The 57,671-nt window shown below is 70.2% G+C and carries 49 protein-coding genes, 3 tRNA genes, 1 other RNA gene and 1 pseudogene (1 of these 54 running past the window's edge); 31 read left to right on the forward strand and 23 right to left on the reverse strand.

Translation table 11 applies throughout. From position 1 onward, the window contains the following. Nucleotides 1–49 precede the first annotated feature (49 nt). Nucleotides 50–2,062, reverse strand: a complete 2,013-nt coding sequence (locus QYS60_RS03870; protein WP_371382486.1) for a TPM domain-containing protein — start codon at nucleotides 2,060–2,062, stop codon at nucleotides 50–52. Between the two features lie 85 nt (nucleotides 2,063–2,147). Here QYS60_RS03870 and QYS60_RS03875 point away from each other — a divergent pair, with 85 nt between their 5' ends. Genes QYS60_RS03875 through dnaG form a run of 3 tightly spaced genes read left to right on the forward strand, consistent with a single transcriptional unit; the run spans nucleotide 2,148 to nucleotide 6,060 of the window. Further along, nucleotides 2,148–2,837 carry a YdcF family protein gene (locus QYS60_RS03875; RefSeq protein ID WP_052033979.1) on the forward strand — a complete coding sequence of 230 codons (690 nt, stop codon included), beginning with the start codon at nucleotides 2,148–2,150 and terminating at the stop codon, nucleotides 2,835–2,837. Nucleotides 2,838–2,848: 11 nt separating this feature from the next. Continuing rightward, a complete protein-coding gene (locus QYS60_RS03880) occupies nucleotides 2,849–4,120 on the forward strand; it encodes a deoxyguanosinetriphosphate triphosphohydrolase (RefSeq protein WP_003937059.1) in 1,272 nt (423 codons plus the stop codon). Nucleotides 4,121–4,137: 17 nt separating this feature from the next. Further along, the gene (gene dnaG / locus QYS60_RS03885; protein WP_371382487.1) at nucleotides 4,138–6,060 is read left to right on the forward strand and encodes a DNA primase; all 1,923 of its coding nucleotides are present in this window, start codon (nucleotides 4,138–4,140) and stop codon (nucleotides 6,058–6,060) included. 16 nt (nucleotides 6,061–6,076) lie between these two features. Here the strand turns inward: dnaG and QYS60_RS03890 are convergent, their stop codons facing one another. Further along, the gene (locus QYS60_RS03890; protein ID WP_371382508.1) at nucleotides 6,077–6,310 is read right to left on the reverse strand and encodes a hypothetical protein; all 234 of its coding nucleotides are present in this window, start codon (nucleotides 6,308–6,310) and stop codon (nucleotides 6,077–6,079) included. A gap of 158 nt (nucleotides 6,311–6,468) precedes the next feature. On the opposite strand from QYS60_RS03890, the gene QYS60_RS03895 reads away from it, so the two are divergent. Both QYS60_RS03895 and QYS60_RS03900 read left to right on the forward strand, forming a co-directional pair. Beyond that, nucleotides 6,469–6,541 (forward strand) — tRNA-Asn (locus QYS60_RS03895). Nucleotides 6,542–6,754: 213 nt separating this feature from the next. Next, nucleotides 6,755–6,828 (forward strand) — tRNA-Ile (locus QYS60_RS03900). A gap of 18 nt (nucleotides 6,829–6,846) precedes the next feature. On the opposite strand, the gene QYS60_RS03905 is transcribed toward QYS60_RS03900, so the two are convergent. Then, entirely contained in the window at nucleotides 6,847–7,587 is a 741-nt protein-coding gene (locus QYS60_RS03905; RefSeq protein WP_003937062.1) for a PIG-L deacetylase family protein, read from the reverse strand. A gap of 189 nt (nucleotides 7,588–7,776) precedes the next feature. Between QYS60_RS03905 and QYS60_RS03910 the strand changes: the two genes are divergently transcribed. Next, nucleotides 7,777–8,241: an ArsI/CadI family heavy metal resistance metalloenzyme gene (locus QYS60_RS03910; protein ID WP_003937063.1), complete on the forward strand. Its 465-nt coding sequence runs from the start codon at nucleotides 7,777–7,779 to the stop codon at nucleotides 8,239–8,241. Between the two features lie 53 nt (nucleotides 8,242–8,294). Here QYS60_RS03910 and QYS60_RS03915 read toward each other — a convergent pair whose 3' ends face one another. After that, nucleotides 8,295–8,906 (reverse strand): sigma-70 family RNA polymerase sigma factor, encoded by a 612-nt coding sequence (locus QYS60_RS03915; RefSeq protein WP_003937064.1) that lies wholly within the window; start codon nucleotides 8,904–8,906, stop codon nucleotides 8,295–8,297. 191 nt (nucleotides 8,907–9,097) lie between these two features. On the opposite strand from QYS60_RS03915, the gene QYS60_RS03920 reads away from it, so the two are divergent. Further along, nucleotides 9,098–9,931: a class I SAM-dependent methyltransferase gene (locus QYS60_RS03920; protein WP_040782667.1), complete on the forward strand. Its 834-nt coding sequence runs from the start codon at nucleotides 9,098–9,100 to the stop codon at nucleotides 9,929–9,931. A gap of 260 nt (nucleotides 9,932–10,191) precedes the next feature. On the opposite strand, the gene QYS60_RS03925 is transcribed toward QYS60_RS03920, so the two are convergent. Together QYS60_RS03925 and QYS60_RS03930 are read right to left on the reverse strand one after the other, a co-directional pair. Next, complete coding sequence (locus QYS60_RS03925; protein WP_371382488.1) at nucleotides 10,192–11,796, reverse strand: MBL fold metallo-hydrolase; 1,605 nt, start codon at nucleotides 11,794–11,796, stop codon at nucleotides 10,192–10,194. 247 nt (nucleotides 11,797–12,043) lie between these two features. Further along, nucleotides 12,044–12,247, reverse strand: a complete 204-nt coding sequence (locus QYS60_RS03930; protein WP_003937067.1) for a hypothetical protein — start codon at nucleotides 12,245–12,247, stop codon at nucleotides 12,044–12,046. 327 nt (nucleotides 12,248–12,574) lie between these two features. Here QYS60_RS03930 and QYS60_RS03935 point away from each other — a divergent pair, with 327 nt between their 5' ends. The 3 genes from QYS60_RS03935 to QYS60_RS03945 all read left to right on the forward strand — a co-directional run bounded on the left by QYS60_RS03935 (nucleotide 12,575) and on the right by QYS60_RS03945 (nucleotide 15,183). Then, the gene (locus tag QYS60_RS03935; RefSeq protein WP_371382509.1) at nucleotides 12,575–13,702 is read left to right on the forward strand and encodes an NDMA-dependent alcohol dehydrogenase; all 1,128 of its coding nucleotides are present in this window, start codon (nucleotides 12,575–12,577) and stop codon (nucleotides 13,700–13,702) included. A gap of 37 nt (nucleotides 13,703–13,739) precedes the next feature. Continuing rightward, the gene (locus QYS60_RS03940) at nucleotides 13,740–14,570 is read left to right on the forward strand and encodes a serine hydrolase (protein ID WP_003937069.1); all 831 of its coding nucleotides are present in this window, start codon (nucleotides 13,740–13,742) and stop codon (nucleotides 14,568–14,570) included. A 103-nt stretch (nucleotides 14,571–14,673) separates the two neighbouring features. Continuing rightward, nucleotides 14,674–15,183: a DUF3145 domain-containing protein gene (locus QYS60_RS03945; RefSeq protein ID WP_371382489.1), complete on the forward strand. Its 510-nt coding sequence runs from the start codon at nucleotides 14,674–14,676 to the stop codon at nucleotides 15,181–15,183. A 70-nt stretch (nucleotides 15,184–15,253) separates the two neighbouring features. On the opposite strand, the gene QYS60_RS03950 is transcribed toward QYS60_RS03945, so the two are convergent. The 6 genes from QYS60_RS03950 to aceE form a co-directional block, all read right to left on the reverse strand. Continuing rightward, nucleotides 15,254–16,687 (reverse strand): acyl-CoA carboxylase subunit beta, encoded by a 1,434-nt coding sequence (locus QYS60_RS03950; protein ID WP_289382094.1) that lies wholly within the window; start codon nucleotides 16,685–16,687, stop codon nucleotides 15,254–15,256. Nucleotides 16,688–16,786: 99 nt separating this feature from the next. Next, on the reverse strand, nucleotides 16,787–18,034 hold the full coding sequence (locus QYS60_RS03955) for a KasA/KasB family beta-ketoacyl-ACP synthase (protein ID WP_003937072.1): 1,248 nt from the start codon (nucleotides 18,032–18,034) through the stop codon (nucleotides 16,787–16,789). Nucleotides 18,035–18,042: 8 nt separating this feature from the next. Further along, on the reverse strand, nucleotides 18,043–18,321 hold the full coding sequence (gene acpM, locus QYS60_RS03960) for a meromycolate extension acyl carrier protein AcpM (protein WP_003937073.1): 279 nt from the start codon (nucleotides 18,319–18,321) through the stop codon (nucleotides 18,043–18,045). Nucleotides 18,322–18,438: 117 nt separating this feature from the next. Next, a complete protein-coding gene (locus QYS60_RS03965; protein WP_371382490.1) occupies nucleotides 18,439–19,356 on the reverse strand; it encodes an ACP S-malonyltransferase in 918 nt (305 codons plus the stop codon). Nucleotides 19,357–19,484: 128 nt separating this feature from the next. Further along, entirely contained in the window at nucleotides 19,485–20,798 is a 1,314-nt protein-coding gene (locus QYS60_RS03970) for a CdaR family transcriptional regulator (RefSeq protein ID WP_238586446.1), read from the reverse strand. A gap of 49 nt (nucleotides 20,799–20,847) precedes the next feature. Continuing rightward, nucleotides 20,848–23,700, reverse strand: coding sequence for a pyruvate dehydrogenase (acetyl-transferring), homodimeric type (gene aceE / locus QYS60_RS03975; protein WP_040782636.1), 2,853 nt, complete (start codon nucleotides 23,698–23,700; stop codon nucleotides 20,848–20,850). 357 nt (nucleotides 23,701–24,057) lie between these two features. Here aceE and QYS60_RS03980 point away from each other — a divergent pair, with 357 nt between their 5' ends. From QYS60_RS03980 to QYS60_RS03990, 3 genes are all read left to right on the forward strand, one after another. Beyond that, on the forward strand, nucleotides 24,058–24,480 hold the full coding sequence (locus QYS60_RS03980) for a DUF3052 domain-containing protein (RefSeq protein ID WP_003937077.1): 423 nt from the start codon (nucleotides 24,058–24,060) through the stop codon (nucleotides 24,478–24,480). Between the two features lie 44 nt (nucleotides 24,481–24,524). Beyond that, complete coding sequence (locus QYS60_RS03985) at nucleotides 24,525–24,989, forward strand: peroxiredoxin (RefSeq protein ID WP_003937078.1); 465 nt, start codon at nucleotides 24,525–24,527, stop codon at nucleotides 24,987–24,989. A 34-nt stretch (nucleotides 24,990–25,023) separates the two neighbouring features. Continuing rightward, a tRNA-Val gene (locus tag QYS60_RS03990) sits at nucleotides 25,024–25,098 on the forward strand. Between the two features lie 59 nt (nucleotides 25,099–25,157). Here QYS60_RS03990 and QYS60_RS03995 read toward each other — a convergent pair. Then, nucleotides 25,158–25,368 (reverse strand): annotated as a pseudogene (locus QYS60_RS03995) (tyrosine-type recombinase/integrase); the annotation flags it as partial. 688 nt (nucleotides 25,369–26,056) lie between these two features. Here QYS60_RS03995 and QYS60_RS04000 point away from each other — a divergent pair. The 5 genes from QYS60_RS04000 to QYS60_RS04020 all read left to right on the forward strand — a co-directional run bounded on the left by QYS60_RS04000 (nucleotide 26,057) and on the right by QYS60_RS04020 (nucleotide 33,049). Continuing rightward, complete coding sequence (locus QYS60_RS04000) at nucleotides 26,057–26,716, forward strand: hypothetical protein (protein ID WP_371382491.1); 660 nt, start codon at nucleotides 26,057–26,059, stop codon at nucleotides 26,714–26,716. Between the two features lie 598 nt (nucleotides 26,717–27,314). Further along, a complete protein-coding gene (locus QYS60_RS04005; RefSeq protein WP_371382492.1) occupies nucleotides 27,315–29,024 on the forward strand; it encodes a SulP family inorganic anion transporter in 1,710 nt (569 codons plus the stop codon). 297 nt (nucleotides 29,025–29,321) lie between these two features. Next, on the forward strand, nucleotides 29,322–29,588 hold the full coding sequence (locus QYS60_RS04010) for a hypothetical protein (protein ID WP_371382493.1): 267 nt from the start codon (nucleotides 29,322–29,324) through the stop codon (nucleotides 29,586–29,588). Between the two features lie 377 nt (nucleotides 29,589–29,965). Further along, nucleotides 29,966–31,150, forward strand: a complete 1,185-nt coding sequence (locus QYS60_RS04015) for a lipase family protein (protein WP_371382510.1) — start codon at nucleotides 29,966–29,968, stop codon at nucleotides 31,148–31,150. Nucleotides 31,151–31,210: 60 nt separating this feature from the next. After that, complete coding sequence (locus QYS60_RS04020; protein WP_371382494.1) at nucleotides 31,211–33,049, forward strand: long-chain fatty acid--CoA ligase; 1,839 nt, start codon at nucleotides 31,211–31,213, stop codon at nucleotides 33,047–33,049. A 280-nt stretch (nucleotides 33,050–33,329) separates the two neighbouring features. Here QYS60_RS04020 and QYS60_RS04025 read toward each other — a convergent pair whose 3' ends face one another. Genes QYS60_RS04025 through QYS60_RS04040 form a run of 4 tightly spaced genes read right to left on the reverse strand, consistent with a single transcriptional unit; the run spans nucleotide 33,330 to nucleotide 35,742 of the window. Beyond that, on the reverse strand, nucleotides 33,330–33,692 hold the full coding sequence (locus tag QYS60_RS04025) for a DUF5655 domain-containing protein (RefSeq protein WP_003937083.1): 363 nt from the start codon (nucleotides 33,690–33,692) through the stop codon (nucleotides 33,330–33,332). 23 nt (nucleotides 33,693–33,715) lie between these two features. Next, a complete protein-coding gene (locus QYS60_RS04030; protein WP_371382495.1) occupies nucleotides 33,716–34,555 on the reverse strand; it encodes an SURF1 family protein in 840 nt (279 codons plus the stop codon). 28 nt (nucleotides 34,556–34,583) lie between these two features. Continuing rightward, nucleotides 34,584–35,051: a low molecular weight protein-tyrosine-phosphatase gene (locus QYS60_RS04035; protein WP_003937085.1), complete on the reverse strand. Its 468-nt coding sequence runs from the start codon at nucleotides 35,049–35,051 to the stop codon at nucleotides 34,584–34,586. Further along, entirely contained in the window at nucleotides 35,041–35,742 is a 702-nt protein-coding gene (locus QYS60_RS04040; protein ID WP_003937086.1) for an HAD hydrolase-like protein, read from the reverse strand. Before QYS60_RS04040 ends, QYS60_RS04035 begins: the two co-directional genes overlap by 11 nt. 77 nt (nucleotides 35,743–35,819) lie before the next feature. Between QYS60_RS04040 and QYS60_RS04045 the strand changes: the two genes are divergently transcribed. From QYS60_RS04045 to QYS60_RS04055, 3 genes are all read left to right on the forward strand, one after another. After that, entirely contained in the window at nucleotides 35,820–36,953 is a 1,134-nt protein-coding gene (locus tag QYS60_RS04045; protein WP_371382496.1) for a Nif3-like dinuclear metal center hexameric protein, read from the forward strand. Between the two features lie 86 nt (nucleotides 36,954–37,039). Beyond that, a complete protein-coding gene (locus tag QYS60_RS04050; RefSeq protein ID WP_003937088.1) occupies nucleotides 37,040–37,777 on the forward strand; it encodes a zinc ribbon domain-containing protein in 738 nt (245 codons plus the stop codon). Then, nucleotides 37,774–38,859, forward strand: coding sequence for a bifunctional RNase H/acid phosphatase (locus QYS60_RS04055; RefSeq protein WP_289378862.1), 1,086 nt, complete (start codon nucleotides 37,774–37,776; stop codon nucleotides 38,857–38,859). Before QYS60_RS04050 ends, QYS60_RS04055 begins: the two co-directional genes overlap by 4 nt. A 65-nt stretch (nucleotides 38,860–38,924) precedes the next feature. Here QYS60_RS04055 and QYS60_RS04060 read toward each other — a convergent pair whose 3' ends face one another. Next, nucleotides 38,925–39,449, reverse strand: a complete 525-nt coding sequence (locus QYS60_RS04060) for a DUF1697 domain-containing protein (RefSeq protein WP_371382497.1) — start codon at nucleotides 39,447–39,449, stop codon at nucleotides 38,925–38,927. A 56-nt stretch (nucleotides 39,450–39,505) separates the two neighbouring features. Between QYS60_RS04060 and rnpB the strand changes: the two genes are divergently transcribed. The 4 genes from rnpB (at nucleotide 39,506) to QYS60_RS04080 (ending at nucleotide 42,332) form a co-directional block, all read left to right on the forward strand. Then, nucleotides 39,506–39,919: RNase P RNA component class A (rnpB, locus tag QYS60_RS04065), an RNA gene on the forward strand. 212 nt (nucleotides 39,920–40,131) lie between these two features. Beyond that, a complete protein-coding gene (locus QYS60_RS04070) occupies nucleotides 40,132–40,311 on the forward strand; it encodes a hypothetical protein (RefSeq protein ID WP_006947711.1) in 180 nt (59 codons plus the stop codon). Between the two features lie 16 nt (nucleotides 40,312–40,327). Beyond that, nucleotides 40,328–41,737 carry an RNB domain-containing ribonuclease gene (locus tag QYS60_RS04075; RefSeq protein ID WP_003937093.1) on the forward strand — a complete coding sequence of 470 codons (1,410 nt, stop codon included), beginning with the start codon at nucleotides 40,328–40,330 and terminating at the stop codon, nucleotides 41,735–41,737. Continuing rightward, complete coding sequence (locus tag QYS60_RS04080; protein ID WP_371382498.1) at nucleotides 41,721–42,332, forward strand: CHAP domain-containing protein; 612 nt, start codon at nucleotides 41,721–41,723, stop codon at nucleotides 42,330–42,332. The genes QYS60_RS04075 and QYS60_RS04080 overlap by 17 nt, the downstream gene beginning before the upstream one ends. 3 nt (nucleotides 42,333–42,335) lie before the next feature. Here QYS60_RS04080 and pip read toward each other — a convergent pair whose 3' ends face one another. From pip to panB, 3 genes are all read right to left on the reverse strand, one after another. After that, a complete protein-coding gene (gene pip / locus QYS60_RS04085) occupies nucleotides 42,336–43,295 on the reverse strand; it encodes a prolyl aminopeptidase (protein WP_289378853.1) in 960 nt (319 codons plus the stop codon). Next, entirely contained in the window at nucleotides 43,295–43,729 is a 435-nt protein-coding gene (locus QYS60_RS04090) for a hypothetical protein (RefSeq protein ID WP_371382499.1), read from the reverse strand. The genes pip and QYS60_RS04090 overlap by 1 nt, the downstream gene beginning before the upstream one ends. A gap of 91 nt (nucleotides 43,730–43,820) precedes the next feature. Then, nucleotides 43,821–44,669 (reverse strand): 3-methyl-2-oxobutanoate hydroxymethyltransferase, encoded by an 849-nt coding sequence (gene panB, locus QYS60_RS04095; protein ID WP_371382500.1) that lies wholly within the window; start codon nucleotides 44,667–44,669, stop codon nucleotides 43,821–43,823. A gap of 181 nt (nucleotides 44,670–44,850) precedes the next feature. Here panB and QYS60_RS04100 point away from each other — a divergent pair, with 181 nt between their 5' ends. The 4 genes from QYS60_RS04100 (at nucleotide 44,851) to thiM (ending at nucleotide 51,843) form a co-directional block, all read left to right on the forward strand. Further along, nucleotides 44,851–46,395, forward strand: a complete 1,545-nt coding sequence (locus QYS60_RS04100) for an alpha/beta hydrolase (protein ID WP_371382501.1) — start codon at nucleotides 44,851–44,853, stop codon at nucleotides 46,393–46,395. An 84-nt stretch (nucleotides 46,396–46,479) separates the two neighbouring features. Beyond that, on the forward strand, nucleotides 46,480–47,817 hold the full coding sequence (locus tag QYS60_RS04105; protein ID WP_371382502.1) for a glutamine synthetase family protein: 1,338 nt from the start codon (nucleotides 46,480–46,482) through the stop codon (nucleotides 47,815–47,817). 117 nt (nucleotides 47,818–47,934) lie between these two features. Further along, nucleotides 47,935–50,946, forward strand: a complete 3,012-nt coding sequence (locus QYS60_RS04110; RefSeq protein ID WP_371382503.1) for a bifunctional [glutamine synthetase] adenylyltransferase/[glutamine synthetase]-adenylyl-L-tyrosine phosphorylase — start codon at nucleotides 47,935–47,937, stop codon at nucleotides 50,944–50,946. A gap of 54 nt (nucleotides 50,947–51,000) precedes the next feature. Beyond that, nucleotides 51,001–51,843: a hydroxyethylthiazole kinase gene (gene thiM, locus QYS60_RS04115; protein WP_371382504.1), complete on the forward strand. Its 843-nt coding sequence runs from the start codon at nucleotides 51,001–51,003 to the stop codon at nucleotides 51,841–51,843. A 19-nt stretch (nucleotides 51,844–51,862) separates the two neighbouring features. Here the strand turns inward: thiM and QYS60_RS04120 are convergent, their stop codons facing one another. Then, on the reverse strand, nucleotides 51,863–52,183 hold the full coding sequence (locus QYS60_RS04120) for a PASTA domain-containing protein (protein WP_003937102.1): 321 nt from the start codon (nucleotides 52,181–52,183) through the stop codon (nucleotides 51,863–51,865). Nucleotides 52,184–52,761: 578 nt separating this feature from the next. On the opposite strand from QYS60_RS04120, the gene QYS60_RS04125 reads away from it, so the two are divergent. Both QYS60_RS04125 and QYS60_RS04130 read left to right on the forward strand, forming a co-directional pair. After that, nucleotides 52,762–56,223: an indolepyruvate ferredoxin oxidoreductase family protein gene (locus QYS60_RS04125; RefSeq protein ID WP_371382505.1), complete on the forward strand. Its 3,462-nt coding sequence runs from the start codon at nucleotides 52,762–52,764 to the stop codon at nucleotides 56,221–56,223. Between the two features lie 52 nt (nucleotides 56,224–56,275). Then, entirely contained in the window at nucleotides 56,276–57,349 is a 1,074-nt protein-coding gene (locus tag QYS60_RS04130) for a Glu/Leu/Phe/Val dehydrogenase (RefSeq protein WP_371382506.1), read from the forward strand. A gap of 224 nt (nucleotides 57,350–57,573) precedes the next feature. Here QYS60_RS04130 and QYS60_RS04135 read toward each other — a convergent pair whose 3' ends face one another. Continuing rightward, on the reverse strand, nucleotides 57,574–57,671 hold the final stretch of the coding sequence (locus QYS60_RS04135; RefSeq protein ID WP_003937105.1) for an Lrp/AsnC family transcriptional regulator. Its footprint extends 412 nt past the window's final position; only the last 98 of its 510 coding nucleotides appear in the window; the start codon falls outside the window, past its right edge — the gene reads right to left on this strand; its stop codon occupies nucleotides 57,574–57,576.

Genomic DNA, 57,671 nt, shown 5'->3' on the forward strand with positions numbered 1-57,671 from the left:
GTGGGGGCCGCCTCGCGCGAGGCGGCCCCCACTCACTGCGCGGTCGCGACTAGAACCGCCCCCCGCTCGAGCCCCCGAAGCCGCCGCCCCCGAAGCCGCCGCCGCCGAAGCCCCCGCCGCCGAAGCCCCCGCGGCCACCGGTCAGGACGCTGTTGATCAGGATGCCGCCGAGCACCGCACCGGCGATGTTGCCGCCCGATGCGCCGCCGCGGGGCGGACGTTGCTGACGGTCCCAGCGCTGCACGTCGTTCTGCGCTGCACGCAGCGCATTTGCCGCGAGAGTCCCCGCTGCCTGAGCGTGTTGCAGCGCCCGGCCCGGTTCGTGCGCGGCGAGTTGCTGCGCGGCCTGCAGATGACGCTGCGCCTCCGACAGGCGGGTGCGGGCTTCGGCGCCGATCACGCCGCGCCGCGTCCCGATGAAGTCCGCGGCGGCGGTGACCTGGGACTGGGCGGCCGTCAGATCCTGCTCGAGACGCTGACGGGTGCGCTGTGCCTCCTCCTGTGCCTGCCGAGTGCGGGCCCGCAGCGCGTCGAGGCGGGCGTCCGCCTCCACGACCCGGGTGAAGCTGCCCAGAGGATCGGTGTTCATCGCCGCCCGGGCGTGGTCGAGTGCCTCCTGCGCGGCCTTGCGGGCTTCGGCCAGTTCCACGCCCCCGGTGGCCGCGAGTTGTTCGGCGTCGGCGATGCCCTGCGCGGCGTCGGCCATCGCCGCCGGCAGAGTCGCGATCGCCCGCCGGATGTCGTCGGCGGCGTGGTCGATCGCGTCGAGCATCGTCGTCGCGTGTCCGAGAGCGCCTTCCGCTTCCCGGATGGCGCGCACGGCGTCGCCCTGCTCGCCGACGGGACGCGCCACCGCGGTCCGGCCTCGGTCGACGGACTTCTCGGCGAACTCGATCTCGTCCTGGGCCAGCGCCACGTTGTCGGTGATCGGGGCGAGCGCGCCGGCCGGGAACTCCGTGCGCAGGTCCGCCAGCGTCGCCTCGGCCTGGGGTAGGCGCGCCCGCAACGCGATCGCGCGCTGGGTGAGTGCGTCGAGTCGGGCGGGTGCATCGAGCAGCAGATCGCGCATCCGGTCGAACGCTTCGACCTGCGCGTCGAGTTCCCGGTCCGCGCGCCCACACGACGAGATCAACTGCACGAGCATCTCGCGCTGCTGCTGAGGCGTCTCGGGGATGGCGTCGTCGAGCCGCTGCCGGATCTCGAACGCGGACGCCAGGGCCGACTGCGCCTGACGGTAGGCGTGGTCGAACGGTTGAACCGCGCCGTCGCCGAATTCCCCGCGCGCCAGTTCCAGCGCCTCGTAGCTCGAACGGACCGCGTTGTCGGTCTCGACCAGGATCTTCCGGGCGTGCAGTTCGAGCCCCTCGAGCGGCAGTGCGCTCAGCGCGTCGGTGTCGGTCGGGTCGGTGTCCGCCGCCGCCCGGGCGCCCGCCTCGGCCCGCTTGCGCTTGGCGCGCTTGGAGTACAGGTACACCCCGCCTGCGCCGGCGGCGATGACCCCGCCCCCCACGAGCAGCGTCGTGCCCGAACCCGAACCCGAGGTCGACAACGCCCCGTCGAGGCCCTCGGCAGCCGCCACCGCGGCGCCGGACCAGTTCTCGTTCCGCAGCTGCGGCACGATCCGCTCCGTACTGATGGCGTCCCGCTCGGACGCGGTGACCCCGGACAGGGCGTTCGGCGTCCACAGCGCGTACTCGCGGTCCTGCGTGGCCACGGCCAGCAGGGCGGTGTCCGTCCCGAAATTGCTGGCCTGCGCGGTCCGCTCGGTCCAGTCGTCGGACGACAGCCCGGAGAACGTCGGCACGTACGCCACCCACAACTGCACCCCGTGCTCGGCGTAGAGCGCGTCCGCCGCCTGCTCGATCTGCGCCGTCGCCGCCGGATCCAGCACGCCGGCCGTGTCGGTGACCGGCTGCGGGAGCCGGAAGGGTGGCTCGGCCGTCGCCGAACCGGGCAGCAGCAACCAGAGCAGCGCCGCGAGCAGGACCGGCACCGACAGCGACAGCGAACGGTGGAGCGGACGGACCGAACGTGGCCGGACGACGACCGGATACGGTGACATGCGTCCGAATCTATCGGCTCGCATGCGTCGTCGCCCGTGGCGCGTCGCCGGGTGGGCGCGCACGCAACACTGGCAGAATCGGGGAGTGAGTACCGCAGCCCGTACACGCCCAGCCCCGCCCCTCCCCGAAACCCGGCGCGGGTTCGGGGCGAGCGTCGCACGCTGGACGCGCCGGCTGGTGCTCGGCGTGGTGCTCGCGGCGATCGCGGTCCTCGCCGGGACCGCGGTGCGGGTGTGGCAGGTGGCGCGCATCGACGACCGGAGCCCGGCCGACGCCATCGTCGTGCTCGGCGCCGCCCAGTACTCCGGGACCCCCTCGTCGGTGTTCCAGGCCCGCCTCGACCAGGCCTTCGCGCTGTACGAGAACCGGGTGGCCGAACGGATCGTCACCGTCGGCGGGAAGCAGGAGGGTGACCTGTTCACCGAGGCGGCCTCCGGCAAGAACTATCTGGTCGCCAAGGGTGTGCCGGAGTCGGCGATCACCGCGGTCGAAGAGGGCTCGGACACGCTGCTCAGTGTCGAGGCGGTCAGCCGCGAGATGAGCGCGCAGGGACTGCACTCCGCGGTGCTGGTGAGCGATCCGTGGCATTCGCTGCGAACTCGCACCATGGCCCGCGATGCCGGTCTCGACGCGTGGACCGCGCCGACCCGCACCGGCCCCGCCGTGTACACCCGGGAGTCGCAGCTGCACGGGATCGCCCGTGAGACGGGCGCGCTGATCTGGTACCAGCTCACCCACGACTCCGCGGACTTCCCCTACACGGCCGCACAGTGAAGGAGGACGTGATGCCGGGCTACGACGAACACGACCTCGAACGGCGCGTCGCCGAGGTCCCGAAGGTGTCGGCGCTCGCCGGTGCCGGGCCGGCGACCGCGAGCCGTACGCCGTTCGCGCGGGACCGCGCGCGGGTCCAGCACAGCGCCGCCCTGCGGCGGCTCGCCGACAAGACCCAGGTCGTCGGTCCCCGCGACGGTGACACTCCGCGCACCCGCCTCACCCACTCGATCGAGGTCGCCCAGATCGGCCGCAGCATCGCCGACGGACTCGGTTGCGATCCCGACCTGGTGGACCTCGCCGGCCTCGCGCACGACATCGGGCACCCGCCCTACGGTCACAACGGCGAACGCGCCCTCGACGAGGTGGCCGCCGGGTGCGGCGGGTTCGAGGGCAACGCGCAGAACCTGCGGATCCTCACATGCCTCGAGCCGAAGATCGTCCACCCGGACGGTACGAGCGCGGGTCTCAATCTCACCCGCGCGGCCCTCGACGCGACACTGAAGTACCCGTGGACCCGCCCGGCGCCCGGCGCGAAGTTCGGCGCCTACGACGACGACGCCGACGTCCTCGACTGGGTGCGCGACGGCGCGCCCGACCGGCACAAGTGTCTGGAAGCCCAGATCATGGACTGGTCCGACGATGTCGCCTACTCCGTCCACGACGTCGAGGACGGCGTGATCGACGGACGGATCGACCTGCGCGTGCTCACCGACCCGGCGTCGGTGAACACCCTCGTCGACCTCGGCATGCGTGAATTCTCCGGTCTCGACCCGAACGAGTTGGTGGAGGCCTCGAAGCGGCTGTCGCAGATGCCGGTGGTCCAGGCCGTCGACACCTACGACGGCAGCCTCGCGTGTTCGGTGGCGCTCAAGCGGCTCACGAGCGAACTCGTCGGCCGCTTCGCGACGGCCGCGATCATCGGCACTCGCGCCGTCACCGGCGATCGCCCGGTCACCCGCTACGACGCCGACCTCGTCGTCCCACCTGTCGTCGCGTCCGAGGTGGCCCTGCTCAAGACCATGGCCCTGCAGTTCGTGATGTCCGATGCCGCCCACCGGCAGCGTCAGGAACGGCAGCGGGAACGGATCCACCGCGTCGCCGAATGGCTCGAGCGCACGGCTCCCGTCGGCCTCGACCCGTTCTTCGTCCCCCTGTGGGACGCCGCGCCCGACGACGCCGCCCGCATGCGGGTGATCGTCGACCAGATCGCCTCGTGCACCGAGTCCCGGCTCGAGCGGATCGACCGCGACAGCCTCGCCGCGCAGGCGAGTTGGGGGTAGCGCCTAGACTCGTCGTCGTGGCCGGGCGAATTTCAGACAGGGACATCGCGGCCGTCCGTGACCGCGTCCGGATCGAAGACATCGTCGGCGAGTACGTCGCCCTCAGGCGCGGCGGCGCCGATTCGATGAAGGGGCTGTGCCCCTTCCACGACGAGAAGTCCCCGTCCTTCCACGTCCGTCCCAACCACGGCCACTTCCACTGCTTCGGCTGCGGCGAGGGTGGCGACGTGTACTCGTTCCTGCAGAAGATCGAGCACATCAGTTTCGTCGAAGCCGTCGAGCAGCTCGCCGACCGAGTCGGCTACACCCTCAACTACGAGGGCGGCGGGCCGTCGGTGCAGCGCGACCGCGGCACCCGCGCGCGGCTCGTCGCCGCCAACGCGGCCGCGCAGGAGTTCTACGCCGAGCAGCTGCGGACGCCCGACGCCCAGGCGGCGCGGGACTACCTGACCGAACGCAGCTTCGACGAAGCCGCCGCCGAGACGTTCGGGTGCGGATACGCTCCCGCCGGCTGGGATGCTCTCACCAGGCACCTGCTCTCCCGCGGCTTCGAATTCGCCGAGCTCGAGGCCGCCGGGCTGTCCAAACAGGGACGTCGCGGGCCCATCGACCGGTTCCACCGGCGGCTGCTGTGGCCGATCCGCAACCTCGCCGGTGACGTCATCGGGTTCGGTGCCCGTCGCCTGTTCGACGACGACACGCTCGCGGCCAAGTACGTCAACACCCCGGAAACGTTGCTCTACAAGAAGTCCCAGGTGCTGTTCGGACTGGACCTGGCCAAGCGGGAGATCGCCAAGGCGCACCAGGCGGTGATCGTCGAGGGTTACACCGACGTCATGGCAATGCACCTGTCGGGCGTGAAAACCGCAGTCGCCGCGTGCGGCACCGCATTCGGCGACGAGCATCTGGCGATGCTGCGGCGACTGCTCATGGACGACAGCTACTTCCGTGGTGAGATCATCTACACCTTCGACGGCGACGCTGCCGGCCGGGCTGCGGCGATGAAGGCATTCGAGGGCGACCAGAAGACCACGGCCAAGACCTTCGTCGCGATCGCACCCGAGGGCATGGACCCGTGCGAGCTCCGGCAGAAGTCCGGTGACGGGGCGGTGCGCGACCTCGTCGCCCGGCGCACCCCGATGTTCGAGTTCGTCGTCAAGTCGATTCTCGCCGAGCACGACCTCGACACGGCCGAGGGCCGGGTGGAGGCGCTGCGCCGGACGGTTCCCGTGGTGGCCCGGATCAAGGAACGTACGCTGCGCGACAGTTACGCGGTGCAGTTGTCGCACTGGGTGGGCTGGGACGACATTCCGGCCGTCCGCCGGCGGGTGCAGGAGGAGTCCCGGCGCGTCGCGCGCGGCGGCGACGAGAAGGCACGCACCGCCGCGCCGCACCAGCGGGCGGAGGCGGGTCCCGCGGAGGCGGTCCTGCGCCGGCCGCGTCCCGACGATCCCGCGCTGTGGCCGCAGCGCGACGCCCTCAAGGCGGCGCTGCAGTACCCCGGGATCGCCGGCACCGTGTTCGATTCGCTGCCCGCGGAGACGTTCACCGATCCGGCCTACGCGGCCGTCCGCGAAGCCGTGGCCGCGGCCGGCGGGACCGGCGCGGGTCTCGGCGGCGCGGAGTGGGTCGACGCCGTCGGGCGCGCTGCCACCGACCCCGTGGTGCACTCACTGGTCATGGAACTCGCGGTGGACCCGTTGCCCGCGGAGGACGACCGGATGCCCCGCTACATCGGCGGGGTCCTCGCGCGACTGCAGGAGGTCTGGGTGGGGGAGCAGGTCGCCGAACTCAAATCCAAACTGCAGCGCATCTCCCCGGCCACCGAATCCGACGAGTTCCACTCACTGCTCGGGGACCTCGTCGCACTCGAGCAGTATCGGCGCAGCCTGCTCGACCAGGCCATCGGCGACACCAGCGGCGACGGCCTGGCCGGCTGACCTCACGCCACCCGCGTCACCGCCGCAACTGGTCGCGGGGGACGAGGATCGTGGTCTGCTCGTCGAGCGGCTTCATCGGTTCGAGCTTCGGCTCCGGGCTCAGGGAGTCGGCCAGCTTCTGCCTGCTCACCTCGATCGCCTTCTTTGTCACCGGACTACCCGCGACCGCCTTCGCCGTCCTGCTGAGCTGTTCGTATCGGGCGCGGCCCGCCCGTGTCCCCAGGACGTAGCCCGCGGCAACCCCCACCATAAGTCCGATCAACGTCGTCTCCGTTCAGCCGTGTCAGCGTCCCACCCATCCTGCCCGATCCACGTCCCAGGGCTCGCAGGCAGGCGATTTGGTGCCGCGTCGGGTGGGGCGCTACAGTTCTTCACGCACCGCGGGAAACGGCGGGGCACGCAGGACAATCCCCTGTAGCTCAATTGGCAGAGCATTCGACTGTTAATCGAACGGTTGCTGGTTCGAGTCCAGCCGGGGGAGCTTCCGGAAAACCCCTTCCACCCGATCTCGGGTGGGAGGGGTTTTCTCGTCCCGGCCGGCACGAACCGTGGCCGGTGTGACGGAAGTTACACGCCCCACTGTGCCGCCGCGGCGCGGCCTGCTCCCGGCGACACGGGGCGACCCACGACGGGGACCGGTCGTCGCAGCCGGTAGCATTCGGCACACGTCGCGTACCTTCGGATGCGCGCGGACGGGGCGGTAGCTCAGTCGGTTAGAGCCGTGGACTCATAATCCATTGGTCGCGGGTTCGAGCCCCGCCCGCCCCACCTTTCCCGCTCCGGCCGTCACACCCCCTGGAGCCGGATCTGCTGGAAGGCGACGGCGTGCCGCACGCCGATTCGGGTTCCGGCGGCCGCGGTGAACTCGCGCAGGAACGCCGCAGGATCGAAGTCCCGGCCCAGCCCGTCCAGGTAGGACCGGTGGGCGCGCAGTGATTCGATTCCGGTGTCGAGGCTCTCGGTGACGTCGACGGCGTGCGACGGCTCGTTCGCACCCATCAGGTACACGTGGCCGACCCCGTTCCACGGAGGCAGGTTCTCGTCGAGCAGTTCGGGGAAGATCCAGCGATTGCCGGCGTCGCGGGCGGCGTCGAGTACCGCCAGGCCCACGGCGCGATGGTCCGCCTGATTGACGATGCGCCCGCCGTCCAGTCCGTAGGTGGGCTCGTACGTGGCGGTGATCAGCACGTCCGGCCGGAACCTCCGGATCTCGCGGGCGACGGCGCGGCGCAGGTCGAGTCCGTATTCGACGACGCCGTCGCGGTATCCGAGGAACGTCACGTCCTCGACGCCGACGACGGCGGCGGCGTCGAGCTGCTCGCGGCGTCGCAGGGGTGCCGCCTCGGCGGGGGTGCGGCCGTCGATGCCGGCCTCGCCGTCGGTGGCGACGACGTAGGCCACCGCCTTGCCCGAACGGGTCCAGCGGGCGACGGCGCCGGCCGCGCCGTACTCGAGGTCGTCCGGATGAGCGACGATGGCCATCGCGCGGTTCCAGTTCTCGGGCAGCGTGGTGGATGTGGTGTTCACGACGGATCCTTTCGAGTCGGTGACCGAGTTTCCTTTCGGACGTCGCACCGCGGCGAAGGACGCATTCTCCGAGCGAACGACGCCGGCTGCGTCCGTCCGGCGCGACGGTCGTCAGTAGGGAGGACACACGGTGACGAGGATCCACGGTGGATTCCCGGGCCGGTGTCCCGATTTCGAGGAGTGACCACCATGTCTGCCACCCGAGTTCAGCTCGCTCTCAACGTCGAGGACATCACCGCGGCGACCGAGTTCTACACCGCGTTGTTCGGGGTGTCCCCGCACAAACAGCGCCCCGGCTATGCCAACTTCGCGATCGCGGATCCGCCGCTGAAGCTGGTGCTGATCGAGAATCCCGGTGCGCGCGAACGCCTGAACCACCTGGGGATCGAGGCGGACGGCCCCGACGAGGTGTCCGGAGCGCTGGCCCGGTTCCGGGACTCCGGACTGACCGCCACGATCGCCGAGCAGGATCTGTGCTGCCATGCCGTGCAGGACAAGGTGTTCGTCGACGCGCCCGACGTCCCCAACGGATGGTGGGAGTACTACGCCGTGACCGACGACAATCCCGCCAACCCGGACGGGCTGACGGGTTCGGCGTGTGCGGTCGCATGCGCGAGTGAGGACAGCCCCACCGCGGGGGCCTGCTGCGGCTGATCGGAACTCGCCCGGTGTGCCGTCCCGCGACGGCACACCGGGCGCACGCGCCCTCAGGCGCCGGCGCACCGGCAGTCGGTCGAGGCGGTGTAGTCCATCGGCATCCCGTGCGCATCGAGGGTCAGGGCGCAGCATCGTCCGAGCAACTCGGCCAGCTTCCGCCGGCCTCGCTGGACACGGGACTTCATTCCGGACAGCGACACCCCTTCGACCGCGGCGGCGCGGGCCTGCGTCAGTCCTTCCAGGTCGGTCAGCTCGACGGCTCGGCGTTGCTCGGGGGAGAGCCCCTCGAGCAGCGGACGCAGGCAGGCGGCCAGCTCCCGCTGGGCGGTCGTCGTGTCGTCCCACTCCTGTCCGGCCTGGTCGGGTGCGTCGTCGACGAGCGGCGCGAGCCGGTCGCGATCCCGGGCGGCCCGGCGGTAGTCGTCGATGATCGCGGTGCGGGCGATCCGGTACACCCATCGGATCAGGTGCTCGCGGTCCTCGACCCGGCCGAGGTTCTTGTGGACGCGCAGCAGGATCTCGCCGAGCACGTCGTCGGCGCGGTCCGGATCGGCGATCCGCCGCTGCACGAAGACGCGGAGCTGCGCACCGAACTCGCGCCAGACGGCTTCGGTGGTCAGGGCGTCCGCGTCCGTCGCGGACCTGAGGGATGCCGTGGTCATGGTGTGGTCCTCCGGGAAGGGGGCGCGGTACGGGCGGTGTCCCTTCACAGACGACGGTACCGGTGAAAGGACGCAATTCCACGTCGGTGCCTGCACACTCCGCCTGGATTGCGTCCTTGCGGTGGCGGCGCCGTCTGTGTCGGTGCCAGTACGGGACACACGATCCCGCAGCATCGGACGAAGGAGTGATCATGACCGGCATCGTGGAACGTGACGCAGACCGGGCGCTGAAGGCCAGGCACCGGGCGTTGTGGGCGGCCGGGGACTATCCGGCGGTCGCGGCCGACCTGATTCCGACGTTCGGGCCGACGCTCGTCGCCGCGGCCGGGGTGACAGCGGGCCGGCGAGTGCTCGACGTGGGCGCCGGATCCGGCAACGCTGCCATCCCGGCTGCCGAACGGGGCGCGATCGTCACCGCCGCGGACCTGACGCCGGAGTTGTTCGTCGCGGGCCGCAGAGCCGCGGCGGAGCGGGGTGTGGACGTCGAGTGGGTGGAGGCGGACGCCGAGGCCCTGCCGTTCCCCGACGGCAGCTTCGACGTCGTGCTCTCCAGCGTGGGCGCGATGTTCGCACCACATCACCAGGCCGTCGCCGACGAACTGCTGCGGGTGTGCCGGCCGGGTGGGACGCTCGGGATGATCAACTGGACGCCGAAGGGCTTCATCGGTCAGCTGTTCCGGCTCATGGCCCCGTATGCGCCGCCACCCCCGGCGGGCGCTACGCCGCCCCCGATGTGGGGCGACGAGCAGCACGTCCGGGAGTTGTTCGGTGATCGGATCATCGATGTGCGCATGGATCGCCGAAGCGTGGTGATGGACCACAGCGCGGAGCCGATCGAGTTCCGTGAATACTGGAAGCGCAACTACGGTCCGACGATCGCGGTGTACCGGTTCAACGACCCGGAGCGGATCGCAGACCTGGACCGGGAATTTCTGCAGTTCCTCACCGCGTGGAACCGGGCCGGGCAGCCCGGCCGGACCGCGTACGACGCCGAGTACCTGTTGCTCACCGCCCGCAAGAGATAGCCGACCGGGTCGGTGTGGGCTTTCACCGCAGCGCCGCGGCGTTCTCGTGCGGCCGCAGCAGCGGTGCCGAAGGAGAAGGCGAGGCCCCGCCGGCTTCGCGCGTCGTCGCCGGCGGGGCAGGGCCACTGTGCAGGGGGATCGTGGCCGGATCCGAGCGTAGGTGGCGTGTGAGCGGATGTGAAGGAAAACGGCCCGGTCGGGCAGGGTAGAAGGTCCCGAATCGAGCAATTCGGGCGCGTCGGTGAGGGTGTGGATCCGGCTCAGTCCCGCTTCCGTACGCCGTGTGCGGGGCGGACATCTGCGTAGCTGTCGAGGATCTCGCGGATCTCGGCGACGGCCCTCCGGCGCGATTCCGCATCCGTGATGCGTCCGAGTTGCTGTTTCAGGCTCACTGCCAGTTCGGCGTAGTCGTTCTGCCAGTCGCGGCCGATCAACCGAGCGACGTCCGCGCGAGCAGGTTGAATCCGCGACGCGGGGGTACCGGGCGCCACCAGGTAGCTCTCCCCGATCTCCGGGGTGACGATCGACAGCGAAGGGTCGAGCTCGTGCACCAGTTCGGCCAGTTCCGCAACGGCCTCCGGCTCGCCGTGGGTGAGGAACAGGCTGCCTGCTACGGGACCGCGTGCCGTGATCCAGTCCAAGAGCTCGGTCTGATCCGCGTGCGCGGAGTAGCTGTCGATCCGGCGGATCTGCGCCCGCACGTCGATGTCCTGACCGGAGATGCGGACGCGCTTCGCACCCTCGAGGATCACGCGGCCGAGCGAACCCTGCGCCTGGAAACCGACGAACAGGATCGTCGAATCCCGGCGGTGCAGGTTGTGCTTCAGGTGGTGACGGATGCGCCCCGCCTCGCACATTCCCGAGGCGGCGATGATGATCGCTCCCGAGACGTCGTTGATCCGCTTGGAGGTGGATGCGTCGTCGACGTAGTGGATCGCGGGATGGCGGAAGATGTTCTTCCCCTCGAGATCCTCGAGTTCGCCCGCGTGCGCGGCGAACACCGAGGTCGCCCGGTTGGCGAGCGGTGAGTCGACGAACACCGGTACCGCGGGGATGCGGTTCTCGTCGACGAGGTGGGCGATGTCGAGCAGCAGTTCCTGGGTCCGTTCCAGCGCGAAGGCGGGGACGACGAGGTTGCCGCCGTGCCCGACCGCACGGGCGATCTCCTCTTCGAGCAGGTCACGCCGTTGCTCGATCGTCATCCGCACGCGGGTCCGGTTTCCGTAGGTGGATTCGCAGACGAGATGGTCCGGTCCCGAGGGGCCGGTCGGATCGGGATGGAATGCCTTCTGGGCGGGACCGAGGTCACCGGAGAAGAGCAGGCGCACACCCCCCGCTTCGATCTCCGCCGATGCGGCCCCCAGTATGTGCCCGGCGTTCCAGAACCTCGCGCGAAAGCCCGCGGCGGGCTCGAACCACTCTTCGAGCGCCACCGGGCGGGCCTGTCCCCAGGCAGCGAGGGCGTCTGCCTCCGTGTAGAGCGGGACGAACCTCCTCCCGCGCGTGCGGTCGCGTCGCCGATTCCGCCGCTCGGCCTCGAACTCCTGGATACGCCCGGCGTCGGCGAGCATGAATTCGAGCAGGTCGGTGGTCGGGCCGGTGCAGAAGATCGGCCCGTCGAAACCCTGGGCCACCAGCTTGGGCAGCAGACCGCAATGATCGATGTGGGCATGGGTGAGAACGACGGCGTCGATTTCGTCCGGCGTGAACGCGAAGTCGCCGTAGTTCAGCTCTTCGAGACTGCGTGAGCCCTGGAACAGGCCACAGTCCACCAGGATCCGCGTCGAGTCCAGTGCGATCTCCGTGCACGAGCCGGTGACCGTCTGTGCGGCACCGTGGAAGACGAGAGTCGGATAGTGCGCCACACGTAGCTCCTACGGCATGGAATCGCGGGTACCACAGTCAAGCTATCCGAACATCCGGGTCGGCCGGACCAGCTTGGGCAGGTCGAGTAGTCGAGGACGACCTCGGGCCCGCGCCGACCGTGGATATCACCCCGGATCTCACCCCCGGCCGCTGTCACACCCGTCGGCGCCTGCCCGATGGACATCGTGGTGGCGTCGAGCACCCCGACGCTCGGCGCCACCTCGGATCGGCGCCCCGTCCGTCGCGTCAGTCCCGCAGCTCCGCACACACGGTGCGCGGCCGCTCGGCACGTGCCGCACGGTGGGGGCGTCGTCTGAGCCCCTTCGGCTGCATCGGACCGGGCCGCGGGGACCGATGCTCGGCCCGGAGGGCGATCGCTGCCCCGACGATCGTGGCCACCACCGCAGCGACGGCGACCCACGCGACGAGCAGCGAGGCGATCACGTTCATGCCGTCTACACCGCTGCTGCCCGGGGGAGGGTTACGCGGTTTTCGATCTTCACCCTGGGATTCACCCTGGTCGACGTCCTGTTCGCGTGATCGGTCCGGTTCCACCGCGCCGGCGGCGTGCCCGGCCGCATCGCCGCTCGATCGTCAGCCGAACCTCCGGCCCGGGCCGGCGGGGCGAGCCGGCGGGCGACATCGGGACGCAAGTCCCTACCCGGCGCCGGTCGTCCGTCCCGCCGTGCCGGGTCGGCAATAGAACCTGTTCCAATTTCGTCGTCTTGTGGCTATGGTCACATGCGTACACACGCACTGTGACGGAGGGCGATGCAGATGAAGACCAAGGGCGCGATCCTGTGGGGTCTCGACGAGCCGTGGTCGGTGGAGGAAATCGAGATCGGTGACCCGGTCGCGGGTGAGGTGCAGATCCGCATGGAGGCGGCGGGCATGTGCCACTCGGACCACCACATCGTGACGGGAGCGACGCCCATGCCGTCCTTCCCGGTGATGGGCGGGCACGAAGGGGCCGGCGTCATCACGAAGGTCGGAGACGGCGTCGTGGGCCTCGAGGTCGGCGATCACGTCGTCCTTTCCTTCATTCCGGCGTGCGGGCGCTGCCCGTCGTGCGCCACCGGCCACTCGAACCTGTGCGATCTCGGCGCCGGGCTGCTCAGCGGGATGGCGATCTCCGACGGCACCTACCGGATCCACGCGCGCGGACAGCACGTGATTCCGATGTGCCTGCTCGGCACCTTCTCGCCCTACATGACGGTCAACCAGACTCAGGTCGTCAAGATCGACAAGGACGTCCCGTTCGAGCTGGCCGCCCTCGTGGGCTGCGGCGTGCCCACCGGCTGGGGATCGGCCACCCACGTCGCCGACGTCAAGCCCGGTGAGGCCGTCGCCGTGATCGGCGTGGGGGGCGTGGGAATGAGTGCGCTGCAGGGCGCCGTCGTCTCCGGAGCACGGCAGATCTTCGCGATCGACCCCGTGCCGTGGAAGCGTGAGCAGGCCCTGAAGTTCGGCGCGACCCACGCCTACCCGTCGATGGCCGAGGCGCTCATGCCGATCATGGAGACCACGTGGGGACGCATGGCGGACAAGACGATCATCACCGTGGGCGAGATGCGCGGTGAGTACGTCGAGGAGGCTCTGCAGCTGACGGCGAAGAACGGCCGCTGCGTGGTCACCGCGATGGGGCACATGACGGACATGGACGTGAAGCTGAACGCGTTCCTGTTCGCGATGCTGCAGAAGGATCTGCAGGGCAACATCTTCGGCGGCTGCAATGCGCGGGTCGATATTCCGAACCTGCTCGCGATGTACAAGGCCGGACACCTCAACCTCGCGGACATGGTCACCCGGACGTACACCCTCGAGCAGGTCAACGACGGCTACCAGGACATGCTCGACGGGAAGAACATCCGCGGCGTCATCCGGTACACCGACGCCGATCGGTGATTCCGCGGCCACCGGTGCCGTCTTCTAGGCTGGGTACGTGAACAGCCTCGACGCGATCTCCGACTGGCCTGTCGACCACGCCGCCGCCGCGGTTCTCACCCGCGCCGGCGGTGTCGTCGCAGAGCACGGCGACCAGTTGCGGCTCTACCGTCTCGCATCGGTCACCAAGCCGCTCGTCGCCTACGCGGTCCTCGTCGCCGTCGAGGAGGGCGCGCTCGAGCTCGATCAGCCCGCCGGCCCGTCGGGGTCGACCGTCCGCCATCTGCTGGCGCACGCTTCGGGACTGGCTTTCGACGAACGCACGGCGCAAACGGAGCCCGGCCGCAAACGGATCTACTCGAGCGCGGGCTTCGAGATCCTCGCGGAGCTCGTCGAGGGTGAGACGGGCATCCCGTTTCCCGAATACCTCACCCAGGCCGTCTTCGAGCCGCTCGGCATGCGGGAGTCGTCGCTGCCGGGACCTGCCGGGCACGGAGGGCAGTCGTCGCTCGCCGACCTGACCCACTTCGCCGCGGAACTGCTCGCGCCCCGTCTGGTGTCGGCGCAGACCCTCGAGGAGGCCACCCGGGTGCAGTTCCCCGGTCTCGACGGGATCGTGCCCGGATACGGGATGCACAAGCCCAACGACTGGGGGCTCGGTGTCGAGATCCGCGGCCGGAAGGACCCGCACTGGACCGGTTCGGCCAATTCGCCCGAAACGTACGGGCACTTCGGTCAGTCCGGTACATTCCTGTGGGTCGATCCCCGCGCGGAGATCGCGTGTGTCGTGCTGACGGACAGGGCTTTCGGCGACTGGGCGAAACCACGGTGGCCCGCTCTCTCGGACGACGTTCTCACCCAATTCTCAAATTCCTCATCCGTTCTCTAGCGAAACAGGAGTAACACAGGCAGACTGTCCCCTGTCGCCACGCGCGACCGCTTCGATCTCAGGCCGTTGGGGAAGACGTCCCTCGTCGAAGTGGAGGTGTGTAGTGCGTGCGTCGAACCAGTTCGCGGATGCGACGACCGGGGTGGTCTACATCCACTCGTCGCCTGCTGCGGTCTGCCCGCATATCGAATGGGCACTGGCCGCCACCCTCGATTGCCGTCCGGACCTCTCCTGGATCGGTCAACCGGTCGACGTCGGACAACTACGCACCACTGTGAACTGGGCGGGTCCCGTGGGGACCGCCGCACGCCTCGTCGACGCCCTCCGGGTGTGGCCGATGATCCGCTTCGAGATCACCGAGGACCCCAGCGACGGCGTCGACGGCGAGCGCTACAGTCACGTGCCCGGACTGGGACTGTGGCGGGGCAACACGAGCGCGAACGGGGACGTCGTGGTCGGCGAGATGCGGCTGCGGTCACTGCTCGCCGGCGGCAGCAACCTCGTCGAGGAGCTGAACCGGGTGCTGGGTACGGCCTGGGACGAGGCCCTCGAGCCCTACCGCAGCGGCGGCGAGGGTGCCGAGGTGACCTGGCTGCGCCGGAACGTGGGATAGGCCGCTACGCGGCCGGTGCGTCCTTCGGGCTGCTGGGACAACCCAAAGGACGCACCGGCGGCGCAGCCGTCTACAGCGGGATGTTCTTGTGCCGGCCACGACGCGCCGGAGCCGCCGCGAGCGCCTGAGCAAGCGTGCTGCGGGTCGTCGCCGGATCGATGAGTTCGTCGACGACACCGATCGACATCGCCCGGCCGACGCCGCCGGCGATCGCCTCGTGCTCGGCAGCGAGACGGTCGTGCAGGGCTTCGCGTTCCTCCTCCGGTGCCGCGGCCAGAGCCCGCTTGTGCAGGATCCCCACCGCGGCCTTGGCACCCATCACGGCGACCTCGGCATCAGGCCAGGCGAACACGGCGGTCGCACCCAGTGCCCGGGAGTTCATCGCGATGTAGGCGCCGCCGTAGATCTTCCGGGTCACCAGCGTCACGCGGGGCACCTCGGACTCGGCGAAGGCATGCAGCAGCTTCGCGCCGCGACGGACGACACCCTCCCATTCCTGGCTGACGCCGGGCAGGTAGCCGGGCACGTCGACGACGACGACGAGAGGGACACCGAACGCATTGCACAGGCGCACGAAGCGCGCGGACTTCTCGGCGCTGACGGAATCCAGGCAGCCACCGAGGCGCAATGGGTTGTTCGCGATGACGCCGACGGTGCGGCCGCCGAGACGGCCGAAACCGGTGACGACGCTGCGGGCCCATCCGCCCTGCAGCTCCTCGAAGCTGGACTCGCCCTCGACGTTGTCGAGCAGCTCGTGCAGGATCGGGCGGACATCGTAGGCGCGGCGCGGGGATTCGGGCAGCAGCGCCCGCAGGTCGGTGTCGCCGCGACGGGCGGCGTCGAGGTCGAACTCGCCCTGTTCGGCGAGCATCGACACGAGGCGCCGGGCTCGGTGCAGGGCGTCGTCCTCGTCGTGGGCGGCGATGTGCGCGACGCCCGACTTCTTGGTGTGGGTGTCCGGACCGCCGAGGGATTCCATGTCGACCTGCTCACCGGTGACGCTGCGCACCACGTCGGGGCCGGTGACGAAGATGCGGGCTTCGGGCGCCATGATGACGATGTCGGTGAGCGCCGGTCCGTAGGCGGCGCCGCCCGCCGCGAACCCGAGGACGACGGAGATCTGGGGGATCCGGCCGGAGGCGCGGACCATCGCCTCGAAGATCAAGCCGACCGCGTGCAGGGAGTCGACGCCCTCGGCGAGCCGGGCACCGCCCGAATGCCACAACCCGACGATCGGGATGTCCTGCTCGAGGGCGGTGTCGATGGCGTCGACGATGTGCTTGCAGCCGTCCACGCCCATGGCGCCACCCATCACGGTGGCGTCGGAGCAGTACGCGACGGTCCGGACACCGTCGATGGAACCGATCGCGGCGAGCATGCCGGACTTGTCCCGGGGGTGCAGCAGGCTCAGGGTGCCCGCGTCGAACAGCCGCTCGAGCCGCCGGAGCGGATCGCGGGGGTCGACGGCGGCGTCGCGCGTCTGAGCAGGTTCCAGGACGGTCATCGCGTTCTCCTCGGACAAGGCAAGAGCGGGGGATGGGCGCCGGGGGTGGGGATCTCGTGACGAGATCCCCACCCCGACGGCGAGCGAAGTCCGGTCGGGTCAGGCCCGGCCGAACGCGAGCGCAACGTTGTGCCCACCGAAACCGAACGAGTTGTTCAGCGCGAAATCGATCTGGCCGTATCGGGCTTCGCCCTTCACGACGTCGAGATCGATCTCTGGATCCTGGCTGTCCACGTTGAGCGTGGGCGGGATGACCCCGTCCCGCAGGCTCAGGACCGTCAGGACCGCTTCCAGCGCACCGACCGCACCGATGGAATGCCCGAGGGCACCCTTCGGTGCGTAGACCGCGGCATGGTTGCCGACCGCGGCATTGATCGCCTTCGCCTCGGCGATGTCACCGATGGGCGTGGCCGTGGCATGCGCGTTGACGAATCCGATGTCGGCCGGCGCGAGGCCGGCGCCGCGGAGGGCCTTCGTCATGGCGCGTGCCGCGCCGGTCCCCTCGGGATCGGGCGCCACGATGTGGAATCCGTCCGAGGTGATGCCGGCGCCGAGCAGGCGGGCGTGGATGGTGGCGCCGCGAGCCTTGGCGTGTTCCTCGGTCTCGAGCACCATCAGCGCGCCGGCCTCGCCGAAGACGAAACCGTCGCGGTCCTTGTCGAACGGACGCGACGCCCCACGCGGATCGTCGTTGCGGGTGCTCAGTGCCCGCATCATGGCGAAGCTGGCGGTGGCAACCGCGTCGAGCTGGCCCTCGACGCCACCGGCGACGACGATGTCGGCGTCGCCCATCGCGATCATCCGGTAGGCGTGGGCGATGGCCTCGTTGCCGGACGAGCAGGCGGACACCGGCGTCATCACGCCGGCCTTCGCGCCGAGTTCGAGACCCACGGTCGCCGACGGGCCGTTCGGCATGACCATCTGCACGGCGAACGGAGACACCTTGCGGTAGCCGTCGCTGCGCAGCTTGTCGACCGCGTCGATGAGCGCTTCGCCACCACCGAGACCGGTGCCGACGACGACGCCGAGGCGTTCGCGGTCGACCTCCGGGCTGCCGGCATTCGCCCACACGGTGCGGCCGAGGTTGAGCGCGAGCCGCTCGACGAAGCTCATCCGGCGGATCTCGACGCGCGAGAGGGTTTCGTCGGGGCTCGTCTTGAGCTTGCCGCCGATGCGAACCGGCAGGTCGAACTCGTCGACGAATCCGGTCAGCGTGTCGATCCCGCTCTCACCGGCGAGCAGGCCCTTCCACGTGGCATCCACGTCACCTGCGATCGATGTCGTGGCCGCGAGGCTGGTGACGACGACGTTGGGAAATGTCCCTGTGCGGGGAGAGGCGGAAGTCACGGCTGGGCTCACTCGTTGTCGTTCGTGGCCTGGACGCCCTCGGCCTCGAGCTTCTGGATGTAGGCGACGGCGTCACCGACGGTGCGCAGGCTCGCGAGGTCCTCGTCGGGGATCTTCACGCCGTACTTGTCCTCGGTCTGCACGGCGATCTCCACCATGGACAGGGAGTCGATGTCGAGATCGTCGACGAACGACTTCTCGACGGTCACCTCGGAGGGCTCGATGCCGGTGACCTCTTCGATGATCTCCGCGAGACCGGCGATGATTTCTTCCTGGGTGGCGGCCACGTCGTGGCTCCCTTCTTCGTTTCGTCTTGCTGTGATCGGACCGGGTGGAGGGTTCCGCCCGGATTCCGGGTGCCCGTCGAGGGCAGGTCCCGTACTGCGCGACGCGCGCGCAGCAAACTAACCGACTCTGATCGATTCGGCCAGCGCTGAGATGTCCTCAGGGGTCTGGAGTGCCGTGGTCGGCGTGCCGCGCATCTCACGCTTGGCAATGCCGACCAGGGTGCCGGCCGGGGGAAGCTCCACGACCGCCGAGACCTCGGCCCCGCGCAGGGTCGCGGTGCACAGGTCCCAGCGCACCGGTCGGGTGACCTGTGCGGCAAGCTTGGTCAGTGCGTCCGCTCCGGAGGCGACGGGCGCCCCGTCGGAGTTGGACAGCAGTGTGCGGGTCGGATCGCTGGGGACGATCTTCGCCGCGGCCTCGGCGACGGCTTCCTGGGCCGGGGCCATGAACGCGGTGTGGAAGGCCCCGGCGACCGGAAGGGGCCGGATCCGGGCCTTCACCGGAGCATTCGCCGCGAGCTCCTCGAGCGCTGTGAGGCGGCCGGCGGCGACGATCTGGCCGGCGGCGTTCACGTTCGCCGGCGTCAGGTCCAGCTCGGCCAGCCGCGCGAGCACCTCGTCCTCCCGGCCGCCGAGCACGGCCGACATGCCGGTCGGCTCGAGCGCGCACGCCCGGGCCATCTCGGCGCCGCGGACGGCAGCGAGCATGACCGCGTCGTCCGCGCTGATGACGCCGGCGATGGCTGCGGCGGCGAGCTCACCGACCGAGTGCCCGGCGACGATCGTGTCGTCCGGGACGAGGCCGCGGGACTCGAGCTCCTCGTAGGCGAGCAGTGCCGTCGCGACGACCAGCGGCTGGGTCACCGCGGTATCGGTGATCTCCTCGGCCGTCGCCGTGGTGCCGAGGCGTTCGAGGTCGAGGCCTGAGACCTTCGACCACAACTGGACGCGATCGCGGGCGCCGGTCTGCTCCAACCAGGAGGCGAGCATGCCGGGTTTCTGGGACCCCTGACCGGGGGCGAGCAGCGAAATCACGATGATCAGGGAACACCCTGGGGACACCCCTGCGAGATGTCGGTAGGGATGAACTCTCGGGTGCAGTTTTGTAGGGTTCCAACAAAACTGCACGTCGGCGTTCACCATCGACGAAGTGCCGCCCCCTGTTACGCGCCCGGTTCGCGCAATGTGAAACGGGAGACAGGTGGGACTGGAGTCCGCAATTCGTTATGACTTCGAGCCAACCTTCCCACGGTGGCCGCTATCCGCAACACGTACGCATCACGGGGATTCGTCGGGTCCCGGCCGGTGACTTCTGTGATGCGCTTGAGTCGGTACCGCACGGTATTTGGATGAACAAACAGCTGTCGGGCGCAGGTCTCGACAGCACCCCCACAGTCGAGGTATGCGTCGAGGGTGTCGGCCAGCGCCACACCCGCCTCGGTGAGCGGAGCCACCACCTCGTCCTCGAGGGCGGCGATCGCTCCCGCGTCGCCGAGCAGGGCCCGCTCCGGCAGCAGCTCCGCCGCATGCACCGGCCGCGGCGCACCCCGCCAGCCGGCCACCGCTTCCATCCCGGCCATCGCCTCGACCGCCGAGGCATGCGCCGACGCGAGGGTGGGCGTGGTGGGACCGATCACCACCGGATCGTCGGAGAAGCTGCGCATCAGCTCGGACCGGAACGTCATCGCCTCGATGCTCCCGTGCAGCTCGCCGCTGACCACCATCACGAGCCGCTCACCCTGCACCACCGCCAGCGCCGCCCGGCCGTGCTGCTGCGCGATCGAGTGCACGGTCGTCACGACCGACACCCCCTCGTTCGGCGGGGGTGTACCGATGATCACGGTGGCCGGCGCCGTCGCATCCCAGTTCAGCGTCGCGGCGCGCGAAAGCATGTCCGAACCGGTGTCGCCACGGACCACCGCGTCGACGACCAGGGCCTCGAGGCGGGTGTCCCAGGCACCGCGGGACTCCGCTGCGCTCGCGTACACCGAGGCCGCGGCGAATCCGAGTTCCCGGCCGTAGCGCAGCGTCGCCTCGGTGAGCGCGACGAGCTGCTGCTCGTTGCGTGCCAGGGCCGGCAGCCACTGCTCGAAGAACTCCATGGCTGCGCGGACCATGTCCACGGTCTGGCGCAACGTCAGCCGCCGCGCCAGGTCCTGCGGGATCACCTGGAACGCGTCCAAGCTGAACCGCAGATCGCTGTCGGGATTGCGCACCCATTCCAGGAAGTCGACGACCGCCGTCTGGATGATCAGCTGCACGTTGGACCGCTGCGACGCGTCGAGATCGGCGAAGAACGGCAACTGCTCCTGCATGGAGTGCACGGCCTCGGTGGACAGCCGTCCGGAGAACTGCTTGACCCGACGAAGGAGCGCATCGGGCAGGGGATCTCGCTCAGGCCGCGCCGGCGGCACCGGACGCCCCGTAGGGACGCCCGGTGCGCGCTTCGGACGCGGCTCTGCGGGTTCTGCGACCATGGGACGAAACTACGCCCGCGGCCCGTCGCCCGCGGCAGAGCGGTTCGGATCAGGCCACGCCGGGATCCGAGGTCTGCTCCGGTGCGGCCGCCACGTCGTCGATCCGGTATCGCTGGGCGGCCTCGACCGCTTGCGCGCGATCGACAGCGCCGTCCCGGCCGAGGGCGGCGAGCACCGCGACCACCGTGGACTCCGCGTCGATGTTGAAGAACCGGCGCGTGGCGGGGCGGGTGTCGGAGAACCCGAACCCGTCGGCGCCGAGGGTGGTGTAGTCGCCCGGTACCCACTGCCGGATCTGGTCCGGTACGGCACGCATCCAGTCGGAGACGGCCACGAACGGCCCGGCGGCGTCGGCCAGGACCTTGGCCACGTACGGCGTCGGAGCGTCGGCGCCCGGGTCGAGCAGCGCCTGCCGCTCGCATTCGACGCCGTCGCGGCGCAGCTCGCCCCACGAGGTCACCGACCACACGTCTGCGGCCACGCCCCATTCGTCGGCGAGCATCTCCTGAGCCCGCAACGCCTCGGGCATGAGCACCCCGGAGGCGAGGATCTGCGCCTTCGGCCCGGCGCCCTCACCGCGGCGGTACAGGTAGATGCCCTTGAGCAGGCCCTCGACGTCGAGGTTCTCCGGCTCGGCCGGCTGCACGTACGGCTCGTTGTAGAGGGTGATGTAGTAGAAGACGTTCTCGCCACCGAACCCGTCGACGCCCTCCGTGCCGCCGTACATACGGCGCAGACCGTCCTTGACGATGTGCGCGAGCTCGTAGGAGAACGCAGGATCGTAGGACACCACCGCCGGGTTCGTCGACGCCAGCAGCAACGAATGCCCGTCGGCGTGCTGCAGACCCTCGCCGGTGAGGGTGGTGCGGCCGGCCGTCGCGCCGAGCACGAATCCGCGGGCCATCTGGTCCGCCGCCGCCCACAGGCCGTCGCCGGTGCGCTGGAAGCCGAACATCGAGTAGAAGATGTACAGCGGGATCATCGGCAGCCCGTGCGTGGCGTACGAGGTGCCGACAGCGGTGAAGGAGGCGGTGGACCCGGCCTCGTTGATGCCCTCGTGCAGGATCTGCCCGGCGACGCTCTCCTTGTAGGCGAGCATCAACTCGGCGTCGACCGACGTGTACAGCTGGCCGTTGCGGTTGTAGATCTTCAGCGACGGGAACCACGAGTCCATACCGAACGTGCGGGCCTCGTCCGGGATGATCGGCACGATGCGCGGGCCGATCTCCTTGTCGCGCAGCAGCTCCTTCATGATGCGCACCAACGCCATGGTGGTGGCCACCTGCTGCTTGCCGGACCCCTTGCGGACCACCTCGTAGGTCTTGTCCCCGGGCAGCGGCAGCGGAGCATCGGCGGTGCGACGTTCGGGCAGGAACCCGCCGAGCGCGCGGCGCCGCTCGAGCATGTACTGGATCTCCGGCGAGTCGTTGCCCGGGTGGTAGTACGGCGGCATCTTCGGGTTCGCCTCGAGTTCGGCGTCCGAGATCGGGATGCGCTGCAGATCGCGGAAGTACTTGAGGTCGTCGAGCGTGAGCTTCTTCATCTGGTGCGTGGCGTTGCGGCCCTCGAAGTGCTTACCGAGGGTGTATCCCTTGATCGTGTGCGCCAGGATCACCGTCGGCTGACCCTTGTGCGCCATGGCCGCGGCGTACGCCGCGTAGATCTTGCGGTAGTCGTGGCCGCCGCGCTTGAGATTCCAGATCTCCTGATCGCTGAGGTTCTTGACCAGCTCCTTCGTGCGCGGATCACGGCCGAAGAAGTGCTCACGGACGAACGCGCCGTCGTTGGCCTTGTAGGTCTGGTAGTCGCCGTCCGGGGTCACGTTCATCAGATTGACGAGCGCGCCGTCCTTGTCGGCGTGCAGCAGGGTGTCCCACTCCCGGCCCCAGACCACCTTGATGACGTTCCAGCCGGCTCCCCGGAAGAACGACTCCAGCTCCTGGATGATCTTGCCGTTGCCGCGGACCGGGCCGTCCAGGCGCTGCAGATTGCAGTTGACCACGAACGTGAGGTTGTCCAGACCCTCGGTCGCCGCGACGTGCGCGAGACCCCGCGACTCCGGTTCGTCCATCTCACCGTCGCCGAGGAACGCCCACACGTGCTGGTCGGAGGTGTCCTTCAAGCCGCGATCGTGCAGGTAGTGGTTGAACCGCGCCTGGTAGATCGCGTTCATCGGCCCGAGGCCCATCGACACCGTCGGGAACTCCCAGAAATCGGGCAGCAGCCGCGGGTGCGGGTAGGACGGCAGGCCGCCGCCCTGGTCGGCGTGGCTGGCCTCCTGGCGGAACCCGTCGAGTTGCTCGGCCGGGATGCGGCCCTCGAGGTAGGCGCGAGCGTAGATGCCGGGGGAGGCGTGCCCCTGGATGAAGATCTGGTCACCGCCGCCGGGGTGGTCCTTACCGCGGAAGAAGTGGTTGAAGCCCACCTCGTACAGTGCCGCGGAGGACGCATAGGTGGAGATGTGGCCGCCGACGCCGATACCGGGACGCTGTGCGCGGTGCACCATGATCGCGGCGTTCCACCGGATGAAGGCGCGGTAGCGGCGCTCGACCTCCTCGTCGCCGGGGAACCACGGCTCGTTCTCGGTCGGGATGGTGTTCACATAGTCGGTCGAGGTGAGGGCCGGGATGGACACACGGCGTTCGCCGGCGCGCTCGAGCAGGCGCAGCATCAGGTACCGGGCACGCGCAGGACCGGCGGACTCGAGCAGCCCGTCGAAGGACTCGAGCCACTCCGTGGTCTCGGCCGGGTCTATGTCCGGCAGGTAGGAGGCCACGCCCTCGCGGATGACCCGCACGCGGCCGTCGGTGGCCCCGGTGGTGTTCGGCGAGGATCCCGCTTCCGAGGCGCCCGGTGTGGCGGCGCTCGTCGAGGAATCGGGCTCGTGGATCAGGTCTGTCAACGTCTGCTCCTCATCGTGGTGGGGCGCGCAGGTGTGGCGCCCGCTCCGTAGGGCCGGCTCTTGTGGGAGCCGACTCATCGACATCTGAACGAGATGCACTGCTCATCTTCCCCCATCCCGCGGTAGGAGGCATCCCCCCGGGTGTACAACGCGCGCAGGGCGGGTATCCGGACGGTTCGGGTCCGCGCGGCGGGTCGGCAGTGTGACGCTTCTCGCGGTAACGTCCCCGGAAGATTCTCGAGAATTTCCGTGCGGTTCGGCTTGCGTTGAGCTCCCCGAGGATGTTCGCTTTGAAAAATCGCTCATGACATCCGGTACGCGGCAAGCCCGCGGCCACAACCGAAGGAGGACACCACCGTGGTCGCCGCGGCGGACGCCCAGAACTACGTTCAGAAGCTCGGTATCTCCCACGACCAGGTGGTTCAGGAACTCGGTTGGGACGAGGACACGGACGACGACCTGCGGGCCGCCGTCGAGGACACGATCGGATCGGACCTGCTCGACGAGGAATCCGACGAGGTCGTCGACGTGGTGCTGCTCTGGTGGCGCGACAGCGACGGAGACCTCGTCGACGCCCTGATGGATGCGATCGGCCCGCTCGCCGACGAGGGCGTCGTCTGGGTGCTGACGCCGAAGACCGGGCGTCCGGACCATGTCGAGCCCAGCGAGATCGCCGAATCGGCGACGACCGCCGGCCTGACCCAGACCTCGACCGCCAATCTCGGCGACTGGGTGGGCAGCCGGCTGGTGCAGCCGAAGGCCGCCCGCACCAAGCGCTGAGCACACCGCTCAGTTCCGCCACCGAAGTAAGGACGACCGACGCAATGGCGATCGAGGTGGGTGCCCAGGCGCCCGATTTCACACTGAAGGACCAGAACAACCAGGAAGTGACGCTGTCGAGCTTCCGTGGGAAGAAGAACGTGCTGCTCGTGTTCTACCCGCTGGCGTTCACCGGTGTCTGCCAGGGCGAGCTGTGCGCCGTGCGGGACGACCTGCCGACCTACGAGAACGACGACACCGCGATCGTCGCGGTGTCGGTGGGGGCCTCGCCCACGCACAAGATCTGGGCCGCCGAGCAGGGTTACACGTTCCCGCTGCTGTCCGATTTCTGGCCGCACGGTGCCGTCGCCCAGGCCTACGACGTGTTCAACGAGAAGCTCGGTTTCGCCAACCGCGGCACCTTCGTCGTCGACAAGGACGGCATCATCCGGTTCGCCGAGGAGAATCAGCCCGGCGAACCCCGTGACCAGGGCGCTTGGGTGCGAGCGCTGGCCGCGCTAAAGTCCTGAGACGAGATCTGGCGGCGTGAGCCGCCGGATCTGCGGGCGTGTAGCTCAGTGGTAGAGCTCTGGTTTTACACACCAGCGGTCGGGGGTTCGAAACCCTCCGCGCCCACCAGGAATGTGGCGGTGAGAGACCTGTTCAGGGCTTTGTGGCCCGCCGGATGATGCCCTCGCTGCCCACGTCTTGCCCACACTCGTTACCGCTCGGGCTTCCGGCAGAACGGTAGCTACCGCCTCCAAGTCGTCGAAGAGATCGGCGTAGACGTCGAGCGTCGTCGCCGCGCTCGCGTGTCCGAGCATCCGCTGAACCGCCTTTGACGTTCACGCTCGCCGGTATGGCTCGACTTGCCGCTGTATGCCGGAGGTCGTGAGGCGTGACGCGGGGGGACGTCGGCGGCGGCCTTGTCGAACCAGGACGCCTCACTCTGACCGCGGGACGCTCGAGTACCGCCCTTCGCAACCCTCCTCCCTGTAGCCCATCCGCTTGCAGCCTGGACGTTTGCAGCGTCGGCGCGACGGCTCCCGGGGACCACTCGGGATGGCTCTGTAACGGCCGGAGTCACTGGGTGATAGTCCAAGCGAACCACTTGGTCTGCTGCAACACGAGGGCAGGCCTCCACCGAATGGACGAAGGCATGGCCCAGCCGCCCCCATACCCCCATCCCGACCAGCCACCTGCAGGGGCGCAACAGCCGTACGGGTCGGCACCGCAAGGCAATGGATACCTGCAACAGCCTTACGGCTATCCAGGTCAGCCTGGAACTGTGCCAGGCTATGGAGCCGTCCAGGCCCCGCCCCCGCAGCCGGGGAAGCGGAAGAAGTCGAAATGGCCTTGGGCTGTGCTGGCAATCCTTGTGATTTCCATCCTCAGCGTCCAGTCGTGCAGTCGAGGTGACTCCACCCCGAGTCCCAGCCGATCCTCGAACGTGGGTAGCGGCGCGACGACCACACAGCCGGAGGACCCCGCCAAGCTTGATCCGGCCACCTATCAGGAAATCTCGGAGCGGGACTTTGCTCTGCTGGTGAAGGACCCGGATGCTTTTTCGGGGCGGAAGATCGTCGTCTACGGCCGAGTGACCCAGTTCGACTCAGCCACCGGTACCGACCGCTTCCGAGCCGACACCGCCGCTGTCCTGCAGGACAGCCCGTACGACTACGACGAGAACACCGCCATCGAGGCCGACGACCCCGCCCTGGTGGCCGACGTGGTCGAGGACGACATCGTCAAGATGTACGTCGAGGTGGACGGGTCGTACTCCTACGACACCCAGATCGGGGGCCGTACCACCGTGCCGAAGTTTACCGTGAACATCATCGAGCTCATGCCGAGTGATCCAGCGTCCACATCGCGCATGACCATCCCCGTTCCCCCCTCGACGGTCAGCGCACCCCGCACGGCGGCACCACTACCGACTGTTCCCGGTGCCGACGCGCAGGGTTTCATCGGTGTTCCGGGGGGACGCTGCAACTACACCAACTCGGCGGTGCTCATCGGCCGTACCCCGCAGTCGCTGGTGGTCATCTGCGAGACCGGGGTCGGGCGGCTGTACTACAAGGGTGTACGGCTCAGCGACGGCGCGCCCATCGAGATCGACGATCCGGTCCGCACGGAACTCGGGTACGTCGTGACGAACGAAGGCGTGCAGTACTGGATCGACCGGGACGCGCTCATCATCACTCGAGCAGATACGCGACTGGCCGAGGAGCCGATGCTGCAGTACTGGGCACGCTGAAGGCGACGAACCACCTGCTCAGGTATGGACGACATCTCGCCAATGCTTGCACACGTTCGTACGTTCGGAACTCGGATTGCCCCGGAAGGCTGACCCCACCTCGCCGGTCGACTGAGACACGACGAGCGCAGCAAGGGAGGGCCCGCCGCGACGGAAGGAGTCTTCGGACAATAGGTCGAGTACGCGCCCCAGCCCGTCGGTGGCGTGCGGCAGTTCGGCAAGACTGATATCGGCGCACCTCGCCATCTTGAGCGTCACACCGTCGACAATCCAACGAGGCAGTCTGCCTGCGCTGGATTGAGGCAAGGACGTGCCCACACTTTGCCCACACGCGTGCGTCAGTGAGCATGGTGTGATGGGGTGTGCGCGAAAATCCCTGTTCAGGGGTTCAGCGACCGGCTGACCTCGGTCACGTCTGGGGTTCGAAACCCTCCGCCCCCACCGGAAATGTGGCGGTGAGAGACATGTTCAGGGGCAGGCCTCGATGGGGTTTCTGCCCGGCAAGCGTCGACGTCCGCTGACGCAGCCGGACTCGTGGGGTCGCGCCCGGGGTCTTCGGACTCTGTCGTGGCTGGGCAGGGTTTGCTGTGCTCGTGTTGTGAAGGTGCCCCTGCTCACGTCGTTCGAGGGCTGTCGGGCCGATCGGATCGGACGGGACCTGCTGGCCGGCCTGACGGTGTGGGCGGTTCTGGTGCCCGAGGCTCTCGCGTACGCCACGAGCGCCGGGGTGTCCCCGGTGATCGGCCTGTACGCCGCGCCCGCGGCCCTGCTCCTCTACGCGCTGTTCGGCAGCTCCCGGCACCTGGTGGTGGGGCCGATGGCGGCCACCGCGGCGCTTTCGGGTGCTGCTGTTGCCGGCATCTCCGGTGACGCCGATGCGGCGACGCTGACGGCCGGTCTGGCGCTGTTGGTCGGGGCGCTCGGGATCCTCGCGGGCCTGGCGCGTCTGGGGTTTCTGGCTTCCTTCATCTCCGAACCGGTGCTGAAGGGGTTCATCGTCGGCTTGGCGCTGACGATCATCGTCGGGCAGCTCCCGAAGCTCTTCGGAGTCCCGAGGGGGGAGGGGGACTTCTTCGAGAAGGCATGGCACCTGGTCACGTCGCTGGGCGGGACGAACGGCTGGACGTTGGCCGTCGGCGCCGGTTCCCTCGCGGTCGTCCTGGTCCTGCACCGGGTGTCGCCCCGGCTGCCCGCCCCGCTGGTCGCGGTCGTCCTGGGCATCGTCGCCGTCTCGGTTTTCGATCTCGACGCCGAGGGAGTGGAGATCGTCGGGCGGATCGAAGGCGGGCTACCTCCGCTCGGGCTCCCCAGCGTCTCTGGATCCGACTATGCCGCGCTGCTCGCGTCGGCGGCAGGGATCCTGCTGGTGGCGTTCGCCGAGGGCATCGGCGCAGCCAAGAACTACGCCGCCCAGGAACACTACGAGATCGATCCGAACCAGGAGCTGCTCGGGGTGGGCGCAGCGAACATCGGCGCAGGACTGTCCTCCGGAATGATCGTCAACGGGTCCCTGTCGAAGACCGCCGTCAACGCCTCGGCCGGGGCGGTGTCGCAGATCTCCGGCATCGTCGTGGCGGCGCTGACGGTGATGACGCTGCTGTTCCTGACCGGTCTGTTCGCGAACCTGCCGGAGGCGACCCTCGCCGCCGTGGTGATCGCGGCCGTCATGAGACTCGTCGATGTCCGGGGGCTGCGCAAGTACGCGCGTCTGGCCACCCCGAGCCTGCGGCGGATCTACGGCGTCACGGCGTATGCGGACTTCCTCGCCGCGGCGAGCGCCATGGTGGGTGTGCTGGTCCTCGACATCCTGCCCGGGCTCTTCCTCGGTGTCGCGGTGTCGGTCCTGCTACTGCTGTTCCGCGCCTCGCGGCCCCACGTCGCCGAGCTGGGCCGCACACCGGACAGCGGCCGCTGGGTCGACCTGCAGCGCCATCCCGACGCGGTCACCGAGCCCGGGATCGTGGTGCTGCGGCCCGAGGCCGGGCTGATCTACGCCAACGCCGACAACGTGGCAGCCGCCGTACGTGGCCACGTCCACGACGACACGCGGGCCGTCGTCCTCGACACCGCCTCCGTGCCGGGAATCGACATCACCGCCGTCGAGATGCTGGACCGGTTGTACGCCGACCTCGAGCACCACCGCATCCGGCTGCTCTTCGCCGGCGAGATCGGCCAGGTGCGCGACCTGCTCGACGCGACCGGCATCGCCAGTGTCGTCACAGACGCACACTCGACGGTCGACGCGGCCGTCACCGCGGCCCGTCGCAACCTCGACCACCCGCCGGACACCGACCCGACGTCGGCGTGACCTCCAGGACCGGGGGCGGGACCCGCGGGTCGTCGGAGGACCTTGGCCTCTATGGTGCGCAGTGCCGGGAGACGCGGCATGGCAGTGGCGGACGGCCGAGGCACACGGACTCGGCGCGAGCCACCAGGGGAAGGAGAAGACGATGCCGAAGGTATCGAAAGCCACCGCGTCCCGCATGGTCGTCCCGGGTTACACGGACGAGTACAGCCAGGAAGTCGCGGGCTGGCTGGTCAGCATCGAAAGCGCCTCCGCGGACATGGACTATGCGCCGTTCTTCAAGGGCGGGCCGAACGACCAGTGCCGGCGAGCCACATGGGCTATGTGCTCAAAGGGAAGTTCGGTGTCCGGCGAGCCGACGGCGTCGAGGAGATCTTCGAGGCCGGGGACGCCTTCGTCCTCGAGCCGGGGCACACGCCCTTCGTGTTCGCCGGAACCGAGTACGTGACCTTCACTCCCGCCGAGGAGGCGAAGCAGCAGGCTGCGGTGATGATGCCGAACGCGATGAAGTGGGCGGAAGAGAACGGGATCGAACTGAAGCTGCCGGACCAGGAGGCGACTTCCTAGCTCGTACGGGTCGCAGTCGCCGACCTCGGCAGAGTCGAGTGATGCGGACGGTCCTTCCGCGGCAGGAGCAGACATACCCCGACCGCATCTGCTGACAGGGGAAGCTCCTGCCCTTGCACCAGACGGCTCCCGACGAGCTCGGCGAGTGCCCATCACCCGCCAGTACTCCTCGGCCTACCAGACTTCACGGCCGAGCCGTACTTTGCCGGGTTCCACGGGGACCTCCTGGCCGGACTCGAAGACGCGAGGCTCTCGGGCAAGCGTGTTGTTCACGCATCGGGAGTGCAGGTGTCTGGCATAGTCGGTCCCGGTCCGACGTCCGGGTGGTGGTGGGGTATGCCGTGGCTTTCGTGATTCGCCGATCCGTCCGTAGCGCTGTGTTCGCGATCGCGTTCGCACTGGTTGCGACCGTCTCCGGCGCCGGCAGTGCGGGCGCCGCACCGCTGCTGCCCGCCCCCGATCCGGACCCGTTCTACGCCGCGCCGGCCGATCTCGCGGCCCGCGCACCGGGCGACGTGCTACGGGTCCGGCAGTTGCCGCCCTCGTACTACTTCCCGGGCAGCACCGTGTGGGAAGTGCTGTTCCGCACCACGGATTCGCAGGATCGACCCGTCGCGGCGAACACGACCTTCGTGCGGCCGGCGCATCACGTGCAGAACGGGCCGCTGCTGTCGTATCAGCACATCATCAACGCGCTCGGGCACAAGTGCAAGATCGTCTCCCAGCTCTACACCAGCCATCCGTTGCACCAGATCCGGGAGGCCGCCGGACTCAATCTTGCGCTGGCGCGCGGGTGGGCGGTGGCGCTGCCCGACCATCTGGGCCCGCGGATGGCCTACGGCGCCGCCAAGCTCGGCGGCCGGGTCACGCTGGACGGAATCCGCGCCGTGCAGCGCGTGCCGGAACTGCAGGTGGCGGACAGCAAGGTCGCGCTGGGCGGCTATTCGGGGGGCGGGATGGCCACCTCGTGGGCCGCGGCGCTGGCCCCGGAATACGCCCCGGAGCTGAACATCGTGGGAGCTGCCGAGGGCGGTGTCCCGATGAACCTGGTGAAGATGGCCGAGAGTCTGGGCACCGCCCCGCATCCGGCGTTCGGCCTCGCGATGGCTGCCGCACTCGGGCTCGAACGCGAGTATCCCGACCGCATTCACGTCACCCCGCAGCTCAACGCCCAGGGACACTGGCTCAAGCAGCTGATCGCCAACGGCTGCACCAACGAGATCATGTTCTGGGGAGTCGGTCGCAGCGCGGCCGAGATGACCGACAACCGCCGCTTCCTCGACGATCCCGCTGCGCGGACGGTGATGGAGGAGAACAGCCTCGAGCTGTATGCCGGCGTGCCGAAGGCCCCGATCTTCGAATGGCACAGCCCGACCGATGCGCTCATCCCGGTCGACTCCGTGGTCGCCACGATGCGCCGCTACTGCGCGGCCGGGGTGCCGGTGCAGACTCTCCTGACCCCGACGCCGGATCATCTCTCCGCCGCCGCCCTGGGCCTGTTCCCCGCTCTGGACTGGGTCGACGCGCGGTTCCGCGGCGAACCGGCGCCCAGCACCTGTTGACGCCTCCGACCTTTGGGTAACTGCCCACGTCGGCGATCGCTGCGGATCTACACTCGGCGCATGGCTGCGCTGCGGGCGGTGGACGAGATGGTCGACTTCGCGAAGATCGACGATCGGGCCCCGTCGGTGGCCCGGCTGTTCGTCGACCGGGTAGCCGCGACGCCGGAGGCCGAGGCTTTCCGGTATCCCGAGGGGGACGGCTGGGGAAGCACGACCTGGCAGCAGGTCGGCGACCGGGTCACCGCACTCGCCGCCGGCTTGATCACCCTGGGAGTCGAACCCGAGGAGCCGGTCGCGATCGCCTCCTCGACCCGGTACGAATGGGTGCTCGCGGACTTCGCGATCATGTGCGCCGGCGCCGCGACCACCACCATCTATCCCACCACCAACGCACCCGACGTCGCCTTCATCGTCGCCAACTCGGGCAGCGCCGTCGTGGTCGCGGAGGACTGGACCCAGGTCGACAAGCTCGTCGCCCACCGCGCCGACCTGCCCGACGTGCGGACTGTCGTGGTCGTCGACGGCGAGGGCGACGGGGACTGGGTCGTCACCCTCGCGGACCTGGAGACTCGGGGCCGTGCACTGCTCGCCGACTCGCCCTCCGTCGTCGCCGACCGGGTGGACGCGATCCGTCCCGAACAGTTGGCCAGCATCATGTACACCTCCGGCACCACCGGGAAGCCGAAGGGCGTGCTGCTGCCGCACTCGGGGTGGACGTACACCGCCGCGGCCGTGGACGCGGTGAACATCCTCGGCCCCGACGACCTGAACTTCCTCTGGTTGCCGCTGTCGCACGCCTTCGGCAAGGTGATGCTGGCGTTGCCGCTGCAGCTCGGCTTCACCACGGTGATCGACGGCCGCGTGGAGAAGATCGTCGAGAACCTCGCTGTCGTGCGCCCCACCTTCATGGGCGCCGCCCCGCGCATCTTCGAGAAGGCGCATGCGCGCATCGAGGCGATGGTCGCCGAGGAGGGCGGGGCGAAGAAGAGGATCTTCGACTGGGCCGTCGGCGTCGGGCTGCGTGTCTCGCAGGCCAGGCAGGAGGGCCGCACCCCGTCCGTCCTCGACCGGCTCCGGTACCGGATCGCCGACCGGCTGGTGTTCTCCACCGTGAAGGAGCGTTTCGGCGGTCGCCTGCGGTTCTTCGTCTCGGCGGCAGCGCCGCTCGACCGCGCAGTCGCGCAATGGTTCGATGCTGCCGGCATCATCATCCTCGAGGGGTACGGCCTGACCGAGACGTCCGCCGCGTCGTTCATCAACCGTCCCTACGCGTACCGGCTCGGCACCGTGGGCTGGCCTTTTCCCGGCACGGAGGTGCAGATCGCCGAGGACGGCGAGGTGCTCCTGCGCGGCCCCGGTGTGATGGACGGCTATCACGAGCGGCCCGAGGCCACCGCGGAGGCGCTCGAACCGGACGGCTGGTTCCACACCGGCGACATCGGGGAACTCGACGCCGACGGATTCCTGCGGATCACCGACCGTAAGAAGGACCTGTTCAAGACCAGCCAGGGCAAGTACGTCGCACCGTCCGCGATCTCGGCCACCTTCAAGGGCATCTGCCCGTACGCCGGCGAGATCGTCGTGTACGGCGAGAGCCGTCCGTATTGTGTCGCCCTCGTCGGTCTCGATGCCGAGGCGATCACCGATTGGGCGGCCAAGAACGGCATGGCCGGCCGGGAGTTCGGTGACATCGCCCGGGACGAGCGGACACACGCGCTGATCGCCGACTGCATCGACCGGCTCAACGACCGGCTCAACCGCTGGGAGCAGATCAAGAGGTTCGCCGTCCTCGATCGGGAGCTGTCCATCGAGGCGGGAGACCTGACACCGAGCATGAAGCTGCGCCGCAAACTGGTGGTCGACAACTTCGCCGACCGAATCGAGCAGTTGTACGCCTGACGTCCGGGTTCAGGCACCCGATCCGGTACAGACTCGACCGGCATGATCAGGAACTCGACCGCCGGGGCGTCGACGGCGTCCGAGGTTTCTCGACACGGGTCGGCATCCACGCGCCGGCCCGGAATCCGCCCACGTCACGGAGTGTGCGGATTCCGAAGTCGCGGGCGGACCTACCGGGCGCATCGTCACCTGGAATCCGTCGGGAGACGTCATGATCGTCGGAGGCGCCGGTCAGGCCGATCCTGAACCCGGCGCTGTTCCGGCCGGGGACGGGCAGAACCTACGACCGGGTGCGCTCTCCGGCCGTCTCGTACGCTTCCGCCAGCAGCGCGACGACGCCGTCGTCGAGCTGGTCCGGGGTGGCGATGCTCAAGCGGTGCGTGGTCACCTTCGCGGTGGTCGGGAAGGCCTCCCGCAGCTGCGGGTGGTGGACCCGCCGCGGCAGGTCGACGGCGATCTCCAGCCGCGACGAATAGACGAACGCCGCCGCGAACACCCGGCCGCGTCCCCACCGCACCTCGGCGGGACGGACCTGCTCCTCGACGTCGCCGCCGAGGCCCAGCACGAGTGTGCGGAGCCGGCAGAACATGTCGACGGCGGCGTCGTCCTTGTCGGCCAGGTAGTCGTCGATCGTCGCGTGCATCGCGGGCTCCTCGCCTGGGTGGCTCAACGGGACCGGCCGTAACGGTCGGCGAGCTTGTCTTCGGTGCTGCGCTCCACCGGGGCGGGCGCCGGCTCGGCCTCGGGTGCGGCCGCGGGCGCCGGTTCCTTCCGCTTGCGGCGCTCGCGCAGCTCCGCCCACACGAAGTACCCCAGGCCCAGCGGCGCCATGATCCCGAACGCCACCCACTGCAGCCCGTACGACAAGTAGGGGCCGGCGTCGAGCTGCGGCAGCGGGATCGTGCCCAGCCCCCCGGCCTGGTTCTCGGACAGCTGCAGGTATCCGCCCGTCAGCTCCAGCCCGGTGAACGCCGCGATCTGCGCGGGATCGATCGAGTAGACCTGGGTGCGGCCGGCGTCGCGGAACGGGGTCCTGCCCTCGGCGGTTCCCTCGGACATCCGCAGGCGCGCATCGACGGTCACCGTGCCGGTGGGCGGCGGGGCGAACGCGGGGATCTCCGTACCCCGTTCGGGACGCACGTATCCGCGGTTCACCAGGACGGTGCGGCCGTCGGCGAACCGAAACGGTGTGAGCACCTCGTAGGCGGGGGAGGACTCGACGCTGCGCAACCGCACCAGCAGATCCGAGTCCGGGAGGTAGGAGCCGGTCGCGACGACGCGCCGCCACTCGTCCTCCGGAGCCGGCGCGGGGCCGGAGAGGAGCTCCTCGACCGGCACGGGGTCCGTGGCCAGCGAGGCGGTGATCCGGTCGTTGCGCTCCTCGGTGGTGGTGTTCTTGCCGAGCTGCCACGGCGCGAGCACGGTGAAGCACGCGTAGGCGAAGCCGCCCACCACCAGGGCCAGCACCAGCCAGCTCGGGCGGAGCAGGAACGTCAGTCGTCGCACGTAACCACGGTAGCCGGTGACGCGGGCCTCAGTGCCGTCGCACCCAGTCGAGCAGACCCGGGATCGCCGCCTCGATCTGCCGCCGGACCAGTTCGAACTCGTGCCGGTCACCGTAGTACGGATCCGGAACCGACTCGCCTTCCGCGTCCGGGTCGAAGCTGCGCAGCAGCGCCCGGCGCTCGGCGGGCACCCCGAGCTGCGCGAGCATCCGGTCGTGACCGGCGTCCAGGGCGACCACCAGATCGGCGGCGAGCTGCTCGTCCGTCACGCGCCGGGCACAGTGCCCGATCGGGTAGCCGTGCCGCCGCAACAGATCCGTGGTGCGGGGATCCGCGTCCTCGCCGGCATGCCAGTCGCCGGTGCCGGCGCTGGTGACCCGCACCCGCTCGGCGAGACCGGCCCGGCGGAGATGCTCGGCGAAGATCTTCTCCGCCATCGGCGAGCGGCAGATGTTGCCGGTGCACACGAACGTCACGTGCAGGCGCTCAGCGGCCACCGGTCAGCACCCTCGTCAGTTCGCCGACGCTGGACGTGGACCGGTGCGCGTCGGCCGCCTCGTCGGCCGCGCCGTACCCCCACTCGACGAACACCGTCGGGATGCCCCATCGCGCCGCGCCCGTCACGTCGTGCTCGCGGTCACCGACCATGACCACGCCTCCGGTGCCGCCGTCGGCGGCGGCGACCGGGTCCACCCCGAGCGAGACGAGACTGTGCGCGATCACGTCCGCCTTCGCCCGCCGGGTCCCGTCGTCGCTCGCGCCGCCGATGAAGTCGAAGTGGCCGGCCAGCTCGAAATGCTCGAGGATGCGGACCGCGAAGTTCTGGTTCTTCGACGTCGCGACGGCGAGCCGGCTGCCGGCGTCGCGCACTCGCCCGAGCATCGTCGCCACCCCGTCGAAGACGGAGTTCTCCGCCCAGCCACGCTCGTCGTAGCGCTCGATGTACGCGGTGAGGGCCCGTTGCACCTGCTGCTCGTCGAGGCCGAGTCCGCGCAGGGTGTCGATCATCGGCGGACCGAGGACGCGTTGCGGCTCGTCGTGCGCCGGTTCCGGAACGCCCACCGTGGCGAGTGCATGCCGGAACCCGTCGATCACGCCCGCCGCCGAGTCCGTGAGGGTGCCGTCGAGGTCGAACAGCACCACGGGTGCCGGCAACAGCAGCGGAGGCAGATCGGCGAGAGTCGTCACGCCCTCATTCTCCCGGCTGGCGGCGAAGCCCGCCGCGTAGGGTCGGGGACAGTTGCCGGGACGACGGAGGAGGAGCGGTGACGGCGGTGACGCTGCGCGAGGTGATCGACGTGCTGGAGACGGCCTACCCGCCGTCGCTGGCAGAGTCGTGGGACTCTGTCGGACTGGTCGCCGGCGATCCCGACGAACCCGTGAACCGGGTGCTGCTCGCGGTCGACGCCACCGCCGCCGTGGTCGACGAAGCCCTCGACTGGGGCGCACAACTGCTCCTCGTGCATCACCCGCTGCTGCTGCGCGGTGTCGACACCGTCGGCGCGCACACCCCGAAGGGCGCCCTGATCCACCGGCTCATCCGGGGTGGCTGCGCGCTGTTCACCGCCCACACCAACGCCGACCGCGCCGATCCGGGCGTGTCCGACGCGCTGGCGCAGGCGCTCGGCCTGACCGGACTCAGGCCGATAGAGCCCAAGCCCGAACCGGCCGTCGACAAGTGGGTGGTCCTCGTGCCCGCCGACTCGGCCGAACAGGTGCGCGCCGCCCTGTTCGATGCCGGTGCGGGCCGGCTCGGCAACTACCGCGAGTGCTGCTGGACGACCTCCGGGACCGGACAGTTCCGTCCCGAGGCCGGAGCGGATCCGGCAATCGGCACCGTCGGCGACCTCGAACGCGTAGCCGAGGACCGCATCGAGGTCGTCGCCCCGCGCGCGGTGCGCGGCCGGGTGCTTTCCGCTCTGCGCGCGGCGCACCCCTACGAGGAACCCGCGTTCGACGTGCTCGAACTGGCCGAACTACCCGGCTCGCGGGGCCTTGGCCGCGTCGGCGACCTGCCGGTGCCGCAGACGCTGCGCGAGCTCACCGAACGCGTCGCCGCGGCACTGCCGGCCACCGAGGGGGGGGTGCGCGGTGCCGGCGACCCCGACCGGATCGTCCGCACCGTCGCGGTGTGCGGCGGCTCCGGCGACTCCTTCCTCGGCACCGTCACCCGGCTCGGCGTCGATGCGTACGTCACCGCGGATCTGCGGCACCATCCGGCCGACGAGCACCTGCGTACCGGCGGGCCCGCGCTCGTCGACGTCGCGCACTGGGCCAGCGAGTACCCGTGGTGTGCGCAGGCGAAAGGTGTGCTCGACGCCGCCTTCGCCGACCGCGACGGGTGGGCGGCCCGTGTCAGCGAGCTGCGCACCGATCCCTGGACCACCGCCGCCCGGTAGGTCCGGGTTCCTCGTGACCGCCCGCGCGGTACGGTAGGCAGCTACCACCCCCCACGATCTCGCCGCCGAAAGCAGGAACCCGCCGAGTGAACGTCGAACCCGCCGTGCAGTCCAAGCTCCTGGCCCTCGCCGCTGTGGACACCGAGGTGACCCGCCTGGCGCACCGGCGCCGCACCCTGCCCGAACAGCAGGAGGTCGAACGGCTCGAGGCGGAACGCACCGCGCGGCGGGACGCCGCCGTCGCCGTCGAGATCATCCTCGACGACCTCGACCGCGACATCCGCAAGCTCGAAGGGGAGGTCGAGGCGGTCCGCCAACGGGAGGAGCGCGACCGCAAGCTCCTCGCCGGCGGCAGCGTGGCCGCCAAGCAGCTGTCCGAACTCCAGCACGAACTCACCAGCCTCGAACGGCGGCAGGCGCTGCTCGAGGACGAACTGCTCGAGGTCATGGAACGCCGGGAGGCGTCCAAGGCCGATCACGACCACGCCGGCGCGCGGCTGTCGAGCGTCGATGCGGAACTCGCGGACGCCGTCCGTCTGCGCGACGAAGCGCTCGCCGACATCGAGGTCGCCGAGCACCGGTGCCTGAGCGACCGCGCGGCGCTCGTGGAGGCCTTTCCCGCCGAGCTCGTCGACCAGTACGAGGCGCAGCGGTCGAAGACCGGCATCGGCGCAGCCCTGCTGCAGGCGCGACGGTGCGGCGCGTGCCGTCTCGAACTCGACCGCGGCGAGATCTCTCGCATCGCCGCCGCCCCGCCCGAGGCGCTCGTGCGCTGCCCCGAGTGCAACGCGATCCTGGTGCGCACCAAGGAGTCCGGGATTTGAGCCGGGTCGTTGTCGAGGCCGACGGCGGCTCGCGCGGCAACCCGGGTCCGGCCGGCTACGGTGCGGTGGTCTTCGATGCCGACCACGAGACGGTGCTGGCCGAGCGCAGCGCGAGCATCGGCCGCGCCACCAACAACGTGGCCGAATACCAGGGCCTGATCGCCGGATTGACCGCTGCCGCCGAACTCGGGGCCGACGAGGTCGACGTCCGGATGGATTCCAAGCTGGTCGTCGAGCAGATGTCGGGCCGATGGAAGATCAAGCACCCGGACATGATTCCGCTCGCCGCGCGCGCCCGCGAACTGGCCGCGGGATTCTCGCGGATCGAGTTCGCCTGGGTGCCGCGCGCGGAGAATGCCTACGCCGACCGGCTCGCCAACGAGGCGATGGACGGTGCTGCCTCGGCCGCGGCGGGTTCCGAACCGCCGTCTTCCGCGTCGGCGAAGGCGCCGGGCTGGACCGGCGCCGTCGGCACGCCCACCCGGATGCTGCTGCTGCGGCACGGGCAGACCCCGTTGTCGGTGGAGCGCCGCTACTCCGGGCGTGGCAACCCGCCGCTGACCGAACTCGGCCGCGCGCAGGCGCACGCGGCTGCCCGCCGTATCGGCGAGCGGGGCAACATCGCCGCGGTGGTCTCGTCGCCGCTCGGGCGGGCGCGGGAGACCGCCGATGCCGCCGCGGCGGTACTCGGTCTGCCCGTGACCGTGCACGACGGGCTCCTCGAGACCGATTTCGGCAAGTGGGAGGGACTGACCTTCGGCGAGGCGGCGCAGCGTGACCCCGAGGTGCACCGTCGCTGGCTGGGGGACACCTCGGTGCGTCCGCCGGGCGGGGAGAGCTTCGACGAGGTCCGCGGCCGTCTCACTGCCGTCCGGGACGATCTGGTCGCGGAGTACGGCGGGGCGAACCTGCTCGTGGTCTCCCACGTCACGCCGATCAAGACACTGCTGCAGATGGCGCTCGACGCCGGGCCGTCGCTGCTCTACCGCCTGCACCTGGACCTCGCGTCGCTGAGTATCGCCGAGTTCTATCCCGACGGTGGCGCGGCCGTGCGCCTGGTCAACGACACCTCGCACCTGTAGGCGACGGACCGATCCCTGCGCGTGCGGACGCCCGATCCCGGCGCCCGCACGCGTCGTTCCGCCGTTCACACCTGGAGCTTTCGGAGCGTACGCAGGTTCCGCGTCGTGGTCACCGCCTTGTAGCGGGGCTTGCCGAGGTTCCGGCCGAAGGCGCCCCGGACCGTCTGCCCGCGCTCGACGTCCCAGTACAGGACCCCGTCGCCCCGGGCGACGCGCTCGACAGCCGGGTCGAGGTCCGCTGTCGTCACCGCGAGCTCGTCCAGAACCGCGGGCTCGGCGACGAAGACCGCGTATGCGTGCCGGCCGTCGCGCTCCTGGAACGGGTAGGCGTCGACGACAGCCGCGACGGCAGCCTGATCGTGGACGAACACGAACGCCTCGTAGCCGAAGCGGGCGCGCAGCGCCGCCTCGATCCGCGCCTTCGATTCGGCGGTGTCGGCCGTGCCGGCGTCGAACACCACATTGCCCGACGCGAGCACGGTGCGGACGTTCCCGAAACCGAGTCCGGTGAACACGTCCTTCAGATCCGCCATCGCGATGGTGATGCCGCCGACGTTGATGCCGCGCAGCAGAGCCACATATCTCGCCATGGCGGTACCGTAGTTCGCATTTGCGACACGTGAGGCAGTACGCTGATCGACGCGGACGAGTTGGCCGGGCGACCGCGGCACAGGGAACCGGCACCGTGGCGGTGCCAGGCCCTGGATCGAGGAAAGTCCGGACTCCACAGAGCAGGGCGGTTGCTAACGGCAACCCGAGGTGACTCGCGGGACAGTGCCACAGAAAACAGACCGCCCACCCCTCGGGGTGGGTAAGGGTGAAACGGTGCGGTAAGAGCGCACCAGCACCCCGGGTGACCGGGGTGGCTCGGTAAACCCCGCCCGGAGCAAGGTTGAAGGCCGCACCGACCCGGTCGGTGCGGCTGCGCAGGTGTCCGAGGGCTGCTCGCCCGAGCCTGCGGGTGAACCGCTCGAGGTACCCGGCGACGGTGTGCCCAGATGGATGGTCGCCACCCCGCCTCGGCGGGGTACAGGATCCGGCTTACAGGCCGGCTCGTCCGCCCACCCGGCTCAGATCGGGGCGACGACCAGCAGGTGCGCCCAGTAGGAGGCGGCCTCGTGCCCCAGGTAGGGGAGCAGGAAGTCGTAGAGCAGGTACGACATGCGATTCCTTTCGCGTCGTCGAGCGGGGACCAGGGGCCGACGGTACCAGCCGCGCCGCCGCGCGCGAGTTACCCCGAATCTCGGCGCCGCGTGGGGCAGACTGGGAGTCATGAGCGACGAGGGCTGGTACTACGACGTACACACCGGAAAGGTCAGCCAGGGGAAGGACCCCAGTGCGCTGAACCGCATGGGGCCGTACCCGGACCGCGCCACCGCCGAACGGGCACTCGAGATCGCGGCCGAGCGCAACAAGGCTGCGGACGAGGCCGACGAGGAATGGAACCGCTGAGCGGTTCCTCGGCACGGTGACGCACACCCGCATCGTCGTCGCCCCCGCGATCGACTTCGGTGCCGTCCGAACCGAATTCGCGCTCGACGACGATTACCCCCTGTCCGCCGTCGCCGAGTCCGAGGCCGCGGCCGACCGCTGGTCCGCCGCGCGGGTGGACCGCACCGATCTGCCCCTGGTGACCATCGACCCGCCGGGATCGATGGACCTCGACCAGGCCCTGCACCTCGAACGGACCGTCGACGGTTTCGTGCTGCACTATGCGATCGCCGACGTCGCCGCCTTCGTCACCCCCGGCGGCGCGCTCGACCGCGAGAGCAGACGCCGCGGTCAGACCTACTACCTGCCCGACGGGTCGGTCCCGCTGCATCCGCGGTCGTTGTCCGAGGACGCGGCCAGTCTGCTGCCCGGCCGCGTGCGCCCGGCCGCGCTGTGGCGCCTCGTTCTCGACGAGACCGCCGAGCCGGTGGACGTGACCGTGCGGCGCGCACTGGTCCGATCCGTCGCACGGTTCGACTACGCCGGAGTGCAGGCCGGTGTCGACGCCGGGGTCGTGCATCCGTCGATCGCGGCGCTGCCGGAGTTCGGCCGGCTCCGCGAAGCCGCGGCCCGGGCCCGTGGCGCGATCGAACTGCGACTGCCCGAACAGGACGTGATCGCCGACGGGAACGGCTGGCGGTTGACCACCCAGCCGCGTACGGAGGTCGACGACTGGAACTCCCATGTGTCGCTGCTGACCGGAATGTGCGCGGCGCAGATGATGCTCGACGCACGGATCGGGTTGCTGCGAACCCTGCCGGCGGCCGCCCCCGAGGCTGTGGCGCAACTGCGGCGCACCGCCGTTGCCCTGGGGGTGCCCTGGCCGGAAGGCCTGCCGGTGGGCAGTTTCCTGGCCGGCCTCGATGTGAACGTGCCCGCCACCCTGGTGCTGATGAGCGAGGCCCCGGCGCTGCTGCGCGGCGCGTCGTACGTCGCGTTCGACGGCGAGCTGCCGGAGCAGCCGGGTCACGGGGCGATCGGGGCGCCCTACGCACACGTCACGGCGCCGCTGCGGCGGCTGGCCGACCGGTTCGTGACGGAGGTGTGCCTGGCGGTCTGTGCCGGCACGGACGTGCCGGCACCGGTGCGGGCGGCGCTGCCGGAACTTCGCGAGACCATGATCGGTTCCGACGCGCTCGCCGGGAAGGTGACCCGCGCGTGCATCGCACTCACCGAGGCGACGGTCCTCGCCCCGCACGTGGGGGAGTCGTTCGATGCGACGGTCCTGCGCGCGACCAACGGCCGCCGGGACGCCGAGGTGTTCGTGCCCGACGCCACCGTGATCGCACCGTGCACCGGGGAGCCGAAGGAGGGCAGCCGAATCCGGATCCGGCTGACGCACGCCGACCCGCAGACCCGGAAGGTGCGGTTTGCGTACCCGGCGTGACGGCGCTGCCGGCCGGGAGCGGCGGCCGCGGGGCCTGTTCGCCGGCGTCGCCGCCGGGCTGGTGCTCGTGGTCCTCGCCGCGGTGCTGATGCTCGGCGCGGTACCGAGCAGATACCTGCCCTGGGACACCGCCGATTTCCCGGACGTGGACACCTCGGCGCTGACGCAGCCGCAGACGCGGATCGTGGAGTTGCTCGCGGACGAACACCGCACGCAGCGGCCCGGGACCTTCTATTCCGAGGGCGCCGAGGAGCCGTGGTGCGCGAACTTCGTCAGCTGGATCATGCGGGAAGCGGGGCGTCCGTTGGCCAATCCGCATTCCGGGCACTGGCGGATCCCCGGCGTGTACACCCTGCAGGAGTACTACGAGTCGGCCGGCCGGTTCGAACCGGCCGCCGGCGGCTACCGGCCGGTGGTGGGGGATGTGGTGTTGTACGAGAACGAGTTGTGGGTCGGCCAGCACACCAACATCGTCGTCGCGGTCGACGGCGACACCGCGACGACCGTCGGTGGAAACGAACTCGGCCGCATCCGCGTGCACACCGTCGACGTCACGGCCGACTCGGCGGTCGTCGGGTTCGGCCGCCTCGAATGAGGTTCAGCGGAAGCGGTCGGTCGCCTCGAGCAGGTGATGGGTGATGCCGGGTTCGTTCGCCGCGTGCCCGGCGTCGTCGACGACGACGAAGTCCGATCCGGGCCATGCCTTGTGCAGCTCCCACGCGCTCGTCGCCGGGCAGACCACGTCGTAACGGCCCTGCACGATCACGCCCGGAACGGTGCGCAGCCGGCCGGCGTCGCGCAGCAGCTGCCCTTCCTCGAGGAAGCCGCGGTTGCGGAAGTAGTGGTTCTCGATGCGGGCGAACGCCAACGCGAAACGCGGGTCCGACGTCTCCGCCACTCGTTCCGGCGCGGGCAGCAGGGCGCTGGTCGCACCCTCCCACGTCGACCACGCCACGGCGGCCCGCAACGCGACGTCGGGGTCGGGCGAATGCAGCAGCCGGTGGTACGTGTCGACCGGATGCTCGTCCTCCGGCGCGCCGGTCAGCGGTTCCAGGAAGCGCTCCCACAGCTCGGGGAACAGTTGTCCGGCACCACCGTTGTAGTACCAGTCGATCTCGCTGCGGCGGAGCAGGAAGATGCCGCGCAACACCAGCTCGGTGATCCGGTGCGGGTGCCGTTGTGCATAGGCCAGCGCCAGTGTCGACCCCCACGAGCCACCGAACACCTGCCAGCGGCCGATCCCCAGCCGCCGTCGCAGGGTTTCGATGTCGGCGAGCAGGTACTCGGTGGTGTTGGCGGACAGATCGGCGCCGTCGGCGACGTGCGGGACCGACCGGCCGCAGCCGCGCTGATCGAACAGCACGATCCGGTATGCTTCCGGATCGAAGAACTGCCGGTGTGCGGGAACGGTCCCGCCGCCGGGGCCGCCGTGCAGGAACACCACCGGTTTGCCGGTCGGATTACCGCTGACCTCCCAGTAGATGCGCTGACCGTCACCGACATCGAGCATGCCCTGCTCGTGCGGTTCGATCGGCGGGTACGGCTGCCGCAACGGCATCAGAAGCCGACCAGCGCGGAGGCCAGGGTCGGGATCTGCAGCGCCTCGAGTGCCTCGCTGCGCACCTCGGGGCACTGGGCGGAGGCGATCGCGTCGACCCGGTCACGGTCCCGGGCGAGCGCCAGCATGTCGATGCCGTTGCGGGCGGCCCATTCGCCGACCAGCAGGTTCAGACCGGGCTTGCTCATGGACGGGGTGTAGGTGCGCCAGCTCTGCAGCTGGGCCTCCATCTGCGAGCACAGCTCGGCAGCCTGGGTTTCGGTGACCCCGCTCGGAAGCGTGCTCGGCTCCGCCGCCGCGCCGGTCGTCGGCTGCGACGACGCCGAACCCGTCCCGGTGGGGGCGGGCTGACCGCCGGACGCGCACCCGGCCAGGGCGGCGATCGTCGCACCGGCGACGGCAACGGCGAACAGTGTGCGACGGGGACGAATCATCTGCGATGCACCTCGTGGGTCGGTAAGGCCCGGGCCTACGGGCGAGGGAACCTGCGGCCGGACCGGCCGCAGGTGTCCTCGTCCTGCCGGATCAGAAGGAATGCTCGGGACCGGGGAACGTCCCGGCCGCCACCTCTGCAGCATATTCGGCGGCCGCGCGGCGCAGCTCGTCGCCCACGCTGCCGAACTTCTTGACGAACTTCGCGGTCCTGCCGCTGGTGTATCCGGCCATGTCCTGCCACACGAGAACCTGGGCGTCGCACTCGTTTCCGGCACCGATCCCGACCGTGGGGATGGTCAGCTTGCGGGTGACCTGACCGGCGATGTCGGCGGGCACCATCTCCATGACCACGGAGAAGGCGCCGGCCTCCTGCACGGCGATGGCGTCGGCGACGAGCTGTTCGGCGCCGTCGCCGCGGCCCTGCACGCGGAACCCGCCGAGGCTGTTGACCGACTGCGGGGTGAACCCGACGTGCGCCTGGACGGGGATTCCGGCGGCGGTGATCGCGGCGATCTGCGCGGCGACCCGCTCGCCGCCCTCGAGCTTGACGGCGTGGGCGCCGCCCTCCTTCATGAAGCGGATGGCGGTGGCGAGGGCCTGCTCCGGCGATGCCTCGTAGGTGCCGAACGGCAGGTCGGCGATCACCAGTGCGTGCGGGGCGCCGCGCACCACGCCGCGTACGAGGGGGAGCATCTCGTCGACCGTGACCGGCACGGTGGTGTCGTAGCCGTAGACGACGTTCGCGGCGGAGTCACCCACGAGCAGCACCGGGATGCCGGCCTCCTCGAAGATGCGGGCGCTCGAGTAGTCGTACGCCGTCAGCTCGGCCCAGCGCCGGCCCTCGGCCTTCATGGCCTGCAGATGATGGACCCGCGTCTTGCGGCGAGGAGCGTCGGACGGAGTCGAGCCGCCGTAGAGGGCAGCGGTGGATTCGGACATCAGAGGTCCCTTTCTGCCTCGAGGCCCGTGCGGGTCCCCGGGTTGGGTGATGACGGTCTCAGTCTGCCACCGGCGTCATCCGCGCAGTAGCGGCACCGGCGGTGCGATTGGTCACACCCGCCGCTCGGCCGGTCCCGAACCGCCGCACCGGCCACGGGACCTCCCGTGGCACCATCGCTGGGTGTCGTCCCTTCCACTCCGCGCCGCGTCGCGCGCCGTCGCGGTGACCGCCGTGGTGCTGCTCGCCGCAGGGTGCAGCACCACGACCGAGACCGCGCCGCCGCGGACGGCACCGCTCGGCGCCCCGGCCGGCCTCGAGCAGTTCTACGGACAGCCGGTGCAGTGGGAGTCCTGCCGGGACTACGACACCGACGCCGGCCCGCTGCCGCGCGGCGTGCAGTGTGCGCGGATCACGGTGCCGCTGGACTACGACTACCCGGGCGGGCAGACGATCACCGTGGCGATCTCCCGTTCGCCGGCCTCGGGGCAGCGAATCGGCTCGCTGCTCGTCAACCCCGGCGGACCGGGCGCGGCCGGGCTCGGGCTCGCCACCGTCGCCGACGGCACCGAGCTGACCGACCGTTTCGACGTGATCGGCTTCGATCCCCGCGGCATCGGCGCCTCCGAACCCGCGGTGCGCTGCCGCACCGACGCCGAGGCGGACGCCGACCGCGCGTTCGACGACGGCGACATGAGTGCCGAGGGCATCGCGCGGACGGAGCAGCGGCACCGCGACTACGCCGACACCTGCGCGCAGCGCACCGGGACCGACCTGCTCGCCCACGTGGGCACCCGCGAAGTGGTGCGCGACATGGACGTGATCCGCTCCGTCCTCGGCGACGAGAAACTGAACTATCTCGGCTTCTCGTACGGCACCCGGATCGGCACGCTCTATGCGGAGACCTTCCCCGACCGGGTGCGGACGATGGTGCTCGACGGTGCGCTCGATCCCGGGCAGGATCCCCTCGACGAGGTCCTGCTGCAGGCGGCCGGCTTCCAGACCGCGTTCGACGCCTTCGCGGCGGACTGCGCCCGCTACGACGACTGTGCGCTCGGCACCGACCCGGCTGCGGCGGTGGAGAAGTTCCGCGCTCTCGTGGATCCGCTGATCGCGGCGCCCGCGGACACGACGGATCCACGGGGACTGAGCCACCGGGACGCGATCACCGGGGTGCAGCAGGGTCTGTACACGCCGCGGTTGTGGGGTTCGCTGCGGGCAGGCCTCGCGGCGCTGACCGACGGCCGGGGCGACACGCTGTTGCTGCTCGCGGACCTGTACGAGGGACGCGGCGACGACGGCACCTACACCAACGCCACCGACGCGTTCAATGCGATCCGGTGCGTGGACGATCCGCCGGTGACCGACCCGGCTGTCGCCGCCGAGGCCGACCGGCTGTACCGGCAGGCGGCGCCGTTCCTCGACGACGGCCGGGCGAGCGGCGCCGCGCCGCGGGACCTGTGTGCCTTCTGGCCGGTGCCGCCCACCGGCGCGCCGCACACCCCGGACGTGCCGGGCCTGCCCACCGTGCTCGTCGTCTCCACCACCGGCGACCCTGCGACGCCGTACCAGGCGGGGGTGGACCTCGCGCGGCAACTCGGCGGCGCACTCGTCACCTTCACGGGTACCCAGCACACCGTCGTCCTGGACGGCGAGAGCTGCGTCGACGACCCGGTGACCAGCTACTTCGTGACCGGGCAGGCGCCCGCCGCGGACCTGCGGTGCTGACCACCCGCCGATGTGAGCGACACGCCGGAGCCACAACCCGCGGATGTAACACGGATTTAACGCACTGTGCCTAGTCTCGGCCGTATGGATCGCCAGAAGGAGTTCGTGCTCCGCACCCTCGAAGAGCGCGACATTCGGTTCGTGCGCTTGTGGTTCACCGACGTCGTCGGAACCCTCAAGTCGGTGGCGATCGCCCCGGCCGAACTCGAAGGAGCCTTCGAGGAGGGTATCGGGTTCGACGGCTCGGCCATCGAGGGCTTCTCCCGCATCTCCGAGGCCGACATGGTCGCCCGTCCGGACGCCTCGACCTTCCAGGTGCTGCCGTGGGCCGACGGCAAGGGCCAGCAGTACTCGGCCCGCATGTTCTGCGACATCACCATGCCTGACGGCACCCCCAGCTGGGCCGACCCGCGACACGTGCTGCGCCGCCAGCTCAACAAGGCGTCCGACCTGGGCTTCAGCTGCTACGTGCACCCCGAGATCGAGTTCTTCCTCATCGAGAACGGTGAACAGGGGGCGCTGCCGGTGCCCGCCGACGACGGCGGCTATTTCGACCAGTCGGTGCACCGCTCGGCCCCGAACTTCCGCCGCCACGCCATCGACGCGCTCGAGTCGATGGGCATCTCCGTCGAGTTCAGCCACCACGAGACCGCACCCGGCCAGCAGGAGATCGACCTGCGGTACGCCGACGCGCTGTCCATGGCCGACAACGTGATGACCTTCCGCTACGTGGTCAAGGAGATCGCGATGTCGGAGGGCGTGCGCGCGACGTTCATGCCCAAGCCGTTCCGCGAGCACGCGGGCTCGGCGATGCACACCCACATGAGCCTGTTCGAGGGCGAGAACAACGCCTTCCACGACCCCGACGATCCGCTGCAGCTCTCGGCGACCGGCAAGGCGTTCATCGCCGGGGTGCTCGAACACGCCAACGAGATCAGCGCCGTGACCAACCAGTGGGTCAACTCCTACAAGCGCATCGTGCACGGCGGCGAGGCGCCCACCGCGGCGTGCTGGGGCCCGTCCAACCGTTCCGCCCTGGTGCGGGTGCCGATGTACACGCCGAGCAAGGCGTCGTCGCGCCGGGTGGAGATCCGCACACCCGACTCGGCCTGCAACCCGTACCTGACGTTCGCGGTGCTGCTCGCCGCCGGCCTGCGCGGCATCGAGAAGGGCTACGAGCTCGGACCCGAGGCCGAGGACGACGTGTGGGCGCTGACCTCCGCGGAACGGCGTGCGATGGGATACCGCGAGCTGCCCACCGACCTCGACATCGCCCTGCGGGAGATGGAGAAGTCGGAACTGATGGCCGAGGCGCTCGGCGAGCACGTGTTCAACTTCTTCCTCCGCAACAAGTGGACGGAGTGGGAGAACTACCGCAGCCAGGTCACTCCCTACGAGCTGGACCAGTACCTGGGCTTGTAACCCCTTGCCGGCCGCGGCCGCACGGGGAGTCGCCGCGGACCGGACGGTTGACGACGACGAAGAGGTGAGGTCCGTGCCCACTCGGGCGGCAATGTCCCGCGCCGGAACGAAGCCATCATGGTGAGACCCCCGGCGGCGCGCTCGGCGATACCGAGCGCCGGGCGGCTCGGCCTGCTCGCCCCGTCCGCGCCGGACGAGCTCCGGCAGCTCGGCTGGACCGGCACCGAGAGCACCGAACTGCTGTGGGCGCTCTCACGCGCGCCCGACGCGGACCTCGCGCTGCGGACCCTGGCCCGCCTGCACGACGCGCTCGGGGAGGGGTGGGCGGAACTCGACGCCGCACTGCGCACCGACAAGGGACTGCGCGGACGGCTGTTCGGCCTGTTCGGTGGCTCGTCCGCCCTCGGTGACCACATCGTCGCCCACCCGGACCGGTGGCGTGGTCTCGCCGGGACGCTGCACCTGCCCGACCGGCGAACCCTCACCGAGCGGATGCTCGGCTGCGTCGACGCCGAGCCCGAGGCCGGGACAGGCGAGAATCGTCTGATCTACCGGGCGAAGATCACCGGTCCGGACGCGGTGGCGGCCCTGCGCACCGGCTACCGCGATCAGTTGGCGCTGCTCGCGGCCGCCGACCTCGCCGCCGTGGTGGAGAACGAGCCGGTCCTGCCGTACCTCGAGGTGGGCCAACGGCTCGCGGACCTCGCCGACGCGGCGCTGACGGCGGCCCTGGCGGTGGCCGTCGCCAATGTCGTCACCGACGGACCCTGCACCGTCGACCTGGCCGTGATCGCAATGGGCAAGTGCGGGGCCCGCGAGCTGAACTACGTCAGCGACGTCGACGTCGTGTTCGTCGCCGAACCGTCCGATGCCCGCGCCAGCCGCATCGCCGGGGAGATGATGAGGATCGGCACCTCGGCGTTCTTCGACGTCGACGCCGCGCTGCGTCCCGAGGGCAAGCGCGGCGAACTGGTCCGCACCCTGGACTCGCACGTCGCGTACTACCAGCGCTGGGCGAAGACCTGGGAGTTCCAGGCGCTGCTCAAGGCCCGGCCGATGACCGGCGACCTCGACCTCGGCCGCCGCTACGTCGAGGCGCTCAGTCCGATGGTGTGGACGGCGTCCGAGCGGGATGCCTTCGTGCCCGAGGTGCAGGCGATGCGCCGGCGCGTCGAGGAGCTCGTGCCCGCCGAACTGCGCGAGCGCGAACTCAAGCTCGGCCGTGGCAGCTTGCGCGACGTCGAGTTCGCGGTGCAGCTGCTGCAGCTCGTGCACGGCCGCGCCGACGAGTCACTGCGCGTGCCGAACACGGTGCAGGCGCTGTCCGCCCTCGCCGGCGGGGGATACGTCGGGCGCGACGACGCCGCGAACCTGCGGGCCTCCTACGAGTTCCTGCGGTTGCTCGAGCACCGGCTGCAGCTGCAACGGCTCAAACGCACGCACACGCTGCCGCCCCCGGAGGACCGGGAGGCGATGCGCTGGCTCGCCCGCGCCGCGCACATGCGCCCGGACGGCCGGCACGACGCGCTCGGCGTGCTCGAGGCGGAGATCAAGCGCAACGCGGCGCGGGTACGCAAACTGCACGCGAAGCTGTTCTACCGCCCGCTGCTCGAGTCGGTCGCCCGGGTGGACAAGGAGGCGCTGCGGCTGTCGCCCGACGCCGCGATCCGCCAGCTCGCCGCGCTGGGCTACGGCGCACCCGAGAACGCGCTCGGCCACCTGACGGCGCTGTCCGGCGGTGCCTCGCGCAAGGCCCGCATCCAGGCGCTGCTGCTGCCCCAGCTGCTCGAGGCACTGGGGGAGACGAGCGACCCCGACGCCGGCCTGCTCGCCTACCGCCGCCTGTCGGAGGCGCTCGTCGATCGGGTGTGGTTCCTGCGGACGCTGCGCGACGAGCCGTCCGTCGCGGACCGGCTCATGACGGTGCTCGGCTCCTCCGCCTACGTGTCCAATCTGCTGGTCCGGGCCCCGGACGTCGTCCGGCTCTATGCCGACGGCGCCAGCGGTCCCCGGCTCCTCGAACCGCAGCCCGAGGAGGTCGCCAAGGCCATCGTCACCTCCTCGGCCCGCTACGGCACTCCCGACAAGGCCATCAACGCGGCCCGGTCGCTGCGCCGGGCCGAACTCGCCCGTATCGCCAGCGCCGACATCCTCGGCATGCTGGATGTACCGCAGGTGTGCCGCGCGCTGTCCGCCGTGTGGGCGGCCGTGCTCGAGGCTGCCCTGACGGCCGTGATCAAGGCGTCCGAGCTGGAGGACGGGCCGGCTCCGGCACGACTCGCGGTGATCGGCATGGGCCGCCTCGGCGGTGGCGAGCTGGGCTACGGATCCGACGCCGACGTGCTGTTCGTGTGCGAACCGACTGCCGGCGCGGACGAGACCGCCGCGGTGAAGTGGGCCAACCAGGTCGCCGAGCGGGTGCGCGCCCTGCTCGGTGCGCCGAGCACGGATCCGCCGCTCGAGGTCGACACCGGGCTGCGCCCCGAGGGGCGCAGCGGCCCGATGGTGCGCACCCTCGCGTCTTACCAGGCGTACTACGCGCAGTGGGCGCAGACGTGGGAGGTGCAGGCACTGCTGCGGGCCGACGCGGTGGCCGGGGACGCCGACCTCGGGCTGCGCTTCCTGCACATGATCGACGCCACCCGCTACCCGGCCGGCGGTGTGTCGGACGAGGCGGTGCGCGAGATCCGCCGGATGAAGGCCCGCGTCGACTCGGAACGGTTGCCGCGCGGCGCCGATCCCGCCACACACACCAAGCTGGGCCGCGGCGGTCTGGCCGACATCGAGTGGACCGTGCAGCTGCTGCAGTTGCAGCACGCTCACAACATCGAGTCGCTGCACAACACGTCGACGCTCGAGACGCTCGACGCGATCGGTGCCGCCGAACTGCTCAGCACCGCGGACGTCGCACTGCTGCGCGACGCGTGGCTCACCGCCACTCGCGCCCGCAACGCGCTCGTGCTGGTGCGCGGCAAACGGACCGATCAGCTGCCCGGTCCCGGGAAGCTGCTCTCGGCGGTGGCGCAGGTCGCCGGCTGGCCGGGGGGTGACGCCTCCGAGTTCCTCGACCACTATCTGCGGGTCACCCGGCGTGCGCGAGCTGTCGTGGAACGCGTGTTCGGGACGTGAGATCCGGATCCAGCTGCCGCACCGACCCGATTCGTATGTGAGAAAAGGAGATTCGTGACGATTTCGCGCAGTGTCCCGACGGTCGACGCCGTGGCCGAGGCGCTCGGGGAACTGCGGGCGCGGACACCGGTCGTGCAGTCCCTGACGAACGTGGTCTCGGCGAACTTCGTCACCAACGTGCTGCTGGCGGCAGGCGCGAGCAATGCGCACATCGACAACGTGCACGAGGCCGGCGGATTCGCGCGGGCGGCGGACGGCGTCCTGGTCAATGTCGGCACACCCGACGATGCCACCGCGCAGGCGTTCCGTCTCGCGGCCCGCAGCGCTCACGAGGCCGGCACCCCGTGGGTCCTCGACCCGGTCGGAGTGGGGGGTCTGCCGTGGCGCAGCGATCTCGCCGCCGAACTGTCGGCGCACCGGCCGACGGCGATCCGCGGCAACGCCTCCGAGATCATCGCCCTGGCAGGCCTGCGGGGGGAGACCCGCGGCGTCGACAGTTCCGCCGATGCGGCGGCGGCTGTCCCGGCGGCGCTGACCCTGCTCGATCGCGCCGAATCCGTATCGGCTTCGGGCGCAGTCGATCACCTCGTCGGCCGGGACGCCGACGGGGCAGTGATCGGGGTGCGGGTCGGTGGGGGCAGCGCGATGCTGCAGCGGGTGACGGCCACGGGCTGCGCGCTCGGCGGTCTCGTCGCCGCATACCTCGCCGTCACGCCGACGCCGTTGATCGGGCTCGCCGCGGCCCACGTGCACGTCGCCGTCGCCGCGGAGATGGCCGAGGCGGCGGCCGCGGGACCCGGCACGTTCGCCGTCGCCTATCTCGACGCCCTGTACACCGTGGACGCCGACACGCTCCGTGCCCGCGCGCAGCTCGAGGTCTTCGAGCCACGCCGGTAGCTCGGCGACTCCGGACCGCTCAGCGGCAGACGACGACCAGGCCCACGCCCAGCCACACCTGTCGTTCGACGCGATCGAACTCGTCGTCGTCGTGGTCGTACACGTAGTCGACCTCGGTGCGGTAGCCGCGATCCCGTTGTTCGGTGACGCGGCAGTCGCCGGACAGATTCCCGGCGCGGTTGGTGATCTTGTAGGGGATACCTTCCGCGTCCAGGAGGGCGATCGCCTGCTGTTCGCTGAGGCCGACGACATCGGGCGCGGGTTGCGCTGCGGCGATGCCGGAACCGAGAAGGAGGGTGGCGGCGGCCGCGCACAGAACGGCCGGGAGGGTGGTGCGCATGACAACGTCCTTTCGGGAACGATGTCGCGATGGAGTGAATCCGGTGGGGGACATCCGTACCGCCGGTGTCGGCGGGGACGGGATCCGTCAGATGTGATCTATCGGCGCGTTCCGGCGGTGATTCCGGGCGGCGAGCGCCCCCGCGACGCGGACCACGGTCCGGCCGTGGACGACGGTGCCCCGGCACAGCGGGGTGCGCAGGCGTTCATCGGCAGTTCCCCTAGGCGCCCGACCCGGAACCGGCCGGCGCCACTCCAGGGTACCCCCGGCTTCTGACAAATCCGGCAGAACTGGCGGACCTGCCGGAACGGGCCGATGCGCGCGGCCCCCAGTCCGTCGGCTGGGACCGGATGACGGAGCCGGTACCGGATCGGCCGGCAGGGGTGCGGGCCGGGTGAGGCGCCGACGGCTGATCACCGTGACCATTTGCCTGGTGTGTTGCACGTCACATTTGAGCGAAATGATTCGCCGCAAAGTCTTCTGTTGACTGAATAAATCAGCTGTGTGGATCATTGCTGAACCAGTTGATGTGACTCGAGCGACGTGCACGACACCTGTCGCAGCAAAGGAACAGTGCGATGACCGAAACCGTGGTCCGCGAAATCGAGCGTTCTCCCTACGACCTGGACGACCGGTACCGCTCCGGCTCGGGCACGGTGCTCCTCACCGGCGTCCAGGCGATCGCCCGCCAACTCGTCGAACAGCACGTGCGCGACATCCGCGACGGTCGCCGCGTGGCCACCTTCGTCTCCGGGTATCCCGGCAGCCCGCTCGGCGGGCTCGACAAACTGCTGCACGGCATGCCGAAGGTTCTCGCCGAGCACGACATCACCTTCGTGCCCGGGTTCAATGAGGAACTCGCCGCAACCTCCGTATGGGGCAGTCAGGGCCAGCTCGGGGCAGGTACGCCCACCCACGACGGCGTCGTCGGTGTCTGGTACGGTAAGGGGCCCGGCCTGGACCGCGCCACCGACGCGCTGCGGCACGCGAACATGTACGGCGTGGACCCGAACGGCGGGGTCCTGCTGATGGTCGGCGACGACCCGGCCTCGAAGTCGTCCACCGTGCCCGCGGTGAGCGAACGGTCCCTCGCCGCCCTCGGGATCCCGGTCCTGTTTCCGCGCAACGCCGCCGAGATCGTCACGATGGGCCTGCACGGCGTCGCGCTGTCGCGCGCGTCCGGCTGCCTCGTCGCCCTCAAGATCGTCGCAGACGTCGCCGACGGCGCGTGGTCCGTCGACGGTTCGGTCGCGGACCTGCGCATCACCGTTCCCGAGATCGAATGGGAGGGAAGGCCGTTCGTGTACCGGCAGCGCCCGATGGCGGCGCCGGGCGACAGCGTGATCGCCGAGGCGGACCTGTACGGGCCGCGCTGGGCGATGGTGCACGCGTACGGGAAGGCCAACGGCCTGGACGTCGTCGAGGTCGACCCCCCGCACGCCCGGATCGGACTCGCCGCCACCGGCACCACGTTCGACGCGCTGCGACAGGCCCTGCTCGATCTCGGGGTGACCGACACCGACCTGCACCGCGCCGGCATCCGGCTGCTGCGCATCGGAATGCCCTACCCGATCGGTCCGGACCTGGTGCGCGACTTCGCCGCCGGTCTGGAACAGCTCGTCGTCGTCGAGGACAAGACCGCGTTCGTCGAAACCCAGATCCGGGAGATCCTCTACGGGACCGACCACCCGCCGCGCATCGTCGGCAAGAAGGACGCCGACGGCCGGCCGCTGATGCCCGTCGACGGCGAGCTCACCGCCGGCCGGATCCGCGGTCCGTTGCGCCGGGTGCTGCGCGGACACGTCGACCTCGGACCCGCGCCGCTGCCCCAGTTGCCGCTGGAGGTGCTCTCTGCCAAGCGCGCCCCGTACTTCTGCAGCGGCTGCCCGCACAACCGCTCCACGGCCCTGCCGGACGGCTCGATCGGGGGCGGCGGCATCGGCTGTCACGCACTCGTCACCATGTCCGGCCGCGCCGACAGCGCCGTCACCGGCCTGACCCAGATGGGTGGCGAGGGCGCGCAGTGGATCGGGCAGGCACCGTTCACCGACATCGGCCACATGTTCCAGAATCTCGGCGACGGAACATACTTCCACTCCGGTCAGCTCGCAGTGCAGGCCTGTGTCGCGGCCGGCGTGAACATCACCTTCAAACTGCTCTACAACGACGTCGTCGCCATGACCGGGGCGCAGGACGCCGAGGGCGCACTGACCGTTCCTGCGCTCACCCGCAAACTCACCACCGAGGGCGTGCGCAGGATCATCGTCTGCTCCGACGACCCGAAGCGGCACCGCAAGCGCTCCCTCGCCCGCGGCGTGCAGGTCTGGCACCGCGACCGGCTCGACGAAGCACAGCGCGTGCTGCGCGAGGTCCCCGGCGTCACCGTGCTCATCTACGACCAGCACTGCGCGGCCGACGCGCGCCGGCAACGCAAGCGCGGAACCCTGCCCGCCCGCACCACGCGCGTGGTGATCAACGAGGCGGTGTGTGAGGGCTGCGGCGACTGCGGCGTCAAGAGCAACTGCTTGTCCGTGCAGCCGGTCGACACCGAGTTCGGGTCCAAGACCCGGATCGACCAGACCTCCTGCAACACCGACTACTCGTGCCTCGACGGGGACTGCCCGTCGTTCGTGACGGTCGAGGCGTCGCCGGACCGGAAGACGCGGCGCCGCGGCGCCCCGACCCCGCCGGCCGTGCCCGACGTCGACGGCGACACCCCGGTGGGTACCCGCAACGTCTTCCTTGCCGGCATCGGTGGCACCGGCATCGTCACCGTCAACCAGGTGCTCGCCACCGCCGCGCTGCGCGCGGGCTTCGACGTCGAGTCCCTGGACCAGATCGGCATGAGCCAGAAGGCGGGCCCGGTGGTCTCGCACCTGCGGTTCGCCGCCGGCGGCCTCGAACCGGGGAACCGGGTGACCACCGGCGGAGCGTCGTGCGTGCTGGCGCTGGACCTGCTGACCGCGGCGGACGCGAAGAACCTCGCCTACGCCGACCCGCGCTCGACCGTCGCGGTGGCGTCGACGAGCCGCACCCCCACCGGGGACATGGTGTACGACAGGTCGATCCGGCACCCGGACGAGCAGCAGCTGCTCGCGCGGCTGGACGCGGTGACCCGTCGGCTGGCCTCGTTCGACGCCCTCGCCGCCGCGCAGGCGCTGTTCGGTGACACCGCCGCCGCGAACTTCCTCGTCGTCGGCGCCGCCCACCAGCTCGGTGGTCTGCAGATCCCCGCCGCGGCCGTCGAGGAAGCGATCGAGATCAACGGCGTTGCGGTGGCGGCGAACATCGCCGCGTTCCGGTGGGGGCGCGTGGCGGTCGCCGACCCGGACGCGTTCGCGGCCGCGACCGAGCCGTCGCGGCCCGAGCGGAGCGTCACCGTCGTACCGGAGCACCTGCTGGCCGGCACCACCTTCGACGGTGAGGTGTTGCGACTCGTGCGGGTACGTGCCGCGTCACTGATCGACTTCCAGGACGAACGCCTCGCCGCCCGGTACGTCGAGCGGGTGCAGGCTGTGTGGGAGGCCGAACGCCGCGTCACCGCGCGCACGGACTTCAGCGCGGCCGTCGCGCGCGGACTGTTCAAGTTCACCGCCTACAAGGACGAGTACGAGGTCGCGCGGATGCTCGTCGACCCCGCCTTCCTCGACGAGGTGCAGTCCCAGGTGCCCGGCGGGGCGCAACTGACCTATCGGCTGCATCCGCCCGTGCTGCGCGCACTCGGCCGCACGAAGAAGGTCGGGTTCGGTCCGAAGTCCCACGTGGCGCTGCGGGTGCTGGCCAAGGGCCGCCGGCTGCGCGGCACCCGGCTCGACCCGTTCGGGTACGCGCACGTCCGCAGGGTCGAACGTGCCCTGCTCGCCCACTACACCGCGACGATCGACCGCCTCGCTGCCGAACTGAGCCTCGAGAACTACGACCGTGCGGTGCAGGTCGCGGAGCTGGCGGACGCAGTCCGTGGCTACGAGGACGTCAAGCTGCGCTCCGTCGAGCAGTACCGCGCCCGGCTCGCCGACCTGGGGGTCGACACCGACTTCTGACGGCACCACCTCCGATATCGCCGAATCGTCTCCGTCCGAAAGGAATCCACTCGTGACCGCCTCTCTTCTCGACCACGCGCCGACCGGAGTCTTCGACCGTTCCCGTCGCCTCTCCGACCGCCCGCACGAGCAGGTCGTCTTCTGTCAGGACGCCGCCACCGGCCTGCGTGCGATCGTCGCGATCCACTCCACCGCGCTCGGCCCCGCCCTCGGCGGCACCCGCTTCTACCCCTACGCCGACGAGGCGACCGCGCTCGAGGACGTGCTGCGGCTGTCGTGGGGGATGACCTACAAGGCTGCGGTCGCCGGGGTGAACCTCGGCGGCGGCAAGGCCGTCATACTCGGTGACCCGGCCACGGACAAGAGCGACGCTCTGCTCGCCGCGTACGGACGGTTCGTCGAGTCCCTGGGCGGTCGCTACGTCACCGCCGCCGACGTCGGCACCGCTGCCGGTGATCTGGACGTCGTCGGCCGTTACACCCGGTACGCAGTCGGACGCACCGCCGCCGCCGGCGGATCCGGGGACAGTTCGCCGCTCACCGCGCTGGGGGTGTTCCGCGCGATGCGGGCCGGGGCCGAACATGTCTGGGGCACAGCATCTCTGGATGGACGCACGGTCGGTGTCGAAGGGCTCGGGAAGGTGGGCTACGAGCTGGTGCGGCTGCTCGTCGCCGACGGGGCCGACGTGGTGGTCACCGATGTGAACCCCGCGGCCCTGGCCCGGGTGGCCGCCGACTTCCCGGTACGCATCGCGAGCAGTGTGGTCGACGCCCCGGTGGACGTCTACGCACCGTGTGCGCTGGGCGGAACGCTCACCACGTCGGCCGGCAGCACGCTCGGGGCGCGGCTGGTGTGCGGCGCCGCGAACAATCAGCTCGCCCGCCCCGAGGTCGAGGATCTGCTCCGCGACCGCGGCATCACCTGGGTGCCGGACTACGTCGCCAACGCCGGCGGCCTGATCCAGGTCGCCGGCGAGGTCGACGGATCCGATCCGAGCGTCGTCCGGTCCCGGGTGAACGCGATCTTCGACCGCACCGCCGAGATCTTCGCGATGTCGCGAGACCTGGGCATCGGCCCCGGCGCGGCGGCGAACCGGCTCGCCGAGCAGCGTATCGACGCGGCCTGACGGGACGCGGTCGTCGCATCGTCCCGGGCGGTCGGCGGAAGGGGGAGGCACCACGGTGCCTCCCCCTTCCGCTCGTGCACCGGGACCTGGCTCGCCCCGGAAGTTGTTGTCCCCGAGCACTGATCGGCCCGAGCGCCGATCGGCCCGAGCGCCGATCAGCCCGAGCACCGAACAGTCCGAGGGCCGATGCGGCCGGGCGCCGACGGCCCGGCCGTCGACGGCCCTCAACGCCGATCGGTCGTCGGCACGGAGCGCCCGTGCCCCGAGTCGCGGGTGAGATGTTCGAGCAGGGGTTGCGTCCGGTACGCCACGGGCGTCGTCA

The organism is Rhodococcus sp. GXMU-t2271 (genome assembly GCF_041414735.1).
GTDB lineage: Bacteria > Actinomycetota > Actinomycetes > Mycobacteriales > Mycobacteriaceae > Rhodococcus > Rhodococcus indonesiensis.

What these genes read in the sequence shown, in the direction of transcription:
- QYS60_RS03870 (WP_371382486.1), bottom strand. Translation starts at nt 2,062, where the DNA reads ATGTCACCGTATCCGGTCGTCGTCCGGCCACGTTCGGTCCGTCCGCTC.
- QYS60_RS04090 (WP_371382499.1), bottom strand. Translation starts at nt 43,729, where the DNA reads ATGATTCGTCCCCGTCGCACACTGTTCGCCGTTGCCGTCGCCGGTGCG.
- QYS60_RS04105 (WP_371382502.1), top strand. Translation starts at nt 46,480, where the DNA reads ATGGATCGCCAGAAGGAGTTCGTGCTCCGCACCCTCGAAGAGCGCGAC.
- QYS60_RS04125 (WP_371382505.1), top strand. Translation starts at nt 52,762, where the DNA reads ATGACCGAAACCGTGGTCCGCGAAATCGAGCGTTCTCCCTACGACCTG.
- QYS60_RS03985 (WP_003937078.1), top strand. Translation starts at nt 24,525, where the DNA reads ATGGCGATCGAGGTGGGTGCCCAGGCGCCCGATTTCACACTGAAGGAC.
- QYS60_RS04020 (WP_371382494.1), top strand. Translation starts at nt 31,211, where the DNA reads ATGGCTGCGCTGCGGGCGGTGGACGAGATGGTCGACTTCGCGAAGATC.
- QYS60_RS04025 (WP_003937083.1), bottom strand. Translation starts at nt 33,692, where the DNA reads ATGCACGCGACGATCGACGACTACCTGGCCGACAAGGACGACGCCGCC.
- QYS60_RS03910 (WP_003937063.1), top strand. Translation starts at nt 7,777, where the DNA reads ATGTCTGCCACCCGAGTTCAGCTCGCTCTCAACGTCGAGGACATCACC.
- QYS60_RS03920 (WP_040782667.1), top strand. Translation starts at nt 9,098, where the DNA reads ATGACCGGCATCGTGGAACGTGACGCAGACCGGGCGCTGAAGGCCAGG.
- QYS60_RS04120 (WP_003937102.1), bottom strand. Translation starts at nt 52,183, where the DNA reads ATGCGCACCACCCTCCCGGCCGTTCTGTGCGCGGCCGCCGCCACCCTC.
- QYS60_RS03935 (WP_371382509.1), top strand. Translation starts at nt 12,575, where the DNA reads ATGAAGACCAAGGGCGCGATCCTGTGGGGTCTCGACGAGCCGTGGTCG.
- QYS60_RS03890 (WP_371382508.1), bottom strand. Translation starts at nt 6,310, where the DNA reads ATGGTGGGGGTTGCCGCGGGCTACGTCCTGGGGACACGGGCGGGCCGC.
- QYS60_RS03970 (WP_238586446.1), bottom strand. Translation starts at nt 20,798, where the DNA reads ATGGTCGCAGAACCCGCAGAGCCGCGTCCGAAGCGCGCACCGGGCGTC.
- QYS60_RS03930 (WP_003937067.1), bottom strand. Translation starts at nt 12,247, where the DNA reads ATGAACGTGATCGCCTCGCTGCTCGTCGCGTGGGTCGCCGTCGCTGCG.
- QYS60_RS03915 (WP_003937064.1), bottom strand. Translation starts at nt 8,906, where the DNA reads ATGACCACGGCATCCCTCAGGTCCGCGACGGACGCGGACGCCCTGACC.
- QYS60_RS04070 (WP_006947711.1), top strand. Translation starts at nt 40,132, where the DNA reads ATGAGCGACGAGGGCTGGTACTACGACGTACACACCGGAAAGGTCAGC.
- pip (WP_289378853.1), bottom strand. Translation starts at nt 43,295, where the DNA reads ATGCCGTTGCGGCAGCCGTACCCGCCGATCGAACCGCACGAGCAGGGC.
- panB (WP_371382500.1), bottom strand. Translation starts at nt 44,669, where the DNA reads ATGTCCGAATCCACCGCTGCCCTCTACGGCGGCTCGACTCCGTCCGAC.
- QYS60_RS03880 (WP_003937059.1), top strand. Translation starts at nt 2,849, where the DNA reads ATGCCGGGCTACGACGAACACGACCTCGAACGGCGCGTCGCCGAGGTC.
- QYS60_RS04110 (WP_371382503.1), top strand. Translation starts at nt 47,935, where the DNA reads ATGGTGAGACCCCCGGCGGCGCGCTCGGCGATACCGAGCGCCGGGCGG.
- QYS60_RS03950 (WP_289382094.1), bottom strand. Translation starts at nt 16,687, where the DNA reads ATGACCGTCCTGGAACCTGCTCAGACGCGCGACGCCGCCGTCGACCCC.
- QYS60_RS04060 (WP_371382497.1), bottom strand. Translation starts at nt 39,449, where the DNA reads ATGGCGAGATATGTGGCTCTGCTGCGCGGCATCAACGTCGGCGGCATC.